Genomic DNA, 57671 nt, shown 5'->3' with positions numbered 1-57671 from the left:
TTTTCTCCCTCTCCGAGAGAGGCAACCGCAAAGGTTACGTTTATTCCTCAGGCTGTGCGGAGAGCGGTAACTCCTGACAAGGCAGCGATAACAGCAAGCAGAAAGTATTCCAAAGGCGCTCCCCCTAACTATCCAGCAAATGCATGCAGCCGCAGTCCCCCCATGACGGTATGTATGGGGAGTTTGTAACAGGTGTACAGTCGCAGCAAATCATTGTACTGCCCCTGAACGTATCGCACCAGCACCCTGTTATTCTGTAACCCCAGCTGTGCGACGGCTGGAACCCTTCAGGACACGGCGTGTTGAGCCCCGTTCCCTGACTGCATTCGTGGCTGCAAAAACGTCCGTTCGGGAGCGAGCAGAAACCTCTGTTTAAGTGAAATTCGCACCAGGAGGTACTCCCTTTCCCGGGAGCTCTGAACGGCCTCGAAAAAAATTGCATGATTCCAAAGAACAGACGTGAGAAAAGCTCATCCGCAAGAGGGAAACTCCTCAATAACCTTGCAATGCCGGCAACCCATCCTTTACTTTGCCCGTTTATTGTTTCAATCACTTAAACCCCTCCTTCCCGCCCGTTTGCCTGAGGTCCAGAACAGAAAAAGCTAACAGCTCAATTTGCTTTTTATTCCCGCACAGCCCTTTATCTGTAATCAGGCCTTTTTCGTCGACAGCAAAAGCGAAAGGAGTAACTCTGATAAGGCAGCGGTTAAAGAGCTCTTTATGCCGGTCCCACAGACGGCAGCCGGAAAAAGAATAAGTGTCAGCCAGATGTGTCACTTCCGTTTCTTCCCCGACTATAACCGTAAAAAAATTTATTTGATCCCCGTAAACTGTAAATGCCTCGTTCCAGTCGTCCAATAGCCTGAGACACGGTTTACAATTGGGCGAAATAAAGGTGATTAAGGCAGGCTTCCCTTCTTCCATAAAAGAAGCCATGGCGGCGGGGTTATTGAAATCAAGGGAAAGAACCTTTACTTCAGCGGGAAAAGGCCTGCCAACCGGAAGCCCGTCTTTTGAAATCCCTGCCCCTGTACTTAAATACACCTCGCCAAACTGGCGAAAAAGAAGGAAGAGGGCGAAAAGAGTAATGAACTGGGTAATCCACAGCAAGATCACAGAATAAAAAATAAAGGCTTCCATCTTTGCCTCCTTTACTTTATTCTTCTCAGACGCTCCAATGCAGCACTGTGGGTTTCCCATATTAACTGCGTAAGTAGGAAGAGCAAGGTCAATGCTGTCCCTGTGATCACGGCTGGGGCAGACAGAGCGGCGGTATAAGGCGGATTTATAGCGGTAAAAAACAGGATGAGCCCAAGAAAATAAACGATTTTTCCAATCGTAAAGCTGTCTGCTTTCGCATCAATCAGTTTTCCGTAACACCCGCAGCTGACCTGCCTGTTCGTCTTCAGGACACGTGTGACAGCATACCCAAAGAGTAAAAGGAGCGAAACGAGAATAACAGTGCCATAAATACGGGCAGGCCCAACCAGAAGAAGGCCGGCGCCCAATAATTCAAGAAAAGGGATACTGACAGCAGCTGCCTTTGACAGGCGTTCAGGCAATATACGAAAGTCTATAGTAAAGTCAATAAACGCTTGAAATGATACAAGCTTTGCTGCGGCTGAGATAAAAAATAAAGTTACAATATGAATCAGAACAATACTTCCCAGTTCCAGCGCCAATAGATGCCCTCCTTAATGCCCAGCCGTTACACCTTCACATACAAGCGATGGAAGATAGAGTAGTAAGACCAGACAAACGGCAGTTTCAGCTGTTTCCCATTATCCTTTAACATTATAACTATTCAACCTGAGCCCTTTTCATGTGTCATGTTCAGCCGCTCAAGAAAGTAACTTAATAAAAGCATTTTAAAAAGGGTCAGTCCCCTCGTGCGGTAACGCGTGACCGCACGAGGGGACTGACACCCATTAGACCTCAGGAGGATTGAGTAAATAAACCACTTGTATATAAAAGGAATCAGAGAAAGAGATTGGGTACACCCCCTTGTATTTCTTTCTGAGGTCAGATAGGGTTTAGTTAGCAGATTTATAGGAGGTAATAACGATGAAGAAACTCATAGGATATTCTTTTGCAGCCGGGCTTCTCATCTCAGGTGGTATTATTTATGCAACTTATTCACTGGCTGATAACCATTTCGGCAGCAGTGCAAATGACTCAGTGAACGCCTCAGAAAATGCATCTGAGGAAAGTGATTTAGATGCCGGTGAACTTAACGAAAATGAAAAATCAGCTAACAATACTGCCGATGAATCGGCCGAGTCTGACGATCTGGAGCAGGAGGATGAAAACGAAGGTAATCCGAATAAGGTTTATTTCAACGATCATGCCACTTTCAATCTCGAACGGTCGGATCATGAAGATGCTATCAACTTTAAAGATGGCCAAAAGGATCGGGCGAAAGAACTCATCGGAGATCTCCATAAAACAATGAATGACATTGTCGGTTATGGAAAAATCGACACTCTCGACTTCGAGGAATTACGGAGTAAAGAGTTTGATAGTCACCTTTCTCACAAGGAGTTCATGAAAGGGATCATGGAACTTGAGGATGACTTGCTGGATGATTCCAGAGCTGTAAACGACATCAGAAATCTCGAAAGTTATTACAGATTAGGCTACAGCCTTCACAGCGAAGATCGCATGGCCCTCCGCTATGCTCACCGGATCATCCATGATCTCGATATCTATGTAAATGGAAATGGATCAGATGACGACCGGAGAATTTGGGGAGTAACGGAAGCCTTCGGGGATGATGACCGGATCGAACGGATGTATGATTACATTCGCGATCACGCCCAATAAACACAAATGGTGAGTCTGGCGCCCCGTTAAAATAAAGTTTTAATTTTTTTACTTTAGTGATTGAAGGACAGAAGGCGGCGACGCCCAAGGGGTTAAGGCTGAAGATTTAATTCAACGAAGCTCAAAGCTGAGTTGAATTTAAGCCAATCATGCAGAAATAACTCACCCCTTAAATATATTAGTAATCCGATGAATGAAGGCGAGGACACCCAGGGGATGAGCGATCTTTCCCCTGCGACGAGCAAGCGCAGGAGCAAAGTCTGAAAATCCACTTTCCCGAAGGAGTCCTTCGGGAAAGTTAGTTGAAGACAAGCCCTCGGGTAAAGAAAACACAGCGAACTTCCACACGGATGTGGTGACTTCGGCGTTTTCACAGGACGTGAAGGGGTTAGCCGAAGCTCCTAATGACCTATGTTGCACTTATGCCTGTGGTGTAAGCCTTCGCCGAGAGTGAATCGGCAAATTAAAAGGACAAGCCCCTGGGCAAGCGTCCGCCTGGCGGACTGAAATCACTGCTTTTATTCTATCCAAAACATTCTTTACTAGGAAGGCGAAAGAAAATGAGACTAACAGCCTTCACTTTATTGATTGAAGGACAGAAGGCGGTGACGCCCAAGGGATTGAGCGCAGTCTGAAGATCCAATTCAACGAAGCCCCAGGCTGAGTTGAATTTAGCTGAAGACAAGCCGCTGGGCAAGCGCCCGCCTGGCGGACTGAAATCACTGCTTTTATTCTGAGTTAACATTTTTAAGAGTACTATTCTTTTGTCCAAGTGTCATGAACTTCGTTTTAAGACCAGCCGTCTACTCCTGAATCGTAAACTCTGCAGCAAGCTCCGCTGACAAATCAATCCCTTCAGTATGCATGTCTTTTATTAGCCTGTAAGTTCCGCTGTCCAAGTCTGTCATATCCACAGTATCCACATGCTCTTCCCCAATACCCACATAAAGGCCGATATCGTTAAACGCCAATTCAAGAGGAACCTTTCTCCATGTATCCCCCACTTTTTTCTCAACCGAATAATATTCGCCGATAAAGAGATACGTTGGCCCGGCATTTTCCAGAATTAACTTAACTTCCTCATCAGTTTCAGTGTAAGTCTCCTGATCCGTCCTTAAAGAGGCATTCATTTCCGGCACCGGCACATACATAAAAGACAGCCGGGTGTCTTCCACTTCCCCTTCGTCATTTATAACCTCCACACTCAACAAATAGCCGGCATTTTTGTTATCGGGCAAGTTCCCGGAATAGACTATTTCACTGCTCCCTGCAGTTTCCACGTAGACTGTTTCATCCACGACCTTCTCTTTTTCTTCTGTCTTTTCCATTTCAGTTAACCGCACCCTGATCTCGCGCTCCATAGCAACACTATCTTCCTCGTGAGCGATAAGTTCAACCGAGAAGTTTCCCCCTGATTTCATCGTTCCTGCGGGCATCCCGTACCCCAGGCTGCCTTTCCCGTCCTTAAAAAACCACGTGCCTGTCGGAGGTCCATAATCTGTTTTTTTCCAAAGATCATCTCCATGGTCAAAATAGAGATACGTGCTCAGGAACTCTTTTTCTTCCGCAGAAAGATCCACACTTTGAGGATCACCGACACTGTCAGGGAGATTCCCCTGGCCTTCCTCCCAGTCTTCTTCCTGCTCCCATGCTCCTGACTGCCCATCCTGCCCGCAGCCAGCAGCCAAACATGCGAACATAAAAATGAGACCCGCTGCAGCCCATCCTTTAGTTAACCGCATACGCCTACCCCTCTCCGTCCTTTTAGTCATTAGACGTTTCTTTTTAAAATAAGTTTCCTTCTGCTCAAAAACATCCCGCAAAACAGCCAGCCATCCTCACTCTTGTGCACAAAAAAGAGCATCCCCTGAGGAAATGCTCTTCTATGTAACACCCTGTAGCCGCCGGCCCGGCGCTGCCGCAGGTTAGCGGTAATTAATAAACTGCAGTGGAAGCGACAGGTCAGCCTCTTTAATTGCTGCAATCACTTTCTGAAGGTCATCGCGGTTTTTCCCGCTCACACGGACCTGGTCGTCCTGAATCTGCGTTTTTACTTTAAGCCCATTATCTTTAACAAGCTTAGTGATCTTTTTCGCGTTATCTTTATCAATGCCCTGAATAAGCTTCGCACGCTGCCGGACTGTCCCGCCCGAGGCCGGTTCCAGTTTGCCGTAATCAAGGCTTTTTAATGAAACATCCTGTTTGATGAGCTTGCTTACAAGCACATCCTTCAACTGGTCCATTTTAAATTCATCGTCTGATACAAGCACCAGTTCTTCATCCTCAAGGGTCAGCTTGCTTTTACTCCCCTTAAAGTCATAACGGTTCTGAATTTCTTTCGTCGCCATCACTACAGCATTTTGCACCTTTGAAAAATCAACTTTGGATACGATATCGAATGAACTCTCTTTAGCCATTATTTACCTCCGAATAGTTTGTCTCCCTCATTATAGAGGATTCCAGTCCTTGAATAAAGTCTGCACCGCCCTCAATAGTTAGTTAGCCAGACCACCCCGGCGTCTTCATCCCTTAATCACCTTTATAATCTTCCGTATAAAAAACCGGCGAATACGCATAAACTGCGGGGGTTCCTCCTGAATGAATAAACAGCACACTGTCGCCTTTTTTAAAGAAGCCTTTACGAATAAGGTCAATCAGCCCATCCATTGTTTTTCCAGTATAAACAGGGTCAAGAAGAAGAGCTTCAGTCCGGGCTGCCGTCTTGACCGCTTCAATCATTCCGTTTGTCGGAAGGGCATATCCCAGGCCGACATAGTCATCGAAACACGTCACAGCCCCGCGCGGAATCTCCTGTTTCACCCCAATATGGTCAGCCGTTTCCTGTACGAGCTTATAGACGTTTTCTTCCTGCTCAGCCTTCCCGCGGCTCACGTTAATGCCTATCACTTCTGTTCGAGCGCCGAGCCCTTTAAAACCGGCGATCAGCCCGGCATGCATCCCCCCGCTGCCGCTCGTGCAGACGACATAATCAAATGAGAGGCCCTCAGCTTCGGCCTGACCGTGAATTTCTTCAGCACATGCCGCGTACCCTGTTATTCCGGTTACATTTGATCCCCCAACCGGGATCACATAAGGCTTACGGCCCTCCCGGCGCATCACTTCCGCCGTCTTTTCCATCTCTTCATACACATCGGTGCCGTTCGGGACAATATGAAGCGCCTCAGTCCCCAACAGCTGATAGAGAAGGAAATTCCCATTTGTCTGCGTATCATACTGCGCCTTTTCATTTTCCTCTAAAATTAACACACATTTCAGGCCCTCTTTTACACAGGCAGCCAGAGTGAGCCGGCAATGATTCGACTGAATACCTCCGGCTGTAATAATCGTATCTGCTCCTTTTGCCTGGGCCTCAGCAATGAGAAATTCCAGCTTCCTCGTTTTGTTGCCCCCTTCAGTCAAACCGAGCAAATCATCTCTTTTTATAAAAATATCAGGCCCGCCCAGCATAGCCGTTAAGCGCTCGGCTTTCTCAATGGGTGTCTTTGACGGGGAATACTGGTTACGCGGAAAATAAGACAAATTCACAGTGTGATCCCTCCAAACTCAAAAATATGACCTTTCCGGGTGCAGCTCCGCTATAAAAACACATACGAGAGAATCGCGGCCAGAAGGTTAGGCAATCCGATCATTGTAAACATCAAAGCATTTCCCTTCCGCCTTCGGGTCCTTCGCCCTTTTCGTTCCATCTCTTCCTCCGTCCAGTTTTTCTCTCCGCCTTCTATAGCTCTCGAGGACAGAGCCGCCAGTAAAAAGCTGACAGCGGCCGCAAGCCCGGACAGAGCAAAAATAACATCGGCATCTTGTATAATAAGGGCGAAAAGCAAGATGACACCCACGATTCCTAAACCAATAAAAATCGCTTTTTTCATAAAACCACCGGTCCTCTTTCCATTAATCAACTAAAACATCATTAAATCTAATCATATCTTAACTAGTCAATTTGCGTAATATCCCACGCCGTAATCATCCCTAACAATTTTTCCGTTTTTCTGCCGTGATGGGTAATTAATAACGCATCCAGCCTGGCAAATTCGTCTGCGCCCTCGTTCTTGAACAACTCTTTCGCCTCGTAAACACTCGTATGGCGGGAGATAAATTTACAGTTATTTTTTGCTTCCTCTAATGATAATACCATTTCAATGGCAGTTTCAGGCAGTGAAATCAATTCCTCCTCAACATGCCTGGCTAAAAAATTTGTAATGCCATTCTCTGTCAGAAGCCCGGCAAATTCCCCGTCATTATAAACAGGGAACTGTGAAAATGCCTGATCTTTAATCACCCTTAAAACATCCGATAACGTATGGTCCGTTTCAAACGTCTTTACATCTTTACTGAACATCGGAATCACTTCTTTAGGTTTGGAAATTTCCGCTTCGATCTTTTCAATGAGTGACACGGTGGAATCGTGAGGCTCTGCAATGACATAGTCCTGCCGAGTTTCATTGTGGATAATCGCATTCCGCAGGTTTCCAAGCATTTTAAGATCTTTTTCAAACCTTCTGACGACGTAATTGTGTTTAGCCATCCGGACGACCAGTTCCGAAAAAGGCAAGTAACGGTCACTGTTTTCCTGTTCCCGTAATTTAGCGTCAATCCTGTTATAGGCAGTCGTGAATCTCTGTGAATTTTTCATATTTATGTTCTCCTTAAAAAAGGACTCGGTCCCTGTTTATAAACTAATGATACTAAGAGCTGACAACCTGTGCAGCCTGAAATATTACTTCAACGCGACCAACCGCTGTCCCTGCTTCAGGGAAAAGATTCACTCAGTCACGCTGCGGGGTTACGTGGCCGTTATCCACAAAAAAATCCCCATCGCTTCCAGCGGCGGGGAGAAACCTGTTAATATAGCGCGGGCGGCTGTCACTTCTTCCTTTTCTCAGAAACGACTTCGGTCACTTTTTCGTACATTCTGTCAACTCCGGCTGGGGAAGCTTCAAAGGCAAACGCATGATCCTCAGAAATACCAATACTGCCTGCTTCCTTTGCTGTATCAATGTTTGCGCCCATAAACACAAACTCCCAATTGTATGTCTCCTGCTGGTGTTTAATCAGTTCTTTGACTTTTTCATAAGTAAATTCCGTGCTGGCATTTTCCATTCCGTCTGTAGTAATAACGACGATCACTTTAGAAGGCCTTCTCTCCTCACTCGTATGCGACAACCGGTAACCCACATCCAAAATCGTCTTTCCGACTGAGTCGAGAAGCGCTGTCATCCCCCGGACAAAATACTCTTTTTCAGTAAGAGTAACACTTCCTGCGTCCACTCCATTCCAAAGGACTTCGTACCGGTCATCAAACAATGCAGCGGTTAAAACTGTCTCTCCTTCAAGCTCACACTGTTTTTTTACGAAGGCGTTAAAGCCTCCGATCGTGTCGCTTTCAAGCCCTGCCATTGAGCCGCTTCTGTCCAGCAGGAAAACAATTTCGGTTACTTGCCTTGTCATATTCCTCACCCTTTCCTGTTCTTGGTATAATAATAGATGAATAAACCTATCAACAGGTCGCCTCGCAAGCGACATTTAGGGGAGGCAAAGGCAATGCTCGATTCTAAAATTCTGGAAGAACTCGATGACTACATACAGGAGCACTTAACTGAATTAAGTTCAGTCCGTCATCAGCTCTCTGAAAAAATGGAAGATTTAACGTACGAGGAGATGAAAATGACGGATGTAGAAGACTTTATTGAATCAAATCGCCAGCCGTCCTTCAACTCCGTTTTATTTGGCTTTATTGACCAGAAAGGTGTCACTGACCCTGAACTTTACAAAAAGGCCGGTATTGACCGAAAGCTTTTTTCAAAAATACGTTCTAAAACCACCTACCGTCCTGGCAAAAATACGATTCTTGCGCTCGCTTTAGCCCTTGAATTAAACCAGGATCAGACAGAGCAGCTTCTCAGCTCAGCGGGGCACTCGTTATCCAACAATGCCACGGGCGATTTAGTCATTCAATTCTGTTTAAAAAAGAAAATTTATGATATAGACAATGTAAATCAGGCCCTCGTATATTTTAACGAGAAGCCATTAACAGGCCTGCAGTAAAAAGCGCCTGGCCCCGACGCTAAGAGCACATCTTTAAGGCACAGGCACTTCTATGAAAATATGTATGGAAAACTGAAGCTGATAATGAGATACACCAGGGTTCCCGTTAAAAAAGGGTTCCACCTGGCCATTGCTTTTTGTGCTTTTGTCGATCCATGAAGACCTCTCGATTCCACATTCGCCTGCGCTTGCGATCCGACAGATAACCCCTCTCCGCTAAATGAAAAAAACAGAAGGACACAGAAAACAAGTATGGCTGCCATCCCTGCAATGTCAGACCAATGGAACCGCGTTAATCCACTTATTAATACGACGCCAATATGCAATAGAATTCCTGTTCCTGCCGCCCAATATAAGTGCTTCATTTTGTAATCCCCCTTTTTTAAAACTAATATGGAAAAAGATCTTATAAGTAATTGTATAAAAATATAAGGAAGAAGTATATTGTCATTGGAAAAAATAAGGAATAAAAAACTGCCCCCGAATCGCAGCATTCACGAACCGGAGGCAGGGACCAGACAAAACTCTATTTAATTTAAATTAGATTGTACGTACTCTCACCATACCTTCAATCTGCTTGATTTTTTCCTCAAGACCAGGGACGACGTCGCCGTTTACTTCGCTGTCGATATCAATCATCGTGTAGGCGTAATCTCCGCGGCTTCTGTTAACCATGTCAGCAATGTTCAAGTTAAAGGTTGAAATAGCGGAAGAGATTTGTCCAACCATGTTCGGCACATTTTTATGGAACGCCGTTACCCGGGGCTTGCCCGCATAAGGCAAGGAAGCGTTCGGGAAATTCACGGAGTTTTTAATATTACCTGTTTCCAGAAACTCTTTTTCCTGGCGCGCCGCCATAATTGCACAGTTTTCCTCAGACTCTTGAGTAGAAGCACCAAGATGCGGGATCGGTACCGCGTTTTTCATTTTCAGCACATTTTCAGTCGGGAAGTCCGTAATGTACTTGCCAACTTTTCCGGCTTCAAGCGCTTCTGCAATATCCGCTTCGTCAACAAGCCCGTCTCGGGAGAAGTTCAGAATGTGAACGTCCGGTTTCATAAGGCTGAAAGTTTGTTTGTTGAACATGCCTTTCGTATTATCCGTCAAAGGCACATGGACAGTAATATAATCACTATTGGCGAGTACCTGTTCAATGGTAAAGGCTCTGTGGACGTTTCGGGATAAGTTCCAGGCTGTATCCACAGAGATGAACGGATCAAATCCGATAACCTCCATATCTAAATCGAGCGCGTCATTAGCCACCATTGCCCCGATAGCTCCAAGTCCAATTACACCAAGTGTTTTCCCTTTAATCTCTTTACCAACGAAATTTTTCTTCCCTGATTCGACGAGTTTAGGAACCTGGTCGCCTTCCCCTACAAGCGTTTTAGCCCAGGCGATTCCGTCAAAAAGGTTACGTGAAGAAGCAATTAAGGTGGTGAGGACAAGTTCTTTTACCGCATTGGCATTGGCCCCAGGTGTATTGAAGACGACAATGCCGTTTTCAGTGCATTTATCAACCGGGATATTATTTACACCGGCTCCGGCCCGTGCAATAGCTTTCAAATTGCTGCCGAATTCCAGGTTATGCATATTAAAGCTGCGGACAACGATCGCATCAGGATCCTCGCTTGTATTATCAATTGTATACTGATCCGTGTTAAAAACATTCAGTCCTTGATCCGCAATATTGTTTAATGTTTTGATTGTACGTGTTTTATCCAAAGTAAGTACGCCCATCTCTAAACTCCCTCTTTCTCATCCAAAATAGTAGTTTGTCTCCGCTCGAACGTCAGCACCTGCCTGCATACAACCTATCTGAACATCGCCTTTACGCTTCAACAATCCCCCCTCAAATAAGCATAAAGAGGTAAGGGATCCGAAATCCCTTACCTCTGCCCAGGCGAACGGCAATTCGATACCATGTGCTCCCTCACGGTACTCCGTGTTCGCCAGTCACACACAGCCTCTTAATTTCTCTCATACTAACAGACTACCGCTTAACCTGCAACCCCTAAAAATAAAATTTTTAGAATCTTTCGTCAGACGTTATTCTATAAAAATATCATCTATGGAGTAAAAATTCAGAAGAGGCTGAGACAAAACTAAAACAGGTGTGTAAAAGACGCACGATGTTTTTTATCCTTTTTAAAGCCTGTCAACTTAAGTTTTATAAGCTGTTCAACAGTAATAATTATTCTAAATTGCTGATAGAAGTGGGGAATTCGCTGATTGATTTTGTTTTTCGCTGATTGAATCATATTTTCGCTGATAGAAATTATTTTTCGCTGATTGGACCCTCAATTTCGCCGATAGAAACGCTATTTAGCTGATTAAATTCAACTTTAAATGATTGAACAGCCCCTGGACTGAAATAACTGCCTTTATTCTTTGTAAAAGTTTCTCTTCTTTGAGCATAAAAGCAGAAAATCGAACAAATCAGTAGAAGATTTGTTCGATTTTCTTTAGGCTTACTATTCTTTTGTGCCAGTCTCTTCGTATCCAATTTGTGGAATACCCAATAAATGGGGGGACAGTCCCCCCATTTATTGGTAATCATCCAGCCCAAATGAACTTAAGCTGCAACAAAGCTTTTACAGGTGGATCGTGACATCCGCGTCTTCACGAAGATTTTCCACAATTTCCTGGGCAGCTTGTCCTTCTTTTTCAGCTCTTACTTGTTCTTCAAGTTCTGGTTTAACTTCTTCAAACGACGGGACATCACCTTCTTGACCCATCTGGGCATGCTGGGCTTCCAGCTGCTCATATGTCTCTTCAAGCTCTTCATCTGTCACTTCAATGTCGCCTGCTTCACTCGCAACAAGCTGGTCTACTTTCACTTGAGTTTCAACCTGGGACATCACTTCTTCTTCATCCGTGCCTTGCTCTTCTAAAGCAGCAATGAACTCCTCTTCAGAACCGAGGCCGTTTTGCATCGCTATTTCTTCCAGCGTCTCATCAATTTCTTCTTCTGTCGCTTCGTAGCCTTCGTTTTCAGCTTCCTGAACGAGAAGTTCCGTATTAACCATATTGTCAGCGACCTGTTCTTTTAACATGTCCTGATCGACTTCTTCCCCAGTCATCTGAGTTTGCATAGCAGCCTGCTGGAACTGTCCTTCGTATGCAGGCTCAAATTCTTCCCTCGGAATTTCCTCACCGTTTACTTCTGCCACCACATCAGGTACGCCTTCCAAGTCAGGCTCAGGCATTTCCGGCTGTTCGGCGGTTTCTCCACCTTCACCTTCCAAAGCGGCTTCATTGTTTGCGGCCGGCTCCCCCTCCTGGGTCTCTGTTCCTGTATTGTTATTCCCTTCCTCTGCATCACCGCAAGCCGTCATAACCATTGCAGCTGCGGCAAGAGATACGGTACTTAACCACTTTTTATTCATCGTCATTCCCCTCTCTTCAATCAATCTGGTGGTTATTCTAACATATCAATATGCCCTGTAAACATGTAATCAGATTGACGAGACCTAACGAGGGAAGCAAGCCTGAAAGCTTAAAAAAATATGTATTAGCCTGCTCTTTTTACCACCCAGAAATTTGGCTCTGTGACACCGTTCAAGCAGACTAAATTTAACCGCTTTTACACGCGAAAGCCTCAAATAAACTATTTTATGTAAAAGTTTGTAATATCATCTTCAACGACAGAGAGGAAATAAATGACAAATAATAACTATATAGTAAAATAGCTATACCTTAATAAGAGGGATCCTATTTGATAGCGCAGTACTGATACTCTTTTAATAGAAAATCATTGCTCATATTTTAATTTCTTCACTTGGTACATAACAAACCCAATAATTAGTCCACCTGTCGCCAAACCTAATAAGTTAGGTAAATAAGAAACTGCCTCAATTGGCTGCCCTGAAAAATAGTCAAATATGATTAAGAGAGCAGTCACTGCCAAAGGAAAAACAATAATCCAAAATAACATAGTTTTAATTAACACCGTCTGACGCCTCCTATATAATATGTTAGCCTTGCTTGTTGCTTACCGTGAAGGAAACCCCCTCTCCATACCAATCGGATACTTTTCACCGCTGGCCGCGCTTTATCTAACTTAGGTAATCCTCAACTTTTTCCACATCTGCACGCCCGCTTTCCTTCAGAAACTGGCTGAGTAAATGAACATGGGCCCCGCCGATAAGAACCAAAATCCGATCTTCTGTATTTTCGGCCAGTTTCATTATGTTATTAAATATGATGAGATTTCTCTGGTACCACCATCGGACCCAGTCGACGCCGACATAATTCGTTCCGTCACTGATCTGGGCAATGTGTAGATACAGTTCATGTTCCACTTGTAATCTTTCTTTTTGATTGATATGTATTAAACCCTCAACTATCGATAACCCTTTTAATTCAGGTGTAATCTGAGGAATATAAAATCCGGTTATTAAATCATACATGTCTGTTTGGTTCGCTTTTGCCCATTCCAGCACATCTCCAATACTTTTATTTCCTATATCGTCCATCCAGTCTACCGCATAGATTTTCTCGTGGGCCATCGCCTCACATATCCGGAATCCTAATTGATATATTTCACTTGCCGGGAGGGTCACATGCTGGGTAAGATAGTCTTCATAAGTTTTATTAAGGGCATCTTCTTCTGTTTTGACTGCTTCAACAGCCACTTTAGATGGTTTAAATGCCGCTATTTTTTCTGCAGCCAATAAAACTTCTTTTTGTCTATGCTGTGAGAAGATATCACCTGTGTCAGTCTGGATCATATCTGGTGATTCCTCAAAATGAAAGGTTCCAACGATTAGCACTTTAGGTCTCTGGTTATACATTATTCCCCCTGTTAGTAACTGTGTTTATTAAAGATTCACACCTCTGCTTACTGGAATATCTTTTTGGGATGATTTTCGTAATTTAAATGGTGAGCCCCTTCTATTTATCTCTTACTGTCCATTAATTTTCCGGCAATTAAACCTAATAAGACATTGGTTATTAATAAATTTAAACTGCCAGAAATTATAATGGTAAGGATGCCTGCTATTATTCCATACGATAGAGCATTAGCATTAAACTTCATGCCAGATTCCCCTTTCCTTACCAAGGATCATTCAGCCGCTTGCCGCCTGCCATTTTGGTTATTTATATTTCCGCACGTAAAAAAACTCAGTAATAGGCTGTATGATTAATGCAAGACCAACGACCATTAATAATGGGATATTCTCAATGTTATTAGCATTCAGTCCTTCAGAAATGATCAAAATTAATCCTGCAGATATCATTAATATGAGATAAGCAATTTTCCCGCTCTGTTTTTTTATAAGATGGGCCTTGCTGTCATCCCTGTTTCCGCTTTCAGGTACGCGTAAATTAAGTACATGAAAGAACACGGATAAATGGACAAATATCAATAGAATGGATGCGGTATAAAAAGTATGTAAGTAAACCCAGGTGTAAAGCGATAAACCGCTGACAACCACCAGTAATATAAACGAAATTGGAACTAAAAATTTTTTAGTTTCACTCATCTTTCTTCCACCCCTTTCTCTTCATAGCATGTTTTCATAGTAAGCCTCCTAAGAAATATCTTTTCGCTCTAAAGCCCTTTAGCCGATTTCACTAGATCCTCTCAGTAAAATTTTAACATAAATATCCAAATACCTTCCGTAAAATCCACAAAATAGAGTAGGGATAGCCATTACTGACTACCCCTCTCCCAGAACATATTTCTTGATTCCACTGGAGACCGCTATGGATGTATTTTACAGTTTTGTACATTCACAGAATTTAACTAAAATAATATAAAGGACTCCGAGTCATCGAAGTCCTTCAGAATTCGTTATTTTGTACTTGTAAACCCGCCATCAATACGGATAACCTCGCCGTTAATGTATTCGGCACCTGATGTAAGAAGAAATGTTACAAGCTCAGCAACCTCTTCAGGTGTTCCGAGTCGTTTTTGGGGAATCCCCTGTTCTGCCATTTCCTTCATTTGAGGGTTGTCTGTAAAATATTTCTCTACCATAGGTGTTTCTGTACCACCAGGCGCCACTGCGTTAACTCTTAAACCGTCTTTTGCGTACTCAGCAACCATACTTTTAGTCATACCGACGATACCATGCTTTGTGGCGGAATATGTCACGACAGTACTTTGACCTATAACCCCTGCGCTTGAAGACATGTTCACGATGGAGCCGCCACCGTTTTTCACCATGACTTCAGCCACAAAGCGCATGCCATAAAGCGCCCCCAGCATATTAATTTCAACTATTTTGTTTATTTCTTCAATATCTGACTCCAGGAAATACTTCCCGCTTCCTGATATACCAGCGTTGTTGAAGAAGTAATCAATCGTGCCATATTTTTCAACCGCTTGATCCACATAATGTTTCACCTCTTCAGCTTTAGACACATCGGCTTTTACGAAAATGGCATCGGAACCCGATTCTTTTACTAAATCAACTGTTCCATGACCACCATCTTCATTTACATCAACAACCACAATGTTAATACCTTTCTCAGCCAGCTTCTGAGCAGCGGCCCTTCCTAAACCACTTCCCCCACCTGTAATAACAGCTACTTCACTCATGAAAACCCTCCTTAAATTTTTAAGGCCTATACCTATAATTCCTTTTATGAGCAGTGGTTAAAACACCGTTATTCCAATGCCTGAACTTTATTTTTTCGGCCTCTTTCGAAAAATAACTAAACCAGTTATGTTCCTGCTTCCTTCAAATATTTTCTGTGTGTTAGTTCTTGCACGATTGTAATATCAAAATCAAAAAAAGAGTGTCAGCATGAATGTGCTGCACTCTACAAAAGCATGGAGGGTTCGTTTTTACCCCCCCATGCGTAACGTACGATGACCAGCTTTGCACCCTTAATTCAGAGCCATTTCACATGGCTATCTGATACTGTGAATTTTCTGTTCCTCCACAATCGATTCTCCAATCAGAGTAATGTCCTTGCCGGAAGAGACGACTTCATAGTGATCAGGAATTGAGACGTTTTCTCCAATGATGGCATTCTCAATTCTCGCGCCCTCTCCGATCACAGCGTTAGGGAGGACAACTGAATTTTCCACCACCGCGCCTTTCCCTACTACAACTCCGGTAAACAAAACCGAATGGTCCACGGTGCCGTAAACTTCCGCGCCTTCGCTGAGCAGGCTTTGGCGAACAGCCGCCGATTCGTCAACGTATTGCGGTGGATAGCCCTGCTCCACGGTCATAATTTCTACTTCTTTGTTAGCGAGAAAAATGTTGCTTTCTTTTTTCAGCAAATCCATGTTCGCTTCCCAGTAGCTTTCCAGCGTCCCGACGTCTTTCCAATAACCGTTAAAGCGGTAAGCATGCAGTGCGCACCGGTCGTGAAGCATTCCCGGAAGGATGTCTTTTCCGAAGTCATTCGAAGAAAATTCATTCTTTTCCTCTTCAATCAGCACGCGTTTTAACACACGCCACTTAAAAATATATACGCCCATGGACGCTAAATTCGACCTTGGAAAATCCGGCTTCTCGTCAAACTCTTCAATTCTGCTGCCGTCCCCGGTATTAATAATTCCGAAACGCCCAGCTTCAGTCCACGGAACTTCTTTCACAGACACAGTCGCATCAGCGTTTGTTTCAATATGATGCTCCAGCATCCTGTTATAATCCATTTTGTATATATGATCGCCTGAAATGATGAGGACATGTTCAGGATCATACTGGTCTATATAGTGTAAATTCTGGTAGACAGCGTCAGCCGTTCCTTCATACCAGTGTGACGTATCTTTGCACTGATAAGGTGGAAGGATTGACAGGCCGCCATGTTTTCGGTCCAGTCCCCATGCTTCTCCCCGGCCGATATAATTATGCAGCGTGTGAGGTGAATACTGGGTAAGCAGGCCGACAGTATCAATCCCGGAACTTTGACAGTTACTTAAAGTGAAATCAATAATACGGTATTTCCCGCCGAACGGAACTGCAGGCTTTGCATTGTACATTGTTAACTCTTTTAATCGTGTACCTTTCCCGCCAGCTAAAAGCATGGCAACACAACTTCTTTTTTTCATTGCACCCTCCAATGGTAGTATAGTTTTTAAAATGGTATTCTTTCTGGTACTCGAACAACACTCGCAGCCACAGATTTTAAAATTTTACATACACTTCCTGATAGTGTCTTTCTCTTTCATACCGGCTTTATAATATCACAGGAAAACAACCTCTTAAATTAAAAGTTTCAGACTTTTCCTGACGGGATGTGACACCATTTTACTTGCTGAATAACGATTATTCCCCATTAGCTAAAAATCTCTTAAAACTGCCAGACACATGTCGAAAAGTTTTTTTCGCATTACATACCGACTCAGCACGGGCTGAGGGCAGTATTTAAACAGTCATTCCACCAGTTTCAGCCCGCCGATTCACAAAAAAGGCGTTCCATCTCCTTGATATTAGGGAAAAGGAAGTAAATAACACTCTACAGCACGGAGGTATGTCATGGTTAAAACGTATTCGAGACGATTGGATAAAATGGGCAGAATTGTTATTCCGAAAGAGATCCGTGAGGAACTTGAACTTAATGACCATAAGGTTGCCGTGGACATTTTGACAGATAATAAAGCCATTCAGCTGTCGAAACCAGAGAAGCAAACAGAGGAGACTAAATCGCTGGATGATTTTGGACGGTTAGTCATTTCAGATGATATAAGAGAAGACTTTGACTGGAGTGACAGTCATGATATTGAATTTAAACTGGCCGACGATTTCGTCCTTCTAAGTCACTCGCTTCAAGTGTGTGAGCTTTGCGGCAATACGGAATCACTCCTTGAAATCCAGGATAAATGTTTATGTGAAAATTGCCTGGATGAGGGCACGCGAAAAAGAAATGAGCGTTGGGCCGCTCCGCTTGATACACTCGTTCATGACTTTGCAGAAGCTTGTCAACAGGCTGCAGATGATCAAAAGCTTTCTCGTTTACAGCAAGCCAAAGCAGCCGCTGAACAGCTTCAGACACTTTTTCAAATGCAGGAGGTACCTTCAGACCATCAGTTTCTGGTTAAACTTAAGGAAGCGGACAACCGGCTTGGAAAACTGATTAAACAAGAACTTTTTGCAGAAGACTTTGAAGCCCGCCGCCTGCTCGCTGAAAAAGCTGAAGACAATAAACTGGCCGATTTGTTTGCGCAGATGCATCAGCTTGCAGACAAGAAACGGAACAAACAAAGTAAAAAAGTTAAAAAAAGACTTCCCCAGCTGATTAACGATGAGTTTCTGGAAGAATGGAAGAGGTTTAAAGAAGAGGACTTGTCCATTGACGCCATGTCTTCCCAAATTAACAGCCTTATTGAAGAAGAGGAACAGCGTGCAAAAGCAGCGGAAGTGGTCATTGATAAAGCTGCAGAAGAGAAAGGCGAGGACTCCTTTGAGGTATTGGAGGCGTCTGAACACCTCTTAACTCATAAAAAACAGCTGCAGGCTGTTTACAGCTATTTGGGAGATGTCAAAGACGACAGCCGCTATAAGGAAAAAGCAGAAAACCTTCAGAGTGAGATCACCGAACTTTGCAAAGTAACAGCTGTGAAAGACCGTGTAAAAGAATTTGATAAAAGATGCAAAAAACTGGATGGCAAAAAGAAACACATGAAAGAAGTCAAACAGGCACTCATGGAAGAGATTCAGGACTAACCTCTAAACCGGGATCATACGAAAACGCCCGCTCCTTGTTCAAGGAACGGGCGTTTTATCATTTGTGGAAGTTAAGTTCCGCAGTAAGTGCGGTAAGGCTTATTTGACGGTTCCGGAGGTGAAGTGTAAGGCTCCTGGTCCGCGGTATGCGCGTACGGGTCAGACAGAGCGTTCAGCAGGTTTTCCATGACGCTGTAATCTTCTTTCTCCACGGCCGCTTCAAGGGCTTCTTCCACCCGGTGGTTTCTCGGAATAACTGCCGGGTTATGCTTCTTCATCAGGTCATGTGACTCGGCAGCTGATTCTTCCTGGCGGCTGAGCCTTTCTTTCCAGCGCTCTTGCCATGCCGCAAACTCTTTGGCACAGAACAAGGCACCTTCAGCGGTTTTATCAAACGTTAACACACGGAACGTATTCGTAAAATCGGCTTCATGCTTTTGCATCATACCGAGAAGGTCGTCAATCAGGGTCTCATCTTCTTTTTCTTCGTTAAACAGCCCGAGTTTCGCTCTCATTCCAGAGAACCAGTGAGATTTATACAGGTCAGTGAAACCGGAGATAACCTCCTGAGCCTGTTCAACCGCTTTTTCCTGGTCTTCGTCAATGAGCGGCACTAGTGTTTCAGCGAATCGCGCCAGATTCCAGCCTCCGATCAGCGGCTGATTGCCGTAAGCGTAACGGCCCTGCGCATCAATCGAACTGAACACCGTTTCAGGGTCATACGTGTTCATAAAGGCACACGGCCCGTAATCGATTGTCTCTCCGCTGATGGCCATGTTATCGGTATTCATCACGCCGTGAATAAACCCGACAAGCTGCCAGCTTGAAATCAGTTTGGCCTGCCGCTCCGCTGTTTTTTTAAGAAGAGACAGATAGCGGTTTTCCTCCTGTTCAACCTCCGGGTAATGCCGTTTAATTGTATAGTCGGCAAGAGCCTCGAGGTCGTCAATGCTTCCCCATTGCCGGGCATACTGGAACGTGCCTACACGCAGATGGCTGTCAGCCACCCGGGTTAAAATCGCGCCAGGCTGAACTGTTTCCCGGTATACCGGCTCACCGGTGGTGACGACGCCGAGGCTTCGGTTCGTTGAAATGCCGAGCGCATGCATCGCTTCACTCATAATATGCTCGCGCAGCATCGGACCAAGCCCCGCCCGGCCGTCGCCGCCCCGGGAGAAAGGTGTTCTTCCCGAGCCTTTCAGCTGAATATCCATTCTCTCGCCTGAAGGTGTGATCTGTTCCCCAAGGAGGAGAGCCCGGCCGTCTCCGAGCATGGTGAAGTGGCCGAATTGGTGTCCCGCATAAGCCTGGGCAATCGGTGTACTCCCTTCAGGAAGCCGGTTGCCGGCAAGGACCGCCACGCCTTCTTCGCTGCGCATCTCCTCTGCGCTTAATCCAAGGGATTCAGCTAACGTATCATTAAACACCACCAGCTCCGGTGAACGAACAGGATCCGGATGGCGTTCAGAATAAAAATTTTCCGGCAGATCAGAGTAACTGTTCTCGAGCTTCCACCCTGCCTTCGTCATATCCGTTTTCTTTACCATACTATCCCCTTTTCTCCTTTTGACTTTAACGCCTCGTTTTTTTCGAAAAAACGCAGGCAATCTATGAGATGTCACTATCGTTTCGTTGACTCAGAAGCCTGAATTTATCATCTGCTTCTGTCCAGTTATTATACCCGTTCTGTCGGATGTTCACGCCCATTCCCCGGAAACTAATGGAGGCACAGGCACGGGCCGCGCCAGGAATGCCGGCATCAAAGGGATGCTCCCTGCTAATTTTTACTTATTTTGTAATAGTCCATTCTTGAGGTCACTTCAAAGCCGCACGAGCGGTAAAGTTCCAGGGCATGCGTGTTATTCGCCTCCACCTGGAGCATAACGTCCTGCACGTGCTGTTCCTGCAGCTTTTCAACAGCTTTCATCAGAATGCCTCTGCCATAACCGGTTCGCCGGTAATCCGGAAGCACCCCGAGCCCGTAGACTCCACCCGTTTTACCTGTGACTTCAAGATGCACCTTTCCGATGACTGTGTGATCGACCTCAGCCATATAACTGTCCACTCCGCGTTTAGCTTCTTCTTCCGGAAGGGTCAATTCCTTCTTTTTTATGCCAAAAAAGATGTGATTCTGCCTGGCAATCTCTTCAGCATCGTCATTCGTTGCTTCCCTTAGCTCCAGTTCGTTTTTAGCCGTTTCTATAGTTGGTTCGCCTTTTAAAAACATGTCGTACTCCGAATGTGCATAAGAGGCTTCCATCGATTGAATAAACGCCAGACCTGCCGGAGAGTAATGGTCGCTCAGCAACAGCATCTCCCGGTTGTCTCTTCTCGCCCATTCATCTTTAGCTAACGAGAACAACCTTGTAAAGATCCCTTTCCTTCGGTAAGCCGGATGAACCATCCCGTTCACTTCCAGCGCCTCCCCGCCAAAATTGCAGATGCCGAGGTAACCGATCAGTTTATCTTCCGTGTAGCACATGAATTCATTCAGCTCGTTTAAATCTTCCCTCTGATCAGCAGCTTTACTCAATTTATAATCCAATTCGAGCTTGAGGCTGACACCGTCTTTTACACTGCATTGCTTTTGGAGGAAGGTAATCTGGTCATAATCCTGATTGTTAAGCTGCCCTATTAGTTTAATACTCGGGTTGATTAAGTGAGTCATTGGTCAGGTCTCCTTTTTCAGCTTGGCTTTTGGCTGTGGTGCCGCGCGGGATTTCCGGAAATTTTGGATGCTGAAGCTTTAATCAGAGTTTGATCCGGAGCTGCCCTGGCTGTTCTCCCCGTCCAGCTCTTCGACGATCTTTTTGCCAAAGTGGCCAAGCTTTCCTTTCGAATAGGCCCTGATTACTTCCGGCATAAGCGAACGGAGAGCCTGTTCTCTGTAGACATCGGAATAGCCCTCATCACTCATTTGCTTTTCCAGTTCCCTCGCTGCCTTTACAGCGTGATAAGTGGCCAGTTTATTTACTTTTTCAGCTAGGGATTCGTCAGTTGTTTCCACTCTTCCTAAGGCTGTGTACCTGTTCAGGAGACTTTCATCTTTATCATTTTCCGCTTCCGTGATAAAAAGGCCATCGCCGTAGATTTTCAAACTTTCGGAGTGGCCAACAAACTTCATACCGGCCCATTTAAGATCGGGAAATTCTTTTTTCAGTTCTTCTGTCGGCATTTTTGTCGCCATGTTTATGAGCACCGGCTTTTCGAGTGACACACCGGACGACTTCAGATCGGTGATAAAGGGAATGATTTGGTCAGCCGGAAGAGCTAGAATGAGGTAATCAAGGCCAGCCAAATCTTCTTGTGCGAGCTGCCTGGCAGAAGGAAACTGGTTAACGACGGTGCCGGCTTTCTCAGAGTCTGGATGATAAATGCCTGTTTCCAGCTGAAGCTGTTCCCATTGAGTAAGGATCGCCGTCCCCAGTTTGCCAATTCCGGCAATTCCCCATGTTGTTTTGTCGCTCATTAAAGATCCTCCTTTTTATGCAGGTTTAGAGGAAGTGAAGCTGTCATCCTGCGGGCGAGCCGTGAAGAAGCCTCCAAAGGGGGGATATATCGTGCGGGATCTTGTGCGGCTCGTTCTTCGGCAGGACTGCGGCGTGAATTTCCTCTTTTGTATCGTGTTCACTGCTATTATTATGCCTTATGGAAGGGCTTCTTGTCACTGAGGGTGCTGGAGGTGAGTTTTGGCTCGTATTCTGCCTTATCGACGCGGAACTTCATTTTATAAAAAATAGTATTCGATGATATAAAAGTGGGACTCTACCGTATAAAGAGTCGACTCTACGTTATAAATGCAGCACTCTACCGTATAAAGAGCTGACTCTACGTTATAAATGCAGAACTCTACCGTATAAACAGCAGACTCTACCGTATAACAAATTTCGACAAAATCCCCAAACCTAAATCACACTAAAAAGGCGTCCCCCCTTCTAAGGGGAACGCCTGATAAGGGATCACATAACGGTCGCCGCCAATATTTGAGCAATACGTTCGTCACTAAATTTAATTTGCAGTAAAAAAAAAGCCGACCTGACCATCAGATCGACTTCATTTATTTTTGCTTGCCAGGGGTGGTGATACCGCCTGGCTTAACTTACTTCTTTATACTCTGGTTCCTCCTGTATTTTCATTTTTGCTTTTTTCCCGTAAGTTAAGGAACGCCAGAGCCATTCTGCCGGCCCGAAATAATACCGTTTTAACCACCAGTTGCTTAAAACGATTTGCCCTCCAATAATGACAACAACAAACAATAAGTAAAATGGAGGCGTGACGCTCCCGTATAATCCTAATCCGTAACTGTAAAAGACAAACGTACAGATAATACTTTGCATCAGGTAATTCGTGAGCGCCATTCTTCCTAAGGCAGTTAATGGCTTCAAGATCCTTTGCCACATACTCTTTTGCAGCAGAAGAACGAGAGACGTTACGTAAAATAACATGAGACTCGGATTTCCGATGGTACTTCCCACTTGAGTATAAATATCATGCATTGAAGGAGAGACAAAATTGACCTGCTGCAGGTTAATATAATACACCGCTGTCATACTCGCCCCGATTATAAAGCTGATAAGCCAAACTTTTTTAATTAGCGGCAAATGGTTTTTTACGTCATGAAGAATCTTTCGCTTACCCGCATACGCTCCTAGCAAAAACATGGGAATGATCGACAGATAGGCGAAGAAAGAATAAGATAAAGCAAACGTCGTATCGGTTAGCCTTTGCTCCATTACTTCCAATAATGAGCCTTCACTGTATGCATAATAGGACGATTCTATTTGGGTTTCAATTTCATTTATAAACATAGTCATTTCATTAGCATAAGAATATTCTTCACCAGGGATTTGTTCCATTAACGGGAAAGCTGCGACCATGAACAATACAGGAATAATGGAAATAGATAAGATGATACCTGACCAGACAAGAAGTGTTTTTTCTTTTCTTTTATAGAACAGAAGTAAAATGAAACCTGCTATGGCATAGGCTATTAATATATCTCCGGACCAGATGAGAAACGCATGAATAACCCCGAAAATAAATAGAATGAAAAGCCGTCTGGCAAAAAAAATTTTTGGTCGTGATGATCTTTTCATCGCCTTATCCATAAAAACAATAAATCCTAAACCAAATAAAAAAGAGAACATGGTATAAAATTTACCCTCAGCTAAAATAAAGATGGCAGAATCAATAAATCCGTTAAACCCTTCCCAAATGTTTTCACCAATAACGAACTGGTACATAGCCGGGTGAGCAAAGTACTTCAGATTCACTAAAAGAATACCAATTAATGCAAATCCGCGAATGATATCAATCGCTGCAATTCTTTCGCTTGGCGCAATAGGTGCCGGGTTGTTATTTTTCATCTCACACCTCCATTTTTAACTTCCTTTATACTTTAATTTTATAACAAGGGATATTACCCGCTGCGTGCACTTTTGTATTTTTTGTGAATATGAGCATTCATTGAGGAAAAAATCATTAGGGGGTTCTTGACAACGGATATGGAGGTATTTTTGACGTAATAACGTGGAATTCAGCTGTATTAATATGGTATTTGATCTCTATTCATATGGTCTTTGACGATATAAAAGTGGCACTCTACCGTATAAAAGGGAAACTCTACGTTATAAACGCAGAACTCTACCGTATAAAAGGCAGACTCTACGTTATAAATGCGGCACTCTACCGTATAAACAGGAGACTCTACCGTATAACAAATTTCGACAAAATCCTCCGCAGTTAAAAACCTAAATCACACTAAAAAGGCGTCCCCCCCTTCTTAGAGGAACGCCTGAAAATCTTATTTATTTATGCTGCCTGTTCAGCTGGTTTCTCAAATTTCTTTTTGAAGACGACAGTGCGGATATAAGGGATCACATAACGGTCGCCGCCGTATTTACCTGCATTGTAGCCAGCTGCAAGGATGAAAATGGTCAAAAGGATTAACCAAGGGTTAGAAGAGATTGTGCCTGCGAACATAAAGGCAAAGTTCATTACGATACCGAAGAACGCTGCTGCCGTGGTAAGAATTCCAAGGATTAAACCGAGACCGACCAGCACTTCGCCCCAGGCGACCATAAAGCTGAACACGCCGGCATTCGGCAATGCAAAGTTCTCAATAAATGCGTGATATGTCGGATACTGCTCGATGACTGCTTCGTTATTTACGACACCGGTCAAATAGCCGCTTGCATCAAACGGTTCCCCCGTGACTTTGCCCCATCCTGCTGTGAGCCATTGCCACCCAAGGTACACCCGTAACACCGTCAAAACTCCCGCTGCGATTTTGTTATTTCTTAAGAAATCCATAAACATTTTTTATTCCTCCTCAGGAACCGTTTTTTTAAGAAGTCAAGTCGGCAATCACCGGTTTTAAAAAATAAATAAGTCCGCTTAGTCCTTTGGGATTTGAGGTGTGACGTTCCGTTCGCCCGCGTCCCAGTCTGAGTTAGCGATTACTAACTTTCTTTCTTGATTTCATTATATAATGGTTTTTCCTATTACGAACGTGCCAACTGTGAATAATTAGTTGCATCTTCGTGTCCAAAGTGTGACATAACTCACACCGAAGAAATCCGCGGCTCCTCCAACATAAAAAAGCCCTTAACTTTGTATTTAAAGTTAAGGGACTACTGAATAACCGGGCATTCATCCCCCTTTTTCCTGCGGGCAGCCTTCAGGGGAGAGCGATTGCCTTTAATAACCCGGTGTATAAAACAAGTGTGACGCACACTTGCAGTCAGATGACCCGAATCCTTTCACTGGAATGCGGCCGTTCTTCTCTTCCATCAGTCTGTGAAAAAGCCCGCACTCCCCTTCTTCTCCCGGGTAGGTTTGAATATCTGTAATTTGAAGGTAAGGCCGTAAGTAATCAAAATGCCAGCGGAGTTTCTTTTCAATTTGTACATGTCTGTTAATCCGTGAAGCGATCCGCCGTCTAGCGCTTCCTACATAGACATATAAGCCTTTTTGAAAAGAAAAAGTTCCCAGTTTTCCAATGGTAATATTCCTTGCCGATTCAGGCATCCTCCCTGTGATGGCGTATAATGTATCACCTTCGTTGATTTGAAACATGTGACATTCCACTTCCAGTCACCCTTTCATTAAAAATACCGTGGTTAGAAATACGTATGTCCAAGCAGAATAACAAACAGGATAACAGCCGGGAAAAGAAAATTTGATGCACAGTTGCTGTTAAAGCTGGATATGATGTATTACGACTAGCTTTTTTTAAGAAAAATTAATAATGACTTTCGGCGTGAAAGCCTGGGCGGGTTTATCGTCCGCTCATCTGCTCTCACGCACGGCGAGCGGCTCTTATTTCTCTTTTATCGTCCACTTACTTGCCCTTTCGCAAGACGAGCGGCTCTTATCTCCTTTTCATAACTTGGAATCCAATGATCAACCGTTCCTTTTTACGTGAACGACCACACACACGCCAACTTAAAACCAAACCTATGATACGAGGTGCATCACTATGAAAAACAATAAACTGTTAAAGGATCTGGCGAGAAAATACTCATCTAAAAAGCCTGCCCATGCCTGCCGTCCGCTGCGAGGACTTAAAGTTAAAACAGGCGAGCCGTTTATGATTCCTTTTAACGATCCAAGAGACAGCTTAAGTCTGGCTCACAAAAAAAACCGCAAGTAACTAAGTACTAGCGGTTTGCTTGTTTAATTCGTTTATCCAGCTTATTAAAAAATGTCGCCGAGGTCGCCTCACTACTGTGTTTATGCAGCTTTGCGTATTTGTTCAAAACGGCTTTCTGGTCCCTCGTATAAGGTCTTTTATCCTTCTCCTCAATAGGTAACCCCATCAAAACCGCCTCCTTTAATTCATATTTTATCACAGGACTTTAATTTTTTGTATCATCAACAGAGCCACTATTTCCACTGTCATCTGTTCCCTCATCCGACTCCTCCGGCAATAGCGTGACCATATTAATCATCTCATACAGGATAATCGAGTATTCAATGAGGCTCGCAATCGATTCTTTGTCGTAGTTGTCAAAAGGATAGTCGTAATTGCTTCTCGCAATCAGCACCACGCGATCCACATCAGGCGAAAATTCCACGACTCCTACCATTAAATTCGTCCCGTTTAAAACCCGGTTCACAAATGTATTACTCATGTACGGAGATTTTTTGACTTCATCTAAAAGCTTTTTCTCCTGGGGAGCCGTGACCTCTTCTTCTTTACACACTTCTATTTCCAGAAAAACACCGCTATTATACTCGTTTACAAATCTCTTATACTTTAAAGCAAGCTGTTCAACGACTTCATGCAGTTCCGTCGTGTTATTACTGATCATTTCCCGGATCGTGTTGGAATTATTATTTAGCATTGTCGAGATAAATGTAAATTGATTGGCCACCATGATTTCTTTCGCATATTTATTCTCAAATTCAAATTCCATTTCATAAAACCTTAACCTTTTGAACGGAGCCATAGAGATAACGGTTGTAAAAAACAAGCCGAAAAACAATACTGCGGTCATTGTCACTAACGCAATGAACAATGGCGTAGCAAAGTGCTGCATAATCGTTTCCGGATTGGCAAACATCGGATCATTGTAGTACTTTATAAAAACATTTCCGCCGATCACAGCTGACAAAACAATAAAAACAGTCATCGAAAGAAAGTAAATTTCTCTCCTTCTGCTTTGAGCCCGGTCTACTAACCGCGAGGTGACTTGGAATAAACGAAACATCTTCACGCTCCTCTGCATTCGTTTAATCGCATGGTTTATAATTCCAGTATATCAAATGTTTATTTTTTACAGGAGATTTTCATGCAGGTTATCAGGCAGTTGGGTACTTTTTTAGGAGCCGTCATCAGTCAAAAAAGCCTGGAATGCCTGACGCATCCCAAGCTTAGCCTCGCGATTGTTTCCCCCCCTCTTAAATTCCTTAAAATATATCCTTAATTATTACCAGTCAGCTCGTCCATAAATTCCGCTAATGAAACAAGTGTGTTCCCTTCTCTGCCTGTGGTCGTTTTTGCGGTAAGCATCGAGTTAAGAATCGCCTCTTCCGCTGCGTCAGCGACAGCTGTAAATGCCTGGTCAATATCATTCTCATGGATCGTTTCACATTTTTGCAGCGTATCGTTTGAGTGATGGCTTACCGGGTTAGCCGTTGAGAAGCCCAGAAAGATGTCGCCGCTTCCGTTTCCCATATACGAGCCTGTCCGGCCGAGCGCCGCACCGGCCCGTTTAATAATCCGTTTAAGCTGCCGCGACTCGACAGGCAGATCAGTGGCCACCACGATGATGACCGACCCTTTATCCTCTTCATCCCTATGTTCAGCCAGGTTTGCTTTTATTTTTTCACCGGCAAGACCAATCCCGGGCATCCGGAAATGCTCCAGCTGGCCGAAATTTGAAAGGACTAAAACGCCGACTGTATACGTGCCATGAGGGTACGAAAGGATTCTCGAACTCGAACCGATTCCGCCTTTTAGACCGAAACACTTCATCCCTGTTCCGGCACCGACCGCTCCTTCATCAAATTCACCCGATGCACCAGAAAGCGCCTCATAAACATGATGTTTCTTGACAGCCTGGCTTCTAATATTATTTAAGAACATATCATTACATTCAGCCACAAGCGGATTGACTGTGCCTGTCGTTGTCCCTATTTCTTCGTTATGTTCGAGCATATAGGTGATTAGGCTATTGGTCACTTCTCCGATGCTTAACGTATTCGTTAACAGGATCGGTGTCTCAATTGTTCCAAGTTCATCCACCTGAAGCGTGCCGACCGCCTTGCCGAATCCGTTCAATACATAAGTGGCGCCGACCATTTTCTCGGTAAAAAGATTGCCGCCATGAGGGTAAATCGCGGTCACCCCTGTTTTTATTTCGCCATCGTCAATCGTCGAGTGGCCGACAGTGACCCCTTTCACATCCGTTATTTTATTGCGTGGCCCTGTTTCCAGGCTGCCAATCGTCATGCCGTAATCTCTCAATCTCTTTTGCAAAATGGTAAGCCTCCCCGTCCTGTCATTTTTTCTTAATTATAACCCGAGAGATTTGATTATACAGCCCTCGATTGTTACCTAACTGAGGCTGGCCGGCCTCAAATAGGGAGAATACTCACTCGATTGTTACCGACTCTCTCTATTTTTCCGATGAAGGGTAAAAATACAGGCTCCTTTCTTCCAGCTTGCAAAATAATAAAATGAACTTTTTTCCTATTACTCCCAATCTTCAAATGAATTAATGTTAAAATCACAAGAGATTATTAAGCTTATTTAGTTAGCGGAAGGAAGTTAATAAAAAGTATAAAAGGGAGATGAAAGGTTGATTAAAAACGGATTATTTGTGTTAATGCTTATTTTATTGTTAAGTGCCTGTAATGATAATGAACTTAATGCTTCTGAGGAAAAGGAAATAAGAGATCAATTGTATGCAGTTATTCATCAGTCAGGGGATCTGACAGAGGCAAATAAAGCAGATATTGATGAAGCGTTAAGTCAAGCTGACCAGCTTAGTCTTCCAGAAGAAGAAAGAGATTGGTTTGTTCAATATTACTTAATTTATTCTTCTTATGAGGGAGAAACAGATAAAGAGCAGGTATATGAAGGCAGTCAATTAAGAATGCTGTATGAAGAAACGTGGCAGGAGTTAGCTTTTGAAAGATACGGAGTTACTTTAGAGGAAGAAAGGGTGGAGGATATGATTGAAGAAGATTTAAAGCCCTTAATAGAGGATGCACTTTCTTCTGAAGAAGATGGAGAGCTTGATATACAACGTTATCTTGCAGATGAATCAGGATATAGTCTCGAGGAACTTTATCTCCAATTTTCGAGACATATTTATGAAAGAAGGGCTATAGGCGAGGACTTAGAACCCATCTTAAAAGAAGAATATGGGATTACTGACATTCATGAAGTACGTGAGAAATACCGTATAGAAGTTATTGATGAAATAGTGAAATCTTATTCTTGAAAGCAAAGCAACAGGTAAAGGATATTAAAAAGGCCAGGAGATCAGTTCTCCCGGCCTTTTATATGATAAAAAGATTGCAGGCCCACTTGATTTTGTCGCCAAGGCTGCGCAATCAGCATTCATCGGCTAAATCGTAAAAGAGGGTTATTCCTCTTCAATTGTTCTGGTGACATCGACCATTTCGTACAGGCTGCTCGGGTGAATGTAAAAGTTTTCGATATCCGAGCGAAGTCCTGCAAGGTGTTCGACGTGATAAAGGGGTACCATTGGCGCTTCATCGACAATGATTTGCTGGGCTTCATGATAGAGTTCATCGCGTTCTTCAGGATCCATTTCCGAGCGCGCCGCATCGAGCAGGGCGTCTACTTCGTCATTACTGTAGAACATGCGGTTCCCTGTCATCCCGTGGCTGTCTGAATGAAAGACGGGATACAGGCCGTAATCTGCATCGCCGGTAACGGTGCCCCAAGAACCAAGAAACAGTTCATGATCTCCTTCAGATACTTGTTCACGGTGGGCGCCGCTTTCCATAGAGACGATCTCCACATTAACGCCGATTTGGGCAAGGTAGCTTTGAATCAGTTCTGCTGTATCGAGTCGGACACGGGAATCATCCGTCCACAGTTCTGCCTCGATGCCGTCTTCGTATCCTGCCTCCTCGAGCAAGTCGCGGGCTTCATCCACGTTTTCTTCAATTGGATCAAGATTGTCTGAAGCACCTGTAACTGGCGGAGCCAGAGGCCCCTCAGCTTTCAAGGCGGCTCCGCCCATGACGCCTTCGACAATATCATCTTTGTTAATTGCCATGGCAATCGCACGGCGGACATCCGGGTCATCAAACGGCTCCACTTCCGTATTAAAACCGAAGTACGCTAAGGATGCACTGTCGTGACGAGCTACTTTCGTGTTCTCATTCTCTTCAAGACGGGAAATATCATTCGGATTTAAATGGCCGACTATTTGTGCAGAATCGGTCTCAAGCTCGCCGACCCGGGTCAGATCTTCCGGCACGATTCGGAAAGTTAATTCATCCGCTCCCGCTTCACCATCGAAGTAGTCCTCATTTTTCACAAGATGGATTTCTTCGCCGGCCTGCTGGCTGTCGAATTTATAGAAGCCTGTCCCGACCGGATTCTCGTTAATGACAGATCCGGGCTGCTCGTCATCCTCAACTGCCTGCTGGTCCTCTTCAATCAGAGCCGGGCTGATCATCTGACCGGCAGGATGTGCGAAATGCTGTTTCAACGGAGCAAACGGATACTCCGTATAAAAACGGACAGTATAGGCGTCGACTACTTCCACTTCTTCAATCATTTCGAACATAAATGCCACTGGAGAAGCCGTCTCTTCATCAAGCATCCGTTCCACGTTTACTTTCACCGCTTCAGCATTGAATTCCGTCCCATCGTGAAACGTGACATCCTCTCTTAACGACACCTCCCAAACGTCGGGCTCCTCCTGCTCAAATGATTCGGCCAGGCTCATATGTATATCCAAATCCTCATCTGTGCGTACAAGCGTATCGTAAATGGTCCGCTTGACGTTAAGCGACGCGTGATCATTGCCGAAATGAGGATCAAGCGCACTGACGTCCGACTGCATATTAACCGTCAGAGCATCCGGATCTGCGTCGACCTCCTCATTTTCCGGGCTGCTATTGTCTGGTGTGTTGGCCGTTTCTTCTGATTCAGGCGGCTCACCGTTTCCCGCGCAGCCGGTTAACACCGCCAAAGCGCCCGCAACTAAATACCAATGTTTCATACAAATGTCCCCCTATCACTTTATTGTTATTTAATCCTATCTGATAACTCGGATATTTGCAAGCCTTTCTAACCAGTTTCTCAATTGGCAGGCCTCCTCCACAAAATGGAACATAGACAGTCTAGTTGATGACAAAGGCCCTTATATTTCATCTTTTTATCAGACCTCTTTTGTACCGACAGGCCTGAATGTCTTATTGTATTTACGTCTTCTATCCAAAACTTTAAAACTAGTAAATTAAAATTAGTTACAATTTTTGAAACGAACCTTCCGTTACTTTCGTCAAAGTAATAGAGAAAGGGGGCTTTCGTACGGTGTATCAATCAAAATTAACCGAAGGAAATAATTCCTTCGAGCAAACAAATGAACACGTGCTGCAAGAGTTAATGAGCTCATATGGCCAGCAGATTCAACAGCTTGCTTATACATATGTAAAAGATCCTGCTCTTGCGGAAGATCTGACACAGGAAATTTTCCTGAAGGCCTATACCAAATTACATACGTATAATGGGGAAGCCTCCATGAAAACGTGGTTGTACCGGATTGCCATCAATCACTGCAAAGATTATGTAAAAAGCTGGCACTACCGGAAAGTCACCCTCCATGCCCCAGCCATTGATACAGCTAAAACAAAGGGGCACAGTCTTGAACAGGAAGTGATTAACCGTTCCGAACAAGAGAGGATTGTTCAGGCCGTTCTTCAGCTCCCAATTAAGTATCGAGAATCTGTCTATCTCTACTATTACTAGGACCTGACTACATTGGAAATCTCCAGGATAAACGGAATAAATGAAAACACTATTAAAACGAGACTGAAACGTGCGAGGAAAATGATCAAAAAGGCTCTGGAGAAGGAGGAATCAACATGAAAGACCCGTTAAACGGTTTAAAAAAGGCGATGGATCAGACTGTGTTCCGCAACTTTTCTTTTTCGCAGGAGCAACAGGAAGAAATTAAGAACCAGATTGGAAAACAACGGTCCCCGTCTGACTTTACGGAATTACAGCAAAGTACCGGGATTTTCCTGCTGCAAAGCCTCTCACTCCAAAAAGGAAAAACAGGGTTGGAACTGCTGAATCATTTAAAACAGACCATAAAAAGTGATGAATTCACCAGTCAAGAAGGCTATTTGTATGTCATCCTTCACAGAATGGAACAAAAACAGGTCATCCGTTCTCAGTGGGTGACAGAGCACGGCCATCGCCTAAAGCGGTACTTTATTGAAAAAAAAGGCGAAAAACTTCTGCAGGAATGGGAAAGAACCCATGACCCTGAGGTGAAAGCCTCCCTCATTTTTCAAATTGAAGGGGGACTAACCTGATGAGTGACGCAAAGAAGAGATTTTTGCAAAAGGTTACACATCATATCCGTTCTAAAGAAGCAAAGCAGTACGTGGAGAAAGAGTTAACTTATCATATCGAGGAGCAAAAATCTTATCTGACCAGTCAAGGTTACAGCGATGAAAAGGCAGAACTAATGGCTGTCAATCAAATGGGAGATCCGGGTTCAATCGGACGGGAAATGCATAAAATTCATAAACCGAAAATGGATTGGGTGTTAGCAGGATTGTTTGCATTGGTTCTTGCAGCTGGAATTATCACTTTCTATTATTTAACTCCTAATTATGCAGCGACAAATATGTACTTTCTCGTCAGGAGAGTTGATGCTGCTCTTCTCTCTGTTCTAGTAATTATTATTTTCATGCTCATTGACTACCGGAAACTGGAAAAATGGTGGCCGTTATTATCCGCCCTTGGACTCTTTTTATCCGTATGGATGCTGCAGTCAGACTATTACATCGGGGGAGCTGCCTACTTAAGAATAGGATCCTTCACCTTATCCATTTGGCCGATCAGTCTGCTTTTCATTTTCAGCTATGCCGCCATGCTCTCAAGTTTAAAAGGAAAGCGACTGTGGATTATGGCAACAGCCATGCTATGGGTTCCGCTCGTTATTTTTCAAGCTATACCCCAGCTCCCTTTAACCTTGTTTTACTTTCTCACTGCAATGACCATTACAGCTTTTGCGCCACTACCTAAAAGAGCAATAAAACAATTTATTATAACGAATACAACAGTGATTATGTTTTTCACAACTATTGCTGTCACCCTGGGGCAAGGGATGCGAATGCGACTGAGCGCCTTTATAAATCCTGAAGCTGACTTAAACGGTGCTGGATACATTCCCTCTCTGCTTAGGCAAATAACCAGTCAGGCAGCTTGGGTCGGACAAGGGCCCTCTACTGAAGTCACCACGAATTTACCCGAATGGCATACCGATTTAATTTTAGCATCTATTATCGGTCAACTTGGGTGGGTCCCTGCCTTCACCATAATTTTTATCCTTTCTCTTTTTATGTCGCGAATGATCATTACAATCAAAAAATCCAGACACCCCTTGGGCAATATGATTATCGTTTCTGGAGTCAGTATGGTCGGTTTTTCAGTAATCTGGAATATTGCCATGGTGCTTGGCTGGGTGCCCGTTATTGGCGTTAGCCTTCCTTTCATCAGTTACGCTTTTGGCTATCAGCTCATTTATTCTGTATTTATAGGTATGATTCTAAGCGTCTACCGCCGGAAAGACCTTGTTCAACCTGAAGCTATTGAAAAACCATCCTAACTTAGCATTAACAGGCTAAATTTATAACGCGGCAAATGGTAAATGCCCTCGAAGGCTAAATCAGCCTCGGTTAATTTATTTAATTATCGGTGGTTTATCCGAAAATGGTACGTAAATTATTTTAAATCTCGATCACAATATATTTTTGCTATAACTAAATGAATTTTATAAAGTTAAACAGCAAAAAAAACACATGAGATTTCTCGTCTAAAATCTCATGTGTTTTTATTTGTGTATAAATTGTTTGCACCTATAAATTAAACCCGTTCAGCCTTTTATTCTACGAAGCTTTATTTTAAGTTGTTCCGCCATCGCCACTTCTAATTTAAGGCTGCATCCAGACGTATCTCATGTAGACGCTATTGTTTAATTTAATCCCCTGCTCGTGAATCGCTGTCCAGATCATTTTATCAACAGAATAGGGACTTTTTTTCTGCTGGCTTTCTACTTCTGTTTTGGTCAAGTCAATCCTCACCATTTTCCCATCAAGGATCAGCGTCACGGGCACATGTTCCGAAGCCTCCTGCCAGTCATACAGAAGAATGACATTCCAGCCCCATGCTCTAATCTCTTTATAAACTGACTCCATCACACACTCACAAAACGCCTCTGCACTCATCTTCTTTGCCATCATCCCACGCAGCCATCCTGAATTATTCATGGTGATAACCTCCTTCAACTCAAACGTTTATAGACTAAGTCAGCAACCAACTAAATTTAAGTAAAGTACAGCCATTATACCCTATTTACAGGCCCAAAAAAACTTAAAAATTGAATTTTCACATAATTTTCATTATGCCTTATCATCGGCAAAAAAACTGTACAAGTCAGTGACTGACCATACAGTTTTTTGCCTAGTTACAGTTTATAATCATATGGCGGAAAACGTGCGGGTACGACAAGTAAAAATTTTCAAACTTCAGTTTAATACCTCCGCTTTCAGCCGGCTTCTCGCCTCTTCTTTTTTCCGGTTGTAAGACGCTTCGATCTCCGACACGAGCTTGGCGTCACATTCTGACATTTTCAACTTTGTTTCAAGCTCTGCTAAAACAGACTCGTAACGCTCGTCAATTTTCCTTTCGCTCTCTTTCGCCTGCTTATATAGACGATAGTAATCGGAAAAACCTGGGTCCTCGTTGTCTGCCCAGGAGCGCATCAGATCTTCTATAGCGTTGTACGCGTCATTTTCCAGCTGGTAAAGCTCTTCGATCAGCTGCTGTTTGCTGAATCCGCCTGCTTCCACGGTAAAACCTGCAGGGGAGATGATCAGAAATAATGCGGCAAGCAGGCCGGCGGATTGTAAAAGTGGTTTCATAGCTTAACTCCTTAAAAATGTCCGGCATTATAATCATTATTTATTCAGTCTTAACAACTGTAAGCACGTTATACCGGTCAACGGAAGTGTTCGGGAATTTGCCACATCCCCCTGGCTATGTTTCTGGAAGTAACTGGGGGGTCTGTCCCCCCAGTTACTTCCAAAAGGGGCAGGTTCAACCCACTTATTTCCGCGGCTAAACCGGGATCATCCAAAACCAACATGGTTAGCTGCCAGATTAAAAGAGCTATCCATAATTATGAACAGCTCTTAGTAATATATATGCTGGCACAGACTATTTTAACTTTGCGCCCCTCACTCGTCCTCGATCACTCTGGCTACACTCTTCCCGCACTGTTTACAGTCTCCTTCAAGTAAAAGACCGTTTTTGAGAGTCTTCAAATCGTAATTCACAATAGTCGTATTAAAACAATCAGGACAAAACACGTTGTTAATCAATTTGTTTCTAATATTAGCGGGAACCTTCCGCCACTTTTTGTGGGCATTTATATCTGTTAATGACACCTGTTTCAACTCCTTTCTGAACAACTATAAACCTAAATATCACCACTATTTTTATATAGATTTCTTCCTCAAATTTTTTCTCACCTTTTTAAGTTCCTCTTTAAATGCCGAACGATGCTTATACTTCTCCTCCAGTTGTCCAATCAAGCTTTCCGCTTCTTTGATCCCGCACACGCTTCCAAACATTCGAATAGTTTCTCCAATTGATTTGTATTTATTGCGGCTGCCGGCACTTGACGAGCTTGCTTGGATAGATGCTGCAAAAAGGTTTTTAACCTCATCCTTGTAGTGAGGAAGAAGATAGGGGTATAATTTCGTTACATCATCCAGTCTACTTTCGAAATAAGATGAAAGTTTCCCGGTTTCGTTTTCTTCTATTAACAGAGAAATGTACGCCTCTTGGACTTCAGGTGCTTCTTCCATTTCCCTTATAATAGAGGCTTTAGTTTTATTCCAATCGTCTGGAGCCGTCAGCTTTTTGAGAGGTTGATAATAGTCAAAATCCCCCTCAATGATCAGCTCCATAGCTGCATTCCTTTGGCCTTGCTGATTGCCTGCAATTTTATGGATATGATAGCGGAGAGCCTTCCATTCTTTTCGAGGTACTGGCCATTTTTTAGCTTCTTCTTCTCCTTCAATGCACAGCCGCTCCGCCTCGGCGAAATCTTCCTGCTTTATCGCTTGATCAATGGCCTTTTTTCTTAAAGGCATTAGGTTTAGGTTATCATAGACAAATTTCTTTAATTTCTCAGGCTCACCAAAACGCTCTAAAAGCTTCAGCTGAAAAAGTTTATAATTCTCATTAATAAAGTGAAAATCACCGGAATCTTCAAGCTCTGAGTGTATCTTGTCCTCAAGTTTCTTCCTCACGGCAGGGTCGCTCCCAAAATGACTAATCACTTCCATTAACGGCAAATTCAAATCATGATCGTAGCCACGGTCTGAAAAATCATTTACTGTTCTCATAAGGTCGTCTGCAACTTTCTTTTTCAGCTTTTCATTTTTCCCGTTAGCTATCTCCTGTGCTATTGTATCGATGAGTTTAAGAGTTTTATCGACAAAGCCTTCCAGCTCTTCTGGATTATATACCTCTTGAAGGAGAGGATAGGTTTCCTGATAAACCATCAAACCTATCTTCATCGCAAGCTCGGTGTTCCCCTCATCCCGTCTTACATCAGCCTTTTCCAGTACAATTTCTACTTTTGTTACTGCATCTTCTATATCTGCCCCGATCTCAAAATTATAGATTCCGGCCGCATCGAAGCAGGTTCTAATTAACTCCCTGCAGAGACTAACGTCATCTTGCCCATCTGAAAACCTTAATTTAACTTGAAGACCAAATAATCTATTGTCCTCATTTATTTCAAGCAGTAATTTCACAAGGTCCTCTTTTGACAATTTGTTAAGCAGATCACTAAGTGAGCGATGTGTATGTTCTTCTACTGCTGCTTGTTTTTCGGACATGTTCATCCTCCCTTACTCATATTTCCTTTGATTCAATTATGCAGGCTTGCTCTAAAGCATAAGATTAGTCATTAACTAACTGCATCTTTTCAGCAAGCAGATCCGAATTTTTTTACTGTGTGGATGGTTTTCCCAGGAGTTCAAACATAAATAGGAAGCCTTTACAGCTTGATTTTTTCAACACGACGTGTGCCCCTCCTGCAGGTGAGCATCTAAGTCTTGTTAGAACCTTTCAGGCGTATTCTCAACAAGCTTTCACCTTCCGTCCCGTCTCTCTCGTTATATATTACACTATTTTTTTAAAATCTTTAAGAAGCCGTAATGACTCCTTAGTTAAATGGAAATTTTCTCTTATTCAGAGAGGTCAGAAATATAAACCGAGAGTTTTCTGTCTTTCTATTAAGGGTAGCCTAACATATAGGACATTCAAGGGGCATTTTTTAAAGATGGTTCTTAAATGTTAGAATGATCGAAGAGACTGTAATAATGAGTTAATAAAGGAGGAGAAAAAAGCATGAATGAAAAGCATTTTGACCGTATCAAGAATAACCGGGGGTTTATCGCGGCGCTCGACCAGAGCGGCGGAAGTACTCCTAAAGCTTTAGCTGCTTATGGTGTGACAGAGGATGCCTATGACAGTGAAGAGGATATGTTCAACCTGGTGCACGAAATGAGAACGCGGATAATCACCTCCCCAGCTTTTAATTCCGATCAAATTATTGGCTCAATTCTGTTCGAACAAACAATGGACCGTGAAATTGAAGGGAAATATACGGGCGACTATCTCGCCGAAAAAGGCATCGTCCCTTTTTTAAAAGTCGATAAAGGGCTTGCTGATCAGGAAAATGGCGTTCAGCTTATGAAGGATATAAATAATTTAGACGACACGCTGCGCCGTGCGAATGAACGGCATATTTTCGGAACGAAAATGCGCTCCGTTATCCACGAACCAAATGAAGAAGGCATTAAAGCTGTCGTCGACCAGCAGTTCAAAGTGGCAAAACAAATTATCGAAGCAGACCTCGTCCCAATTATCGAACCTGAAGTCGACATTAACAGTACGGACAAAGAAAAATCAGAACAACTCTTGAAGGACGAAATTTTAAAGCACTTGGAAGATCTGTCTGACAGCCAGCACGTCATGCTGAAGCTGACCATCCCAACAAAAGCGAACGAGTATAAAGAATTAATCGACCATCCTAACGTCGTTCGCGTCGTTGCTCTGTCCGGCGGCTATCCGCTTGATGAAGCAAACCAAAAACTGAAAGAGAACGATGGCCTGATTGCCAGCTTCTCACGCGCGTTAGTCAGCGACTTGAGCGTCGAACAGTCTGACGAAGTATTCAACCAGCAGCTTCAGCTCGCTGTTGACGCCATTTATGACGCGTCAGTTAATAAAAACTAATTTTTTAATAAAGACCGGCCTTGAGGAAAGCACTTAAGGCCGGTTTTTTTTGGCAGCTATGGGGTGGAGACGCGGGCGTGGGAGTGTGTTTTACAGGAGGGGATTTTTGTCGAAATTTGTTATATGGTAGAGTTCTGTATTTATACGGTAGAGTTTCTCTTCTATACGGTAGAGTTCCCCATTTATAACGTAGAGTTCCTCTTTTATACGGTAGAGTGCCGGCATTATAAGGTAGAGTTCCCCAGCCGATGACTACAAGTATAAGGCCGAGCCTCTCCAATAAGCATTACCTAATAGAATATAGGGAACAGCCGCTGACCTCCGCTCTATAACATCCTTGGGAAACCTCTCTGATGTCACCGACACGGCCTTCCGCATAATAGTCAAAGCCCCGTTCCATAATCCACGGGGCAAACAGCTCATCAAATTCTTCCAGAAGTGTCATAATTCACGCTCCTTTTCCACAGCATTTCTTATACTTCTTCCCGCTCTCACATGGACAAGGTTCATTCCTGCCGATCTTTTCACTTCTGACGGGTTCCTGCCGGAAATCATCTGCCTCCATATCTTTAACCAAATCTATAGCATCATTCGGTGGTAAATAATTATCATTTTCCTCATATAAATTCTCAATCTCAATGTCCTCTTCACCTTCAACTAGTTCAAAATAGTAATCCGGCAGCTTCTCGAGTTTAGCCATATATCCTTCACTATCAAAAAGCTCCCCTGCCTGTACCATATAATAGAAATCATTAATAAAGACAGCGCCAATCATTTTCTTGGATTCCAGTTCTGTATACCCTTATTTTTTCAGTCTATTAAAAACCTCGGTTATACCTTTCGGTTCATCCGCACGTATCTGGTCTTCCACACCTTTCAATACGGCAGCCTGCATATTTATTAACCATTTGCCACCTCTCCTTTTCACACAATTTTAACGGTACAAGTATTATAACTTTGAGTTACCTGAACCATTAAAACAGCCTCATTTGGCGTTTTTCTGTTTGTTCTTTACCTTCGACCGCATAGCCGAGGCGCTTATAACCTTTCAGACGTTTGTCGTACATTGCCAGTAACTTCCCTACATTGTGGTCCACATAATCATAAACTTCGACAGTATCCTTTCCATCATAGGCACGGTGCAGCCGGCCAACGTATTGCTCCAACGTACCTTTCCACGAAACTGGCATTGCGAGAAACATTGTATCAAGCCTTGGGTCATCAAAGCCTTCTCCTATATATTTTCCGGTCGCTATAATAACACGTTCTTCTGTTTTTGGTATATACTTCAGTTTCTCTTGCAAAGCAATCTTTTCCTTTTTTTTGAGTTGGCCGGTTAATATGATGATATTTTTCGCAAACCCTTCTAACCTTTTGGCAAGCAGTTCTACGTGCTCTATTCTTTCGGTCAGTACAAGCGGACTGCGGCCTTTATCTAAGGCAAACAAAAGATCATTAAAAATCAGGTCATTCCGCTTTTCATCTTTTACAAGGTAGTCCAGAAGCTTTTGGTATGGCATCTCTTCCCTAAAGGGCTGAAAGGATGTCTTCCTCGGCTTTAAAATGTGATGGAAGCTTCTAACGTCTGCCATATTCTTCGAAGTTACCTTATACCGAATTGGGCCACATTGCATCAGCATGAGGGGATGAAGACCGTCTTTTCTCACTGGAGTAGCCGTGAGCCCATGGACATACGCCGCATCTACCTTTTTTAAAATTTCCTCAAAGGAATAAGCAGAGATATGATGACACTCGTCTACAATTACTTGCCCGTAGCGGTGTTGCAGGGGACGATTACGAATTGTCTGGATTGTGGCAATATCAATAATCCCGGTAGGCTTCTGCTTTCCTCCACCTATTCGGCCTATTTGATTCAAATCGATGTCCAATAGTGACTGCAAGCTAGCAACCCACTGGTCGAGGAGCTGGTTACGGTGAACAAGGACAAGAGTGTTCACCCCTCGTTCATGAATTAACCCAGCAGCTACGACGGTCTTTCCAAACCCTGTTGCCGCAGATAGCGTACCCGAATGATGAGGAAGAAGCGCGCTAACTGCCTCCTCCTGCATTGGATAAAGCGTTGCTAAAAGCTTTGCTTTAATTTTTTTTCCGTAACACCTCTTATCCTGAATCCTATGTTCAGGCAGCTGAACTCGCAATTCCTCCGCCTCTCCTCTCGGTATAAGGATATACTCCTCTGTCTCGTCATATCCTGAGATCCGACTCGGAATTCGATTTGTAGAGAAACGATTTGCCTTAGCCTTATAGTACTCAGGGTTATGAAACGAGCACACTTGTTTGAGCTCTTCAAGCTGTTCTGTCGTAAGAATATTTTTTGGGACCGCCAACCCTTGCTTGTGAAAACCACCTTCTCTACCGGCACATTCATCAAGTGGTTGGCCTGATCGCATCATATCAGCAAGCTTCGCGTCCAACTGTTTCCAAGAATATCTTGGTCTATTCTCTAAATAACCCCACTGATTATTAATTTCATTAAACTGTTTATCAATAAATATTGTCTTTCCTTCCTTCCGCCTTTCTCCTTGAAGAGGTAGAGCAATGAGATTCCCAATTCCACCTTCTTTAAGTGTATCCTGGGTCGGAAACATACGGTCAAATGAAGATAGTTTTTTCTTCCCTCTCAATTCTGAAGCTTTTTCCAGAAGACTCTGCCCTATTTTTCTTGCAGTCAATGCAGGCACCGATTCCGAGAAGAAAATCCATACGTGACAACCTTCTCCAGACCTCGAACGCTCCAGCGTTACGTCTAAATTAAAATGACGACATACTTCTGAAAGTGCTGTTACATCCGGCTCCCATCCTGAACGGTCAAAATCGAAAGCTAAAAACCAGCATTTATGCTGGCTAGATAGTGCATAAACGCCTACTGTTTTCTTTCCGGAAAGGTGCTCATAAATCACATTTGGCGTTATCGGCTCGAAGTCGCCATTCGATAATGTCACCGGAGAATAGCCTGACTTTTCACCTTTTTTCCATCGAACAGCATATACATCTGCACGGCCTTTAAACAATGACATAAATAGGCTTATACGTTTCCGAATCGCCTTCTCTCGTTGTTCACGAGTGACATCCCGAGGCAGCAATCCGTGCTGTTCCAGAAGTGTTCTGTATCTCTTATTCTCTTCTCTCAACCTTTCACACTCCATTAAAGCTGCCTGTAGCTGCTCTTCAACCGACATAAGCTCCCTCCATTCGCTTAGCGAGCATCAATGTATTTCTTTAATTATACCTATAAATACTTTCAAAATAGAAATACATACAGTCACTTTCACACAAATAATGACTAAAGTTATTTTCTTTTTATTATTAAACAAAAGAATGTTTACGAACACAAGTTCCCATTATATAATTATAGTATACTTCTTACTTCTACGATTTCGGGCTGGTTCCTTTCCAGACTCTTCCAAAATCGCCAGCACGCGCTTCTATAACCTTCATTGGCATCAGTCATCCCAGGAACTGCTACCTAACGCCAAATCCAATACGTAAGGTGGTGAGTGGCGCCCGAATATAGTTCGACCTTCTCTTTTGTTTTTGATAGAAATCAGTTAAACTAGCTATTAAAACTGCTCCGGTATGTAAAATTTCCACTTACTAATTTCTTAACCTGGGAGGAATTGTAATGAGCGACAAATTACTTCATGAAATCATAAATACATTGAATGGTATGAAAAGCGATATCTCTGAACTTAAAGAAACAACTGCTCGAATGGAGAAAAAGCTCGATACAACATTTGATCAGACTGGGAAACTGACAGAGCAGCACGATACGATGATGGCCCGGCTCGATAAGATGGCTACGAAAGAAGATCTTGAGTTTTTTGACATGAAACTGGGTAAACACGACCGTGAAATTTACGATCTGAAAAAGCAGGCATAACAAAGCCCCTGACTTGATCCACTCAAGTCAGGATTTTTTTCTATTCCCCAGTTTACTTCCTCGCAATTCCCAACATCTTTGTCTCAATTCTTACTCCCTTTCATCCATTCAGTTATCAATCAGCAAAACAAGCATATTTATTAAATAACCATTTAAAAACACTTTAAAATGAGGGGGATTAGCGTGGAAACTGAAGCAAAGGAATTTGGAATGAAATTTATATTAGCAGTGGTCAGTTATATAGCAGCCGCTATATTTACAGGCGTCGGGTTCCATAAACTATTTGTTTATGAAAGCAATGACAGTCTTTTTGGAGAAGGTAAAAATGCGTATGTAGGGGCCGATGCGTATAACTACATAATTAATGCCAACTACGCAACGGCTTACTTTACGTTAGCCATTCTCTTTACAATGATAGGAAGCACTTTTTTAATAGCGAATTACCTTACAAAGCGGGCTGAGAAAGAAGGCTGCGATGATGGCAGCACTGCCGACACAAATTAAACAGATGACAGTTCAATAGATGATAATAGGTGAAGCGAAAATATCGCTTCATCTTTTTTAAAAAGGTAAGCTTGTTCGATTCTGTATTCCAGTCAGAGACAGACCTATTGCCCCTCCCCAGCCTGGAGATCCTATAAAGCAGGAGAAAAGGCCCCATAACTGAAAAAACCCTCATCTAACAGATAAATGAAGAGATGGACAGTGGGCAAGTACTTGCCACACTTAGTATTTACTGGTGTGGCAAATTTTTATAAAAAATAACTCAGTTTTCTCCACTAACTATACGAGCATCATTCTGTATAGATTTGTCGAAGGAAAAAAGTACCAAATTAATTAAATCAGATATATAATCGAAATAAAGACAATGCACTGCTATTTCATGTGGCCACATAAAAGAAAGCGCAAAGTCCTATATATTTAAAATTTTGTATAGGGAAGCGATGAGGTATACCTCTTATTTGGACACCTTGAGGTATATGAAGCTAGTGGTGTAACCGGCCCTCTTATTTAATTTTTACTATTGTTTAAAAATTGATTTAAGAGGAGAGATCTATTATGAAAAAAGTATTATCTGGATTAGCAGCAGGTGTATTGGCCTTTTCGTTATTTACAAGTGCTACGTTCGCAGCGGTATCATTCGATTCATCTACTGGCACAGGATTTGTTGGAAAAGGCGATGTGCAAACAGCTTTAGGTTTTAATAATGCCCAATTACAATCAAATGCTGGAACCCTTGAATTTACTTATGAGTCTGTAGATACTTATGCAATAACAGTCTCATGGACGACTGGTGAAGGGACACGCGGAGAAAAAACTCACTATGTCGATCATAAAAGAACTTCTTCTGTTACAAGTGGTGTAGAGTATAATGCCAGAACTGCAAAGCAAGTTAATGGATTTACTTTAGACGGTTTCGACAACCCTGTGGTTGAAGGCGATATTCCTCAAGAAGGTGATCAATTCCCAGGTAACTCTGGTCATACTGTAGTGGACGTGGAGCTTGTTTCAAGCAATAGTACGTTATATGTAAACGGAGCAGCATTACAGTAGGATATAATAAGTTTCTAAAAGTTTAACCATCTTGAAAGCTGTTGTTATTGAATGGCTGAAGGGTGGGGCGTTGCGATATACCTAGTGAGAATAGATAAATTGATTTAAAGGGAGTTTATTTTAAACTCCCTTTTTATATTTTTAATAGTAAGTCATAAGATATTTATGTTTATTCATCTGTATTTTACTTAAATCACGGAAATAGCCAGGACAATTACACCATGCGTGTGAATATATGGAACGCACTACTCAAATCATTGTTTCTGCCAATTGACAAGTGACAGTGGCACATCAAAATAATTCGGCAGATGATATAATGAAAAAGACTGTTTTATACAAATAATTTATCAGGGGTATAATACCCGTTAGAATGCCTTGAGGATGGTGAGAATGCTGAAAAAAGTCACAGTTCAAAATATAGTTGAAACATTTTCATTGAAAGTATTAGCCGGGGAAAAACATTTAAATAAAACAATTACACAATCAAATGTCCATCGGCCAGGACTTGAATTCGTCGGTTATTTTGATTTTTTTCCGACTGAAAGAATTCAAATATTAGGGACAAAAGAAATTACCTATTTGCACATGTTAAGTAAAGAAGAACGGAAAACCCGGATTGGAAATATTGTTCATTACCATCCTCCTTGTTTTATCGTCAACTCCGAAGAGGAAGGACTTACATATTTAACACATCATTGTACAGAAGAAGAAATCCCGTTATTAATTACAAACCATAAGGAATCATCAACAGATTTTATTGAAAAACTGAGATTATACTTGTCAAAAGAACTGGCTCCGCAACTATCCATACATGGCGTATGTATGAATGTGTCCGGCATTGGCATATTGCTCCGGGGAAATTCAGGGGTGGGAAAAAGTGAGACAGCCCACACGTTAATTGGTCGTGGCCACCGTCTCGTCGCTGATGATATTGTGGTGCTTAAGAAGATCGGCCTTCAGGCTCTTCTCGGAACCCACGATAAAAAAACGAAGGAATTTCTGGCTCTTCGCAGTATCGGCTTGCTGAATGTAGTCCGTTTATACGGAAGTAAGGCTTTCCAGGAAGAAACCCGGATTGCTCTTGATATTAAATTGACGAAATGGGAAAAGGACGACTTGAATAACGAGTTGGACCAGGAATTTCACTATACGGAATATATGGGTGTTAAAATTCCTTCCGTTGAAATTCAAGTTCAGCCTGGACGTGATGTGGCAGGATTAATTGAAGCAGCTGTACATAACTGGATTCTGAAAAAACAAGGATACAGCGCCGCAGAAGAATTCATGAGCAGGATTGAAAGCGAGATTGAGAACTCTGACTAACCGGGTGCAGGCATTGTCTTAATAGCATCCGAAGTGGTAGAAAAAAACCTGTTCAAGTTAGCCCATTTCAGCTGACTCGAACAGGTTTTTTAAAAGATTTTTATTTTGAAACCCTAAGCCAGCCATGTACTTGCAGTCTGCCTTCATAAGGCCCTGATAATTTAAGTCACTGTTTATTCGTCAGGAAGCAAGACAACCTTGCCTAATTTTCCTGCTTTTTTAAAATAAAGTTGAGCTTCTCCCGCTTTTTCTAAAGGAAAAGTGCAATCGATTACTGGTTTAATTTTTCCTTCAGAAATAGCGTGAAGCATACGTTTGAACTCTTCCCTTGTTCCCAACACAGAACCATAAAGAGTAATATGCTTTAAGTACAACGTTCTAAAATCAAGTTCTGTCTTCTGACCGCCCGCAGAGCCAGATGTACAGAATTTCCCTCCTTTCTTCAGTACGTGAAGGGACGTTGAAAACAGCGCATCGCCTACCACATCTAATACTGAGTCAATCGGCCCCTCATTGACTTCTATTATGTCTTCAGCAAGGTTCTTTGAATGATAAGACAGTACATGAGTTGCGCCCAGTTCCTTCATTTTTTCTTCCAAACTTAAGTCACCAACAATGGCAATCACCTTAGCACCAAATACTTTAGAGGCAATTTGTACATTTAATGATCCAACCCCGCCATTTGCTCCAGTTACCATAATAGACTCTCCAGGCTGGACTTGAATTTGTTCTGCCATATGCCATGCTGTCAAACCACTAACAGTAAAAACAGCACTTTCTGTGAAATCGGTAAGAGGCATATCAAAACAAAGGTTAGCCGGCCACACGACATATTCCGCATATCCGCCATCATATTCTGACCCTATAAAGGACATATCTTCTGAAATATGTTCGACACCATTATCTCCAGTAGATGTAAATGGGAAAAGGACAACATTTTTTCCAATCATGGATTTATCAACAGAATCCCCTGCCTTGACGATGCTTCCTGTTATATCAGAACCGGGCGTACGAGGAAATTGTACTCCCTCAGGTCTCCATCCTGACTTTGAACCAGTTCCATAAGCGCCTTCTCTCATCCAAATTTCTGTATTATTTATTGCACAAGCTTTTACTTTAATTAACACTTCATGTTCTTCAGGTTCTGGAATAGCTTGTGTAACCACTTCTAACTTATCTACATCACCGTATCCTGTGACTTTTACTGCTTTCATAACGGTTGCCACCTCTTTTGTTTAAATTAGTCCAGTTTTAATTATATATTCTTTCATAGCTTCTTCAAAATAACAGCTTCGTTACTTTAAGTGCACCAATTCTTAAGGTTAGATTCTAAACCCTTAGGTGTTTTTCCTCAGTCAGACTTTGTTTGCTCAGTAAGTTTCTTCTGTTCAATACCGACAAACCGGTAACCTTTATTCAGCTATCGTCTCTCGAGATAACCTTGGGCCTCCTGATTTTTGACATGAAAAAACCACCTCCGAAAGGGAGATACTTACTTCATTTAATCTTGTTCTACAAATTCAACATCGATAATCTCTAATTCATCAAATTTATAATTATCCATGTCTTTATAGAATTCCCGGTCCGCAATCGGTAGTTTCTTCAAATATTTTTGAAGCCTGCTAGATAGCGGCCTGAACGTTGCATAGGTGACTCTACCAGAAGTAACCGCACCAATGATTGGAACAGCCTTACTCACGCCTCTTGCAAATACTTGTTTTGTCATTTTAAATCCCAATTTAGTCGAAATAAAAAAGCCACAATTTGCGGAGAGGGGAGTCACTTTTCCTTAAAGGAATTAATATATTTTCATTGAATACTTATCATAGACTTATAAAAGGAGGAATCGTTTATATGGCAATGGAAATAGAGCAGCAAATTAAGATGAAAGTGGTTATGTCGGATTGCAGAAGATACAGGTATCTCTATACAAAAGTTTGGGATGAGAATAAACCGGGGGCAACGGTGATAATGCTTAATCCCAGTAAAGCAGATATGGTGAAATTAGATAAAACTGTTCTAAGTTTAACTAATTATTTTGTGAGTTCTGAATTTGGGCAGTTTAAAATTGCCAATATGTACAGCTTTATGTGTACAGAACCGAAAGACTTAAAGTATAAAAATGAACTACTGGAAAAGGTAAATGACAGCTTTATTCAAAGAGCCTGCGAAGGGACAGACTTTATTCTCATCGGTTGGGGAAGTGATCATAATAAACGTAAAGGCAGAAAGAAGGAAGTTGAACAGTTATTGCGAAACCACTCCCATAAATTAAAATGTTTTATTGATTCACAGAACAAATCCCCTCGGCATCCAAGAGATATAGCTGATGACTGGAGGCTCATTGACTATAAATTCAGATACATATAATATACTTTTAAACAATTAACCTTATAACATTAAACCCCTAGACTCATCTTATCAACTGCCAGAAAAAGAACAGTGGTCCTCTTTTAAATTAGTCATAATCCCTAATTTAAAATGAAATTTTTATATTATAGAATATAGTGATCTCTTCTATTTTATATTTCTTGACCTAACTAACTCGAAATAATTTCCCCTAAGTGATCTCACTTTTTACAACTTTATACTCTTTATAACCCCTATAAAGAAAAATAAAGCAGATGACTTCACCCCTGTGATCATCTGCCTTTCGTTAAAAGTAACATCCCAAATTCAACGCCATGTGAAATATTCACCGTGCAACAAGATTTTATCGGGAAGTGACAGGCATCTTAAACTAATTCCCTATGAGCTAGCTGGGTCAGTTTCCACAACATACTATTAAAGCTCTTTCACTACCTATAGGAGCAAGTAAATTATAGCTGTTAACGCCATTACGTTCGTGGCTCCAAAGACCAAGATAATATACCGATTTAAGGAGTTCTGCCTGTTTATTACCTCTAACTGGATTTCAAGCCTTTTAATTTTCTCCTCATTCTTAGCCTGTAAATCTTCATGTACAATTATGAAATTATCTAATTTTCCGTTCAATGCACCCAACTCTTTGTTATAAGTATCGCCTAATTTTATACTTTCATTATTCATACGGTTAGCAAGGATTTCTTCCGAGGATTTTATCAAAGTCCTGAGTCTTTGTTCCACTTCAGTTATCTTTGTTTCTGATCTATGCCCAATACTGGCTATCTTACTTTCCAGTGCCTCCAGCCGTTCCCCATGGTTGCTGCTAAAATCCTTTATAATTTCACTTTGACCATCTATATTCTTTATAATAGAATTTGAAAAATTTATAATTTCTCCTGATAATTCTTTTAAAGCTTCAAACTCAGTATCTAACTGATCTGTTAATTCATCAAAAACTTCACTCTCAATTTCCTGAACAAGTGTATCAGGTATAGTAGCCATCTCTTTTTCCAAAGATAATGAGATATTTTTTACAGCTTCCATTTTCTTATAGAGTTCTTTTGTATGATGATTAAAAACTTCATGCAGTCCGCTGTAATATACATCATCGTTAATTTTTTTAATTATATTTATGGCATCCTCATATTTGTCCTGCGTGGAACGGGTTTTATTTTCAACCATTCTTTATTACCCTTTCTCCCTGAATTAGTAAGGTATTCAGCTTTTGGTGCATAAGCCACAATTCTCCTGTGCTTCCCCTTGCCAATCCTTCATTTAGCTTATTAAATTCTGCGAGCCACTCTTCCATTAAAAGATTATCAAAAAGATCCAGCCTTCCCTTGTCTTTTAGCCATTCTTCCTTTACTAGCTTCTTCCGCTTTCTTAGATGATGATAATTTTCTAATAGCACAGCCTTATCTTTTTCACGTTTTTTTATTCTATTTTGTAAAGAATAACCTATTGCTTCTATTTCTTTAAGCTTTTTCTTTAATTGTTTTACTGCTTCCTCTTTTGCCTGATTGCATTCATTTTTGTATATATAAATAAATCTGCAAAAATCATGGATAATTGTACTAAGCTTTTCTCTGTCAGCTGTCTTTTCAAGTTTTTTCTTTGAGGTGAATATATTCTTAAGAGTACGATTCTCTGTTCGTACTTCTTTGTTGCTGTATTCAAAAGATATTTCATACTTATCTGGATTAAAATGTTGTGTGTCGGAGACGATATAAGACAGTTCATCAATCTTCCCCTTAAAAATATAATGGGCTGCTCCAAGCAGAGCATTCCTTACTTGATCTATCTCATACTTCCCCATGAGTTCCTCAGACCAGTCGTTTTCTGTTTTACAGGATAACCCAGCGTGCAGTGACCAATCAATTATTTGTTTTAACAAGGAAAACAAAGATTCATCTTCTATTTGCTTTTCAGGCAAAGTGGGCAAATCGTAAATATAAACTTGCTCAAGCTCATCGATTGTTTCGTTTAGCCTGTCCACTTTACGTTGCAATGTTTTAATACCTTTTTTCTCGTAATCAATTCTCTCACAAAGTTTTTTTATTTCATTTTTTAATTCGCTTTTTTCAAGCTCTAGTTTACTAAGTTCTTCTTTTTCCTGATTAACTAAAGTTACTTCCAGTTTACGATAATTTGCTACTTGTCCTTCAATAGTTTTATTTTGAGAGAGGTCGGCAGATAAGCTTTGGTAAATATCAGTCAGCCAAGGAGCGACAGTTGAAGCTATTACATGATCTTCTCTTTTTAAGTGGTTCCAGGAATCTCCGAATTCCAGCGGGTATACACCTTCAAAATCCTTGTTTATAACTCTGGTTAATTCACTTTTGTTATGAGCCAGAAAATCTTTTTTATTAGTAATTCTCCTATTTTTTATTTTTTTGTAGACCGAGAGATCTGTAACACTCTTTGTTAGCACTACCCTAAAACGATTTGGGTTTTCGAACCAGCGTTTAAATTCAGGCAGATGGATATTTTGCAGGTTAACAACTTGATTAGCTAGTTCCATTAAGACGATAACATCGCAAGTGTTAAACTGATGCTTCAATAATTTTGATACATAGTTGGATTCTTTCTTTTCTCTTGTGTCAAACCCCGGTAAATCCAAAAGCTGAAGGTTTCTGCTTGATTCTATAAGCACCGGATTAGTAATATAACGCTTTGCTATATACAGCTCATAAAATTTAACCTGATCCTCACCGTCTGCATAACTTTGCTCAATTTCCTCCCGCAGCTTCTTTAAATAATCCTCCAGTTCAGAGACTTCATGAAAGATGATCTCCTTATCATTTACCAGATCTGTAATTTTAAAGTTCTCGTCTTTAGAACGCCCGTAGCTGAAAGTAGTAATAGTTGCTGATTTTCCTTTTGGCCTACCACCCCGCAACGCATCAGATACTTCTGTCAATTCCTCAGCTCCAAGACCAAGAAGAGAAAGTATAAATGTGGTTTTACCAACCTGTGTCGGTCCGTAAACACCAATTTTCACCTGGTCTTTTACTACATTAAGATTATCAAAACGTTTAAATCCATTATTAAAATTAATGATTGCCTTTTTTAACCAGTTATCATTATTAATAAGCTGGTTCAAATAATAATTTTGCATTTTTCACCTCTTTGGAAAAGGCTTTTGTATCTTTTTTGAGTTCATTCGTAAGGTAAAGTACTTTTTTATGGGATAAATAATCAGTTGAATCAGTCAACCTTTCATTCACGATTTCTGCATACATCTCTTCAACCCGATTATAAATATCTTCATATATTCCAACTACACTTTGGCTATAGTCTTCTGCTAAATTATCAAATATAGATGCCCCTTGCTGGGACAACCCTATCTTTCTTTCGTTACGCTTCACAGTTTGTACATGAATAGTTTCAAGAGATTTCAGCAACAGTAGTGAACCACCTACAATACCTAGCAGTGCCCCGGCTGAAACGGTAATTCCTACACTGGCCAACGCGGCAGAAGCGTTTTGGAGAATATTCAGTTCACCATCGATAGCCGCATCTACTCCTAAAACTATTGGGATGCTCTTCAGAATTGTCCGCGTCATAAAGATGTTTACAACCGCATTCTTTTCAAAGCTTTTGATTTTGTCTTTAGCTTCCTTCTCCGCTTTTTTTATATCCGGACGTTTATCCATCACATTAGTCGGGTCTTTAATTTGTTCTTTAGCTGCATCAAGAATACCAGCCGCAGGGAAAACCTGCCTCGCCAAAGTATTAGCAATGATACCGAGGGTAATAATTTCCTGCCTTTGTAAGTCATCCGGATCAATTTCTTTAAGGTCAAAGTATTTATTTATTTTTTGCAAGCTTTTATTGTAAATTATTTGGTCTTCCTTTAAGGCAAACACTTCTTTGTCCTCCACCTTTTTAATTGAAGTAAAATCAAAAAATTCACTGTCGGCAGTAGCCGGTGGTGGGGTACACTTTTTATCTAATCGTTTATAGTCGTTTTCCATACCAATAATAATATCTGTAGATTTTTGGTACATTGCTTGATCAATTTGTTTGTCATTCAAGGACTTCTCCCATATTTCTGCAATTTTCTTTTCATATTCCATAGATGTTTTCAAAGCGTCTGCAGAGAAAAACGCTTTTGTACCTGTTTTCCAATTTTCATTCTTATCCACAAAATTATTAAATGACTCCTTTGCTGACCTTCTAACCCCCGCCAGCACTTCATCCGTGTCCTTTTTCACTTGTTTAAGAACCTTTGTTTTTAACCTTGATAATTTATTAAGATTAGGCTCCGCTCCTATCCTTCCTATTGCCTTATTTATCTCTTTATTCTGTAATTCAGTTTCAATCAGCTTTTCTATTTTCCTTAAATTATATGAAAGATCCTTGGATAACTCAGTAAGCAGTTCATATCTCCTTTTTTCAAGCCCGGACTGACTGTACTGAAAATTGTTAATAGCTGAATAAAAGTGTTCAAGCCATTCATTTTTAATTGCAGTTTTTAAAACCACTTGTTCACTCTCAACATCAAATTCCTCTAAAAGCTGTGATTTAATTGTTTGGTTTTGCTCAGGATTTATATCAGCAAAGGATAGTAAAACAATCGGGTTGATTTCCCCATACTTCTCTTTTATTTTAGTTATCATTTCAGCATTTGTATTTCTGGCAAAGATGTCTTTCCTCGTTACCAAAACGGCTGCTTCAGATAAATTCAGAATATGCTCCAGCATATTCTGAGAAGCATGAGATGCCTCTGTTTCAAAACCAGGCAAAAGGGCTATCGATTTGCTATCATCCCAAATATGCTGAAAGGGAACTTCCAGTTCAAACCAAAGCGTGCTTTCCTGCGGAGAAAGCGTGGCATTTCGAAGTTCCGATCGTGGAATTTTTTGGCGAACCATCTTATTTGTTATAAAATCAAAGAAAACATCATAAGCTATCGGTTCTTTAATCTCCTTTTTTTCGGTAAGCAGCACTGGCTTTACCTCTCCTCTACTTGGATTCTCTGGAAGATACTCATCCCCTAAATCATACAACTCATTCAAGAAAGTTGTTTTACCGCTTCCCTGTAGACCTGTGATAGAAATAAATTCTCTATTAAAACTCTCCATCATAAAAACTAAGACGTTATGTATCTTTTTCAAATGTTCAATTGCTTCATGTGCTTCCTCTTTATGATTTTTAATATTCTCAGATTCTACTTCTAATAATACTTTCCTCAAGTTTAAAAATAATCGCCGATTTATATTGCTTAAAGTAACTGAGTCCATAGTCCATCCTCCTAATTGTTATTTATTAACACATTACGACAGAAATGTGTCAAATCCTCTAATAATTTCTATATAGGCTTACTTTTCTACCATCCCCCATTCACCGGCTTCCTAATTAACACGCATTTCTCCATAAAAATATATAAATCTATTTCCAATACTTAGTTTTACTCGTATAAAAAAAAGTGAAAAGCCCCCGTACAGAAAAATTCCTCATTAAAAGAGTAATGAAGAGATGGACAGGGGGCACGATTATGAACAGAACACTATTAGGAGTACTCTGTTTATCTTTAGCGGGAAGTCTGTGGGGAGGATTGTTTGTCTTCACAAAATACGTATTAGATTATATTCCTCTTTTCACGTTAATCTGGCTGCGCTATATGATCGGCTTTTTAGTATTATACTTTCTTCTGAAATGGCACCAGAAAAAGTATGGACAAAGAAAATCCTATACCAAGAACGACTGGCTGGTTCTTATCAGGCTTGGGTTTATCGGTTATTGTGTCACGATCGTTGGCCAGTATACAGGTGTAGAGCTGTCTAACGCTTCAACAGGAGCGCTCATCATACTGTCCGTGTTATATTTAGGTATTGCAGCAACGGCAGGGACATTTTATTTGTGGAATAAAGGAATGGAATTAATGGATGCCAGCGTCGGCTCGCTGTTTCTGTTTTTCCAGCCGCTTGTCGGAGGCCTGCTCGGGTGGCTCTGGCTGAATGAAACCATCGGCCTGGACTTTCTCGCCGGCGGCCTGCTGATCATGCTCGGCATTGTTATTGCCACTTGGAAGCATAAGAGCAAGAGGTACTAAAGGAGAAAGTATAAGAAGAGAATGGCATAATGGGAACGGATTTGGAGCCACACTTAGTATCTTGGTGTGATTTTTTTGCTGCGGAGTTCTTTTAATAAAGTTTTTTCGGTAGGAAAGAACGTAACTTTGTCAAACCATATTGCCCATAATGTTTTGTATGTGGGGTACCGTATGTCCGCGACAAAATGTGTTTACTTATGACTTATAACAATTAAAAAGAGATATAGTTAGTTTATTTAATTTTTTCGGCTGTCGTTGTGGCATTAGCTCTCATTTAACGGCCAAAAGATCACTCCGCCCGGGCTGTGAAATAGTTATTTATTGATATTATTGTTTTCCATCTATACTATTATTCATTCTAGTAAATTTTAAAAAATAACTCAGTTATGGGCATGAAACTGTAGACCCCTCATTCTGTAGAGGCTTGTCGATTGGCTCTCAGTCTTTAGAAAAATGTTACTGCTATCGATTTTTGACCTAAAACTGCCAACGAATCGTGTCTAATTTTTGCTATCCAAGCTGTCCCATTTAAGAAATAGATATAGAGGGGAGTTAGACTCACCCTCTTTTTGCTATTTTAATGAAATTCACCATTTATGATGTCTTTAACCATATGATCATCGATGATACGTTTACCAGTCTGCGCACCATATATCAGGCAATGCGTGCACAATTTATTGATAATTCTTGGTGTTCCGCTAGAGAAGTGATAAATTTCCTCAATAGCTGCGCTTGAAAAGATCTCTGATCCTGCTTCCGCGTAATTAAGAGATGCTTGAATATAGGCTTCTACTTCTGAACGGTCATAGTGCGGGAATTTATATTGTAAATCGATCCGTTGCCGGATCGCTGAAAAGGCTTGAAGCTTCAAGCGATCCCAAAGCTCACTTTGGCCGACAAGAAGTAAAGCCATCGGACTCATCGCATCCATGTTAACGTTAAGTAAGAAACGAACTTCCTCTAACATTTCACGATCAAGCAAATGAGCTTCATCTACAATAACCACTGGGTGTTGGCCATGAATGCCTCTCATGATTTCAATTTGCTGATGGAGCTGCCTTTTGGCGTCTCCTCTATAAAACTTTGCTTCACAGCCAAGCTGTTCTAATAGGCCTTTATAAAAGTGTCGAGGCGTTAATTTAGAATCAGATAGATAAAGGGCTAGATAATTTTGCACATCCAGTTCATCAGTAAACCGTCGAAGAAGCGTTGTTTTACCAGTACCTGCGTCTCCCGTTACGACCATGAACAACTGGTGACTAGCCGCATAATGCAACCGGCCAAGCACTTCCTCGAAACGAGGGGCTTCATACAATGATTCCGAAGGAACTGTCCGACTAAATGGCGTATTATTAAATCCATAGAAGGTCTCAAACATTATCGTAATCTCCTTTCAACTGCTTTGTAGGAAATCACAGGTGTTTGAATACGATCTTTCTCTAACTCAACTTTTTCTGCGGCATCAATTATTCGCGAATGCTCACTGGATACTTTCCCAATACCTTTCGGCATTTCAGGTCGCTTTCCTGTTGATTTACCAATAATCAGTTTCGTTGCTTGCCACGGTGTGTGATCTTTATATTCAATCGTTAATTCTGAGATATCACATGGGTCGAAGACCACATCCACCTGTTCTCCGATAAACGGTAGTCCCACTTCATATTTTTCGCCTCTAAAATTGATACAACCTGATTTATCTACTTTTCTGCTTTCCGTATGTAGAAAAGCCCGGCTGAGCTCTTCAGGGTCAATATAGCGAATGGGCTCAGAATCTTTCTGGAAAACAGTTTGAGGCGTTTCCCCGTCCGGCAAGGCACTATGTGAATGCTCTTGATACCATTGCTTTGACCAAAAATAGAATTGTCTGTTTAACTGTTCTAGGCTCACGGGTGGGTTCAATTGAATTTCTTGAAGAAACACATCGACGTTACGATTAAACCTCTCTACTTTCCCTTTCGATTCTGGTGAATACGGTTTTGCATATAACAAACGAGTACCCAGCTTAGCACAGGCTCTGCTCATCCACTTCGTTTTATACTGTTTACCATTGTCAAAATAGACACGTTCTGGCACACCATATTCACTGACAGAGCGACGGAAGCCCTCTTGAACAATGGTTTGATCCAGTGTTCGGTAAAACATGCCGTGAATCATATAACGGCTCGCATCATCCAGAAAAACCACAAGATAGACTTGTTCTTTTTTTTCCGTTTGGCCCGATTGGTAAATAAGGGCCGTATTTAATATCGGAATGCCATAGTTGATTTCGATGGGCATGCTGGTAACGACGTGATGCTATTCCAGGATCATTGTACAATCGAATATGACGGGAACTGTAGCCTCGCCTGCTTAATTGTTCCTGAAGTGTACTTCGTTTTATATCCCCAGGCTGTATGCGCTTTTCCATTTCCAATAATTTAATGATCTGCGAGATGCTTCTGGATGGCACCTCTCGTCTTAAATAAATGGCCTCCTCCAGAATGTCATCTGGAATAATGCTAGTCCCACTTCTACCTTTTGATTTGGGCTTTAATCCTTCAAATCCTGCTTCATTGTAAGCTTTGACATACCGCCGAATCGTTCGTTCAGACAATCCAGTTTGTTCACAAATTTTGTCCCGGAGATGCTTAGCTTGCCCTGAGTCTATTCCTTTGGCGACTAAAGGTGCGATTATCTCCATTCGTGTTGCGGCAACGGCTTCTTGTGATTCACGTTGAGTCATCACATTGTCCTCCCTTGTAAGAAAAATGATTTCTTTCTTACTTTATGATCTTTTTAGGGAGGACAGGTACGCAAAACGGGTCTGTAACCAAGAATGGGTATTGACGATGGGTCTGACAAGACGAGTCAGCCAACCATCTTCAATACCTACAAATTCCCCAATTAATTGAAGTACGGACGAATCCCTTGGGGATGATGGATTCGGTACCTGCATAAAGTAGCGAAGCATAATGGCTTGAAGACAGCGAATGGCGTTGGCTAACCATAAAGAAAACCAGCGGATCCAACGACTTAACGTAGAAGATTCCGCTCCGACTGGTAAGCGATCTTTGATCTTATTTTGTGGATGAACAACTGCCTCGATAGAGGCGGCATCATAATGTTTATGAGGAATCAAAATATCTGGTAACTCATGATGAATAGTAAGACAATCATCACATTTGAGGCGTCTAATGCGTAAATTAGAACGGTTCCCATTCATTTGCTTCCAAATTCTATTCCGGCTTCCAATCACATTAAGTTTCTCTCTACACACTGGGCAAGGGACAATTTCCGTACTTCTAACAAAAAAGAGTTGGATCCTGCTGTTGAATAAGTGAGTACTGTGTTATAATGATCATAGTTTTGGGAGAGATCCAAAGGATAATCGTTGTGGTGACGGTCGACATCCTTTGGGTCTCTTTTTTTCCTTTCTGCGGCCTTTTATGACAGTATACTCGACAAATTTTGGACAGGCAACGTTGTCAGCAATCAGTCATTTAAAGCTAGCAGAAACAGAAAAACCCTTATGTCCCTCGGATTTAATAAAGCAAATTGTTCCACAGTCTTTCTTATAAACACTTTTAGGTGTTTCTTCGTCCAGCAGTTCACTCTGTGAACTATCTTGAAAGAACCGCCCAAGAATGTCTCTGTACTAGTCTTTAGTAAAAGATGAGTGACGATCACATCATTACAAAGCTTATCGAAAGCAACCATTAGATTGATTTCACCTCGTTTATTCTTCTCTTATTGTTATTATGTATTTATCATCGTTACCTCAGCTTACTCATCCATTTCCTAGATACACTCCCTCTATAAAGTTTAATTTTCTTCTAAATACTAACGGATACTTACAATTTCACAAACACCAGATAAGATTCTCACGCATAAATATGGATATATATTGAAACTGGAATATATTTT

At 42.0% G+C, this 57671-nt stretch carries 57 protein-coding genes, 1 pseudogene and 2 riboswitches; of the genes and pseudogenes, 16 read left to right on the top strand and 42 right to left on the bottom strand.

What is annotated here, in order from left to right; translation table 11 throughout:
• Positions 1 to 124: 124 nt before the first annotated feature.
• From K8O68_RS03895 to K8O68_RS03885, 3 genes are read right to left on the bottom strand one after another with little or no spacing between them, the layout of a single operon-like run.
• A complete protein-coding gene (locus K8O68_RS03895) occupies positions 125 to 553 on the bottom strand; it encodes a hypothetical protein (RefSeq protein ID WP_230895630.1) in 429 nt (142 codons plus the stop codon).
• Positions 550 to 1140, bottom strand: a complete 591-nt coding sequence (locus tag K8O68_RS03890; RefSeq protein WP_230895629.1) for a TlpA family protein disulfide reductase — start codon at positions 1138 to 1140, stop codon at positions 550 to 552. Before K8O68_RS03890 ends, K8O68_RS03895 begins: the two co-directional genes overlap by 4 nt.
• Positions 1141 to 1151: 11 nt before the next feature.
• Positions 1152 to 1682 carry a MauE/DoxX family redox-associated membrane protein gene (locus tag K8O68_RS03885; protein ID WP_230895628.1) on the bottom strand — a complete coding sequence of 177 codons (531 nt, stop codon included), beginning with the start codon at positions 1680 to 1682 and terminating at the stop codon, positions 1152 to 1154.
• Between the two features lie 382 nt (positions 1683 to 2064).
• Between K8O68_RS03885 and K8O68_RS03880 the strand changes: the two genes are divergently transcribed.
• Positions 2065 to 2823 carry a hypothetical protein gene (locus K8O68_RS03880; RefSeq protein ID WP_230895627.1) on the top strand — a complete coding sequence of 253 codons (759 nt, stop codon included), beginning with the start codon at positions 2065 to 2067 and terminating at the stop codon, positions 2821 to 2823.
• Positions 2824 to 3626: 803 nt separating this feature from the next.
• On the opposite strand, the gene K8O68_RS03875 is transcribed toward K8O68_RS03880, so the two are convergent.
• The 6 genes from K8O68_RS03875 to K8O68_RS03850 all read right to left on the bottom strand — a co-directional run bounded on the left by K8O68_RS03875 (position 3627) and on the right by K8O68_RS03850 (position 8292).
• Positions 3627 to 4565, bottom strand: a complete 939-nt coding sequence (locus K8O68_RS03875; protein ID WP_230895626.1) for an immunoglobulin-like domain-containing protein — start codon at positions 4563 to 4565, stop codon at positions 3627 to 3629.
• Positions 4566 to 4748: 183 nt separating this feature from the next.
• On the bottom strand, positions 4749 to 5240 hold the full coding sequence (locus K8O68_RS03870) for a YajQ family cyclic di-GMP-binding protein (RefSeq protein WP_230895625.1): 492 nt from the start codon (positions 5238 to 5240) through the stop codon (positions 4749 to 4751).
• A 112-nt stretch (positions 5241 to 5352) separates the two neighbouring features.
• On the bottom strand, positions 5353 to 6369 hold the full coding sequence (cuyA, locus tag K8O68_RS03865; protein ID WP_230895624.1) for a D-cysteate sulfo-lyase: 1017 nt from the start codon (positions 6367 to 6369) through the stop codon (positions 5353 to 5355).
• Positions 6370 to 6419: 50 nt separating this feature from the next.
• Complete coding sequence (locus K8O68_RS03860) at positions 6420 to 6713, bottom strand: DUF5316 family protein (RefSeq protein ID WP_230895623.1); 294 nt, start codon at positions 6711 to 6713, stop codon at positions 6420 to 6422.
• Between the two features lie 62 nt (positions 6714 to 6775).
• A complete protein-coding gene (locus K8O68_RS03855; RefSeq protein WP_230895622.1) occupies positions 6776 to 7477 on the bottom strand; it encodes a CBS domain-containing protein in 702 nt (233 codons plus the stop codon).
• Between the two features lie 230 nt (positions 7478 to 7707).
• Positions 7708 to 8292, bottom strand: a complete 585-nt coding sequence (locus K8O68_RS03850) for a vWA domain-containing protein (RefSeq protein WP_230895621.1) — start codon at positions 8290 to 8292, stop codon at positions 7708 to 7710.
• Between the two features lie 93 nt (positions 8293 to 8385).
• Here K8O68_RS03850 and K8O68_RS03845 point away from each other — a divergent pair, with 93 nt between their 5' ends.
• Positions 8386 to 8889 (top strand): hypothetical protein, encoded by a 504-nt coding sequence (locus tag K8O68_RS03845; protein ID WP_230895620.1) that lies wholly within the window; start codon positions 8386 to 8388, stop codon positions 8887 to 8889.
• 50 nt (positions 8890 to 8939) lie between these two features.
• On the opposite strand, the gene K8O68_RS03840 is transcribed toward K8O68_RS03845, so the two are convergent.
• The 8 genes from K8O68_RS03840 to K8O68_RS03805 all read right to left on the bottom strand — a co-directional run bounded on the left by K8O68_RS03840 (position 8940) and on the right by K8O68_RS03805 (position 16906).
• Positions 8940 to 9254 carry a hypothetical protein gene (locus tag K8O68_RS03840; RefSeq protein WP_230895619.1) on the bottom strand — a complete coding sequence of 105 codons (315 nt, stop codon included), beginning with the start codon at positions 9252 to 9254 and terminating at the stop codon, positions 8940 to 8942.
• A 175-nt stretch (positions 9255 to 9429) separates the two neighbouring features.
• Positions 9430 to 10629, bottom strand: coding sequence for a phosphoglycerate dehydrogenase (locus K8O68_RS03835; protein ID WP_230895618.1), 1200 nt, complete (start codon positions 10627 to 10629; stop codon positions 9430 to 9432).
• Between the two features lie 150 nt (positions 10630 to 10779).
• A riboswitch (ZMP/ZTP riboswitch) is annotated at positions 10780 to 10859 on the bottom strand.
• Between the two features lie 624 nt (positions 10860 to 11483).
• Positions 11484 to 12278 carry a SurA N-terminal domain-containing protein gene (locus tag K8O68_RS03830; RefSeq protein WP_230895617.1) on the bottom strand — a complete coding sequence of 265 codons (795 nt, stop codon included), beginning with the start codon at positions 12276 to 12278 and terminating at the stop codon, positions 11484 to 11486.
• Between the two features lie 365 nt (positions 12279 to 12643).
• Complete coding sequence (locus K8O68_RS03825) at positions 12644 to 12841, bottom strand: hypothetical protein (protein WP_230895616.1); 198 nt, start codon at positions 12839 to 12841, stop codon at positions 12644 to 12646.
• 106 nt (positions 12842 to 12947) lie between these two features.
• On the bottom strand, positions 12948 to 13685 hold the full coding sequence (locus tag K8O68_RS03820) for a DUF5694 domain-containing protein (RefSeq protein WP_230895615.1): 738 nt from the start codon (positions 13683 to 13685) through the stop codon (positions 12948 to 12950).
• A 303-nt stretch (positions 13686 to 13988) separates the two neighbouring features.
• On the bottom strand, positions 13989 to 14378 hold the full coding sequence (locus K8O68_RS03815; protein ID WP_230895614.1) for a hypothetical protein: 390 nt from the start codon (positions 14376 to 14378) through the stop codon (positions 13989 to 13991).
• 311 nt (positions 14379 to 14689) lie between these two features.
• Positions 14690 to 15439, bottom strand: a complete 750-nt coding sequence (locus K8O68_RS03810; protein WP_230895613.1) for an SDR family NAD(P)-dependent oxidoreductase — start codon at positions 15437 to 15439, stop codon at positions 14690 to 14692.
• 315 nt (positions 15440 to 15754) lie between these two features.
• A complete protein-coding gene (locus K8O68_RS03805; RefSeq protein WP_230895612.1) occupies positions 15755 to 16906 on the bottom strand; it encodes a glucose-1-phosphate adenylyltransferase in 1152 nt (383 codons plus the stop codon).
• 427 nt (positions 16907 to 17333) lie between these two features.
• Here K8O68_RS03805 and K8O68_RS03800 point away from each other — a divergent pair, with 427 nt between their 5' ends.
• Positions 17334 to 18521 carry an AbrB/MazE/SpoVT family DNA-binding domain-containing protein gene (locus K8O68_RS03800; protein ID WP_230895611.1) on the top strand — a complete coding sequence of 396 codons (1188 nt, stop codon included), beginning with the start codon at positions 17334 to 17336 and terminating at the stop codon, positions 18519 to 18521.
• 71 nt (positions 18522 to 18592) lie between these two features.
• On the opposite strand, the gene K8O68_RS03795 is transcribed toward K8O68_RS03800, so the two are convergent.
• The 6 genes from K8O68_RS03795 to K8O68_RS03770 all read right to left on the bottom strand — a co-directional run bounded on the left by K8O68_RS03795 (position 18593) and on the right by K8O68_RS03770 (position 25598).
• A complete protein-coding gene (locus K8O68_RS03795; protein ID WP_230895610.1) occupies positions 18593 to 20068 on the bottom strand; it encodes a protein adenylyltransferase SelO in 1476 nt (491 codons plus the stop codon).
• 230 nt (positions 20069 to 20298) lie between these two features.
• A complete protein-coding gene (locus tag K8O68_RS03790) occupies positions 20299 to 21189 on the bottom strand; it encodes a GNAT family N-acetyltransferase (RefSeq protein WP_230895609.1) in 891 nt (296 codons plus the stop codon).
• A gap of 78 nt (positions 21190 to 21267) precedes the next feature.
• Positions 21268 to 21990, bottom strand: a complete 723-nt coding sequence (locus K8O68_RS03785; RefSeq protein ID WP_230895608.1) for a hypothetical protein — start codon at positions 21988 to 21990, stop codon at positions 21268 to 21270.
• Between the two features lie 625 nt (positions 21991 to 22615).
• Positions 22616 to 23887 (bottom strand): DUF418 domain-containing protein, encoded by a 1272-nt coding sequence (locus K8O68_RS03780; protein WP_230895607.1) that lies wholly within the window; start codon positions 23885 to 23887, stop codon positions 22616 to 22618.
• Positions 23888 to 24332: 445 nt separating this feature from the next.
• Positions 24333 to 24839, bottom strand: coding sequence for a DoxX family protein (locus K8O68_RS03775; protein ID WP_230895606.1), 507 nt, complete (start codon positions 24837 to 24839; stop codon positions 24333 to 24335).
• Positions 24840 to 25220: 381 nt separating this feature from the next.
• Positions 25221 to 25598 carry a GIY-YIG nuclease family protein gene (locus tag K8O68_RS03770; RefSeq protein ID WP_230895605.1) on the bottom strand — a complete coding sequence of 126 codons (378 nt, stop codon included), beginning with the start codon at positions 25596 to 25598 and terminating at the stop codon, positions 25221 to 25223.
• Positions 25599 to 26001: 403 nt separating this feature from the next.
• Between K8O68_RS03770 and K8O68_RS03765 the strand changes: the two genes are divergently transcribed.
• Complete coding sequence (locus K8O68_RS03765) at positions 26002 to 26175, top strand: hypothetical protein (protein ID WP_230895604.1); 174 nt, start codon at positions 26002 to 26004, stop codon at positions 26173 to 26175.
• A 7-nt stretch (positions 26176 to 26182) separates the two neighbouring features.
• On the opposite strand, the gene K8O68_RS03760 is transcribed toward K8O68_RS03765, so the two are convergent.
• From K8O68_RS03760 to K8O68_RS03750, 3 genes are all read right to left on the bottom strand, one after another.
• Positions 26183 to 26341, bottom strand: coding sequence for a hypothetical protein (locus K8O68_RS03760; RefSeq protein WP_230895603.1), 159 nt, complete (start codon positions 26339 to 26341; stop codon positions 26183 to 26185).
• Between the two features lie 39 nt (positions 26342 to 26380).
• The gene (locus K8O68_RS03755; protein ID WP_230895602.1) at positions 26381 to 27235 is read right to left on the bottom strand and encodes a hypothetical protein; all 855 of its coding nucleotides are present in this window, start codon (positions 27233 to 27235) and stop codon (positions 26381 to 26383) included.
• A 212-nt stretch (positions 27236 to 27447) separates the two neighbouring features.
• A complete protein-coding gene (locus K8O68_RS03750) occupies positions 27448 to 28506 on the bottom strand; it encodes a DmpA family aminopeptidase (protein ID WP_230895601.1) in 1059 nt (352 codons plus the stop codon).
• 322 nt (positions 28507 to 28828) lie between these two features.
• On the opposite strand from K8O68_RS03750, the gene K8O68_RS03745 reads away from it, so the two are divergent.
• Positions 28829 to 29476, top strand: coding sequence for a hypothetical protein (locus K8O68_RS03745; RefSeq protein WP_230895600.1), 648 nt, complete (start codon positions 28829 to 28831; stop codon positions 29474 to 29476).
• A gap of 144 nt (positions 29477 to 29620) precedes the next feature.
• On the opposite strand, the gene K8O68_RS03740 is transcribed toward K8O68_RS03745, so the two are convergent.
• A complete protein-coding gene (locus K8O68_RS03740; protein WP_230895599.1) occupies positions 29621 to 31237 on the bottom strand; it encodes a glutathione ABC transporter substrate-binding protein in 1617 nt (538 codons plus the stop codon).
• Positions 31238 to 31551: 314 nt separating this feature from the next.
• Here K8O68_RS03740 and K8O68_RS03735 point away from each other — a divergent pair, with 314 nt between their 5' ends.
• Genes K8O68_RS03735 through K8O68_RS03725 form a run of 4 tightly spaced genes read left to right on the top strand, consistent with a single transcriptional unit; the run spans position 31552 to position 33859 of the window.
• Positions 31552 to 31986, top strand: coding sequence for a sigma-70 family RNA polymerase sigma factor (locus K8O68_RS03735; RefSeq protein ID WP_230895598.1), 435 nt, complete (start codon positions 31552 to 31554; stop codon positions 31984 to 31986).
• Between the two features lie 12 nt (positions 31987 to 31998).
• On the top strand, positions 31999 to 32106 hold the full coding sequence (locus K8O68_RS21525; RefSeq protein WP_304618708.1) for a hypothetical protein: 108 nt from the start codon (positions 31999 to 32001) through the stop codon (positions 32104 to 32106).
• Complete coding sequence (locus K8O68_RS03730) at positions 32103 to 32558, top strand: helix-turn-helix transcriptional regulator (protein WP_230895597.1); 456 nt, start codon at positions 32103 to 32105, stop codon at positions 32556 to 32558. The genes K8O68_RS21525 and K8O68_RS03730 overlap by 4 nt, the downstream gene beginning before the upstream one ends.
• Positions 32558 to 33859, top strand: a complete 1302-nt coding sequence (locus tag K8O68_RS03725; RefSeq protein ID WP_230895596.1) for an FtsW/RodA/SpoVE family cell cycle protein — start codon at positions 32558 to 32560, stop codon at positions 33857 to 33859. Before K8O68_RS03730 ends, K8O68_RS03725 begins: the two co-directional genes overlap by 1 nt.
• A 325-nt stretch (positions 33860 to 34184) precedes the next feature.
• Here the strand turns inward: K8O68_RS03725 and K8O68_RS03720 are convergent, their stop codons facing one another.
• The 4 genes from K8O68_RS03720 to K8O68_RS03705 all read right to left on the bottom strand — a co-directional run bounded on the left by K8O68_RS03720 (position 34185) and on the right by K8O68_RS03705 (position 37163).
• Positions 34185 to 34520 carry a hypothetical protein gene (locus K8O68_RS03720; RefSeq protein WP_230895595.1) on the bottom strand — a complete coding sequence of 112 codons (336 nt, stop codon included), beginning with the start codon at positions 34518 to 34520 and terminating at the stop codon, positions 34185 to 34187.
• A gap of 258 nt (positions 34521 to 34778) precedes the next feature.
• Entirely contained in the window at positions 34779 to 35174 is a 396-nt protein-coding gene (locus tag K8O68_RS03715) for a hypothetical protein (protein ID WP_230895594.1), read from the bottom strand.
• A gap of 315 nt (positions 35175 to 35489) precedes the next feature.
• Positions 35490 to 35699, bottom strand: coding sequence for a hypothetical protein (locus tag K8O68_RS03710; RefSeq protein ID WP_093048581.1), 210 nt, complete (start codon positions 35697 to 35699; stop codon positions 35490 to 35492).
• Between the two features lie 51 nt (positions 35700 to 35750).
• Complete coding sequence (locus K8O68_RS03705; protein ID WP_230895593.1) at positions 35751 to 37163, bottom strand: hypothetical protein; 1413 nt, start codon at positions 37161 to 37163, stop codon at positions 35751 to 35753.
• Positions 37164 to 37677: 514 nt separating this feature from the next.
• Here K8O68_RS03705 and K8O68_RS03700 point away from each other — a divergent pair.
• Positions 37678 to 38568: a fructose bisphosphate aldolase gene (locus K8O68_RS03700; RefSeq protein ID WP_230895592.1), complete on the top strand. Its 891-nt coding sequence runs from the start codon at positions 37678 to 37680 to the stop codon at positions 38566 to 38568.
• Positions 38569 to 38854: 286 nt separating this feature from the next.
• On the opposite strand, the gene K8O68_RS03695 is transcribed toward K8O68_RS03700, so the two are convergent.
• From K8O68_RS03695 to K8O68_RS03685, 3 genes are all read right to left on the bottom strand, one after another.
• Complete coding sequence (locus K8O68_RS03695) at positions 38855 to 39013, bottom strand: hypothetical protein (protein WP_230895591.1); 159 nt, start codon at positions 39011 to 39013, stop codon at positions 38855 to 38857.
• Positions 39014 to 39016: 3 nt separating this feature from the next.
• Entirely contained in the window at positions 39017 to 39343 is a 327-nt protein-coding gene (locus K8O68_RS03690) for an SEC-C metal-binding domain-containing protein (protein WP_230895590.1), read from the bottom strand.
• 199 nt (positions 39344 to 39542) lie between these two features.
• A complete protein-coding gene (locus K8O68_RS03685) occupies positions 39543 to 41768 on the bottom strand; it encodes a DEAD/DEAH box helicase (RefSeq protein WP_230895589.1) in 2226 nt (741 codons plus the stop codon).
• Between the two features lie 443 nt (positions 41769 to 42211).
• Here K8O68_RS03685 and K8O68_RS03680 point away from each other — a divergent pair, with 443 nt between their 5' ends.
• The 4 genes from K8O68_RS03680 (at position 42212) to hprK (ending at position 45346) form a co-directional block, all read left to right on the top strand.
• A complete protein-coding gene (locus tag K8O68_RS03680; protein WP_093048565.1) occupies positions 42212 to 42469 on the top strand; it encodes a hypothetical protein in 258 nt (85 codons plus the stop codon).
• Between the two features lie 183 nt (positions 42470 to 42652).
• Positions 42653 to 42973, top strand: a complete 321-nt coding sequence (locus tag K8O68_RS03675) for a hypothetical protein (protein WP_230895588.1) — start codon at positions 42653 to 42655, stop codon at positions 42971 to 42973.
• A 424-nt stretch (positions 42974 to 43397) separates the two neighbouring features.
• Positions 43398 to 43482: riboswitch (cyclic di-GMP riboswitch) on the top strand.
• Positions 43483 to 43528: 46 nt separating this feature from the next.
• Entirely contained in the window at positions 43529 to 44023 is a 495-nt protein-coding gene (locus K8O68_RS03670; RefSeq protein WP_230895587.1) for a hypothetical protein, read from the top strand.
• Positions 44024 to 44416: 393 nt separating this feature from the next.
• On the top strand, positions 44417 to 45346 hold the full coding sequence (gene hprK / locus K8O68_RS03665; RefSeq protein ID WP_230895637.1) for an HPr(Ser) kinase/phosphatase: 930 nt from the start codon (positions 44417 to 44419) through the stop codon (positions 45344 to 45346).
• A 173-nt stretch (positions 45347 to 45519) separates the two neighbouring features.
• Here the strand turns inward: hprK and K8O68_RS03660 are convergent, their stop codons facing one another.
• A complete protein-coding gene (locus tag K8O68_RS03660; RefSeq protein WP_230895586.1) occupies positions 45520 to 46560 on the bottom strand; it encodes a zinc-binding dehydrogenase in 1041 nt (346 codons plus the stop codon).
• Between the two features lie 287 nt (positions 46561 to 46847).
• Positions 46848 to 47072: a hypothetical protein gene (locus K8O68_RS03655; protein WP_230895585.1), complete on the bottom strand. Its 225-nt coding sequence runs from the start codon at positions 47070 to 47072 to the stop codon at positions 46848 to 46850.
• Between the two features lie 128 nt (positions 47073 to 47200).
• Here K8O68_RS03655 and K8O68_RS03650 point away from each other — a divergent pair, with 128 nt between their 5' ends.
• Positions 47201 to 47716: a DUF1643 domain-containing protein gene (locus K8O68_RS03650; protein ID WP_230895584.1), complete on the top strand. Its 516-nt coding sequence runs from the start codon at positions 47201 to 47203 to the stop codon at positions 47714 to 47716.
• A gap of 432 nt (positions 47717 to 48148) precedes the next feature.
• On the opposite strand, the gene K8O68_RS03645 is transcribed toward K8O68_RS03650, so the two are convergent.
• The 3 genes from K8O68_RS03645 to K8O68_RS03635 are packed head-to-tail and all read right to left on the bottom strand — an operon-like array spanning position 48149 to position 52956.
• A complete protein-coding gene (locus tag K8O68_RS03645) occupies positions 48149 to 48892 on the bottom strand; it encodes a hypothetical protein (RefSeq protein ID WP_230895583.1) in 744 nt (247 codons plus the stop codon).
• Entirely contained in the window at positions 48885 to 50828 is a 1944-nt protein-coding gene (locus K8O68_RS03640) for a dynamin family protein (protein ID WP_230895582.1), read from the bottom strand. Before K8O68_RS03640 ends, K8O68_RS03645 begins: the two co-directional genes overlap by 8 nt.
• Positions 50797 to 52956, bottom strand: coding sequence for a hypothetical protein (locus tag K8O68_RS03635; RefSeq protein WP_230895581.1), 2160 nt, complete (start codon positions 52954 to 52956; stop codon positions 50797 to 50799). Before K8O68_RS03635 ends, K8O68_RS03640 begins: the two co-directional genes overlap by 32 nt.
• A gap of 254 nt (positions 52957 to 53210) precedes the next feature.
• Here K8O68_RS03635 and K8O68_RS03630 point away from each other — a divergent pair, with 254 nt between their 5' ends.
• Entirely contained in the window at positions 53211 to 53768 is a 558-nt protein-coding gene (locus K8O68_RS03630; protein ID WP_230895580.1) for a DMT family transporter, read from the top strand.
• 577 nt (positions 53769 to 54345) lie between these two features.
• Here the strand turns inward: K8O68_RS03630 and K8O68_RS03625 are convergent.
• From K8O68_RS03625 to K8O68_RS03610, 3 genes and pseudogenes are all read right to left on the bottom strand, one after another.
• The gene (locus K8O68_RS03625; protein WP_230895579.1) at positions 54346 to 55146 is read right to left on the bottom strand and encodes an ExeA family protein; all 801 of its coding nucleotides are present in this window, start codon (positions 55144 to 55146) and stop codon (positions 54346 to 54348) included.
• Positions 55146 to 56490: pseudogene (locus tag K8O68_RS21695) on the bottom strand (DDE-type integrase/transposase/recombinase). Before K8O68_RS21695 ends, K8O68_RS03625 begins: the two are co-directional and overlap by 1 nt.
• A gap of 42 nt (positions 56491 to 56532) precedes the next feature.
• Positions 56533 to 57024, bottom strand: a complete 492-nt coding sequence (locus tag K8O68_RS03610) for a DUF6431 domain-containing protein (RefSeq protein WP_370640480.1) — start codon at positions 57022 to 57024, stop codon at positions 56533 to 56535.
• Between the last annotated feature and the right edge of the window lie 647 nt (positions 57025 to 57671).

The organism is Salipaludibacillus sp. CUR1 (genome assembly GCF_021028955.1).
Classification (GTDB): Bacteria; Bacillota; Bacilli; order Bacillales; family Salisediminibacteriaceae; genus Salipaludibacillus.
Note: the sequence above shows the minus strand (reverse complement) of the source record. Positions and strands in the feature narration are given on the sequence as shown.

Coding starts and splice junctions, on each gene's coding strand:
- K8O68_RS03890 (WP_230895629.1), bottom strand. CDS start 1,140: ATGGAAGCCTTTATTTTTTATTCTGTGATCTTGCTGTGGATTACCCAG.
- K8O68_RS03880 (WP_230895627.1), top strand. CDS start 2,065: ATGAAGAAACTCATAGGATATTCTTTTGCAGCCGGGCTTCTCATCTCA.
- K8O68_RS03875 (WP_230895626.1), bottom strand. CDS start 4,565: ATGCGGTTAACTAAAGGATGGGCTGCAGCGGGTCTCATTTTTATGTTC.
- K8O68_RS03870 (WP_230895625.1), bottom strand. CDS start 5,240: ATGGCTAAAGAGAGTTCATTCGATATCGTATCCAAAGTTGATTTTTCA.
- K8O68_RS03860 (WP_230895623.1), bottom strand. CDS start 6,713: ATGAAAAAAGCGATTTTTATTGGTTTAGGAATCGTGGGTGTCATCTTG.
- K8O68_RS03855 (WP_230895622.1), bottom strand. CDS start 7,477: ATGAAAAATTCACAGAGATTCACGACTGCCTATAACAGGATTGACGCT.
- K8O68_RS03850 (WP_230895621.1), bottom strand. CDS start 8,292: ATGACAAGGCAAGTAACCGAAATTGTTTTCCTGCTGGACAGAAGCGGC.
- K8O68_RS03845 (WP_230895620.1), top strand. CDS start 8,386: ATGCTCGATTCTAAAATTCTGGAAGAACTCGATGACTACATACAGGAG.
- K8O68_RS03840 (WP_230895619.1), bottom strand. CDS start 9,254: ATGAAGCACTTATATTGGGCGGCAGGAACAGGAATTCTATTGCATATT.
- K8O68_RS03835 (WP_230895618.1), bottom strand. CDS start 10,629: ATGGGCGTACTTACTTTGGATAAAACACGTACAATCAAAACATTAAAC.
- K8O68_RS03830 (WP_230895617.1), bottom strand. CDS start 12,278: ATGAATAAAAAGTGGTTAAGTACCGTATCTCTTGCCGCAGCTGCAATG.
- K8O68_RS03820 (WP_230895615.1), bottom strand. CDS start 13,685: ATGTATAACCAGAGACCTAAAGTGCTAATCGTTGGAACCTTTCATTTT.
- K8O68_RS03815 (WP_230895614.1), bottom strand. CDS start 14,378: ATGAGTGAAACTAAAAAATTTTTAGTTCCAATTTCGTTTATATTACTG.
- K8O68_RS03810 (WP_230895613.1), bottom strand. CDS start 15,439: ATGAGTGAAGTAGCTGTTATTACAGGTGGGGGAAGTGGTTTAGGAAGG.
- K8O68_RS03805 (WP_230895612.1), bottom strand. CDS start 16,906: ATGAAAAAAAGAAGTTGTGTTGCCATGCTTTTAGCTGGCGGGAAAGGT.
- K8O68_RS03800 (WP_230895611.1), top strand. CDS start 17,334: ATGGTTAAAACGTATTCGAGACGATTGGATAAAATGGGCAGAATTGTT.
- K8O68_RS03795 (WP_230895610.1), bottom strand. CDS start 20,068: ATGGTAAAGAAAACGGATATGACGAAGGCAGGGTGGAAGCTCGAGAAC.
- K8O68_RS03790 (WP_230895609.1), bottom strand. CDS start 21,189: ATGACTCACTTAATCAACCCGAGTATTAAACTAATAGGGCAGCTTAAC.
- K8O68_RS03785 (WP_230895608.1), bottom strand. CDS start 21,990: ATGAGCGACAAAACAACATGGGGAATTGCCGGAATTGGCAAACTGGGG.
- K8O68_RS03780 (WP_230895607.1), bottom strand. CDS start 23,887: ATGAAAAATAACAACCCGGCACCTATTGCGCCAAGCGAAAGAATTGCA.
- K8O68_RS03775 (WP_230895606.1), bottom strand. CDS start 24,839: ATGTTTATGGATTTCTTAAGAAATAACAAAATCGCAGCGGGAGTTTTG.
- K8O68_RS03770 (WP_230895605.1), bottom strand. CDS start 25,598: ATGTTTCAAATCAACGAAGGTGATACATTATACGCCATCACAGGGAGG.
- K8O68_RS03765 (WP_230895604.1), top strand. CDS start 26,002: ATGAAAAACAATAAACTGTTAAAGGATCTGGCGAGAAAATACTCATCT.
- K8O68_RS03760 (WP_230895603.1), bottom strand. CDS start 26,341: ATGGGGTTACCTATTGAGGAGAAGGATAAAAGACCTTATACGAGGGAC.
- K8O68_RS03755 (WP_230895602.1), bottom strand. CDS start 27,235: ATGTTTCGTTTATTCCAAGTCACCTCGCGGTTAGTAGACCGGGCTCAA.
- K8O68_RS03740 (WP_230895599.1), bottom strand. CDS start 31,237: ATGAAACATTGGTATTTAGTTGCGGGCGCTTTGGCGGTGTTAACCGGC.
- K8O68_RS03730 (WP_230895597.1), top strand. CDS start 32,103: ATGAAAGACCCGTTAAACGGTTTAAAAAAGGCGATGGATCAGACTGTG.
- K8O68_RS03725 (WP_230895596.1), top strand. CDS start 32,558: ATGAGTGACGCAAAGAAGAGATTTTTGCAAAAGGTTACACATCATATC.
- K8O68_RS03720 (WP_230895595.1), bottom strand. CDS start 34,520: ATGAATAATTCAGGATGGCTGCGTGGGATGATGGCAAAGAAGATGAGT.
- K8O68_RS03715 (WP_230895594.1), bottom strand. CDS start 35,174: ATGAAACCACTTTTACAATCCGCCGGCCTGCTTGCCGCATTATTTCTG.
- K8O68_RS03705 (WP_230895593.1), bottom strand. CDS start 37,163: ATGTCCGAAAAACAAGCAGCAGTAGAAGAACATACACATCGCTCACTT.
- K8O68_RS03700 (WP_230895592.1), top strand. CDS start 37,678: ATGAATGAAAAGCATTTTGACCGTATCAAGAATAACCGGGGGTTTATC.
- K8O68_RS03695 (WP_230895591.1), bottom strand. CDS start 39,013: ATGACACTTCTGGAAGAATTTGATGAGCTGTTTGCCCCGTGGATTATG.
- K8O68_RS03690 (WP_230895590.1), bottom strand. CDS start 39,343: ATGATTGGCGCTGTCTTTATTAATGATTTCTATTATATGGTACAGGCA.
- K8O68_RS03685 (WP_230895589.1), bottom strand. CDS start 41,768: ATGTCGGTTGAAGAGCAGCTACAGGCAGCTTTAATGGAGTGTGAAAGG.
- K8O68_RS03680 (WP_093048565.1), top strand. CDS start 42,212: ATGAGCGACAAATTACTTCATGAAATCATAAATACATTGAATGGTATG.
- K8O68_RS03670 (WP_230895587.1), top strand. CDS start 43,529: ATGAAAAAAGTATTATCTGGATTAGCAGCAGGTGTATTGGCCTTTTCG.
- K8O68_RS03660 (WP_230895586.1), bottom strand. CDS start 46,560: ATGAAAGCAGTAAAAGTCACAGGATACGGTGATGTAGATAAGTTAGAA.
- K8O68_RS03655 (WP_230895585.1), bottom strand. CDS start 47,072: ATGACAAAACAAGTATTTGCAAGAGGCGTGAGTAAGGCTGTTCCAATC.
- K8O68_RS03650 (WP_230895584.1), top strand. CDS start 47,201: ATGGCAATGGAAATAGAGCAGCAAATTAAGATGAAAGTGGTTATGTCG.
- K8O68_RS03645 (WP_230895583.1), bottom strand. CDS start 48,892: ATGGTTGAAAATAAAACCCGTTCCACGCAGGACAAATATGAGGATGCC.
- K8O68_RS03640 (WP_230895582.1), bottom strand. CDS start 50,828: ATGCAAAATTATTATTTGAACCAGCTTATTAATAATGATAACTGGTTA.
- K8O68_RS03635 (WP_230895581.1), bottom strand. CDS start 52,956: ATGGACTCAGTTACTTTAAGCAATATAAATCGGCGATTATTTTTAAAC.
- K8O68_RS03630 (WP_230895580.1), top strand. CDS start 53,211: ATGAACAGAACACTATTAGGAGTACTCTGTTTATCTTTAGCGGGAAGT.
- K8O68_RS03625 (WP_230895579.1), bottom strand. CDS start 55,146: ATGTTTGAGACCTTCTATGGATTTAATAATACGCCATTTAGTCGGACA.